39 protein-coding genes, 1 rRNA gene and 1 other RNA gene are annotated in these 46,271 nt (G+C 65.5%); 9 read left to right on the top strand and 32 right to left on the bottom strand.

The genetic code is table 11. The features are described 5' to 3' along the window. Window positions 1-863, bottom strand: an 863-nt coding sequence (gene mnmC2 / locus HV786_RS25770; protein WP_175212020.1) for a tRNA (5-methylaminomethyl-2-thiouridine)(34)-methyltransferase MnmC2, incomplete at its 3' end; no start/stop codon positions are given. Window positions 864-999: 136 nt separating this feature from the next. On the opposite strand from mnmC2, the gene HV786_RS25775 reads away from it, so the two are divergent. Further along, a complete protein-coding gene (locus tag HV786_RS25775; RefSeq protein WP_128829970.1) occupies window positions 1,000-1,875 on the top strand; it encodes an inositol monophosphatase family protein in 876 nt (291 codons plus the stop codon). A 9-nt stretch (window positions 1,876-1,884) separates the two neighbouring features. Here the strand turns inward: HV786_RS25775 and HV786_RS25780 are convergent, their stop codons facing one another. Beyond that, complete coding sequence (locus HV786_RS25780) at window positions 1,885-3,585, bottom strand: AMP-binding protein (protein WP_056320817.1); 1,701 nt, start codon at window positions 3,583-3,585, stop codon at window positions 1,885-1,887. 77 nt (window positions 3,586-3,662) lie between these two features. Here HV786_RS25780 and HV786_RS25785 point away from each other — a divergent pair, with 77 nt between their 5' ends. Then, a complete protein-coding gene (locus HV786_RS25785; protein ID WP_128829965.1) occupies window positions 3,663-4,859 on the top strand; it encodes a M20 aminoacylase family protein in 1,197 nt (398 codons plus the stop codon). Between the two features lie 7 nt (window positions 4,860-4,866). Here the strand turns inward: HV786_RS25785 and HV786_RS25790 are convergent, their stop codons facing one another. Then, the gene (locus HV786_RS25790; RefSeq protein WP_056320812.1) at window positions 4,867-5,757 is read right to left on the bottom strand and encodes a LysR family transcriptional regulator; all 891 of its coding nucleotides are present in this window, start codon (window positions 5,755-5,757) and stop codon (window positions 4,867-4,869) included. Between the two features lie 115 nt (window positions 5,758-5,872). On the opposite strand from HV786_RS25790, the gene HV786_RS25795 reads away from it, so the two are divergent. From HV786_RS25795 to pagP, 4 genes are all read left to right on the top strand, one after another. After that, entirely contained in the window at window positions 5,873-6,964 is a 1,092-nt protein-coding gene (locus tag HV786_RS25795; protein ID WP_128829964.1) for a YeiH family protein, read from the top strand. Window positions 6,965-7,061: 97 nt separating this feature from the next. Further along, the gene (locus HV786_RS25800) at window positions 7,062-7,472 is read left to right on the top strand and encodes an acyl-CoA thioesterase (RefSeq protein ID WP_056320808.1); all 411 of its coding nucleotides are present in this window, start codon (window positions 7,062-7,064) and stop codon (window positions 7,470-7,472) included. A gap of 10 nt (window positions 7,473-7,482) precedes the next feature. Beyond that, complete coding sequence (gene mgtE / locus HV786_RS25805) at window positions 7,483-8,955, top strand: magnesium transporter (protein WP_062841653.1); 1,473 nt, start codon at window positions 7,483-7,485, stop codon at window positions 8,953-8,955. Between the two features lie 132 nt (window positions 8,956-9,087). Next, complete coding sequence (gene pagP / locus HV786_RS25810; RefSeq protein ID WP_128829963.1) at window positions 9,088-9,642, top strand: lipid IV(A) palmitoyltransferase PagP; 555 nt, start codon at window positions 9,088-9,090, stop codon at window positions 9,640-9,642. Window positions 9,643-9,647: 5 nt separating this feature from the next. Here pagP and HV786_RS25815 read toward each other — a convergent pair whose 3' ends face one another. The 9 genes from HV786_RS25815 to HV786_RS25855 all read right to left on the bottom strand — a co-directional run bounded on the left by HV786_RS25815 (window position 9,648) and on the right by HV786_RS25855 (window position 20,199). Beyond that, complete coding sequence (locus HV786_RS25815) at window positions 9,648-10,259, bottom strand: gamma-glutamylcyclotransferase (protein WP_056320800.1); 612 nt, start codon at window positions 10,257-10,259, stop codon at window positions 9,648-9,650. Between the two features lie 161 nt (window positions 10,260-10,420). Further along, on the bottom strand, window positions 10,421-10,879 hold the full coding sequence (locus HV786_RS25820; protein ID WP_056320797.1) for an Lrp/AsnC family transcriptional regulator: 459 nt from the start codon (window positions 10,877-10,879) through the stop codon (window positions 10,421-10,423). A 17-nt stretch (window positions 10,880-10,896) separates the two neighbouring features. Further along, on the bottom strand, window positions 10,897-11,676 hold the full coding sequence (locus HV786_RS25825) for an SDR family oxidoreductase (protein WP_128829962.1): 780 nt from the start codon (window positions 11,674-11,676) through the stop codon (window positions 10,897-10,899). A 176-nt stretch (window positions 11,677-11,852) separates the two neighbouring features. Beyond that, window positions 11,853-13,547 (bottom strand): thiamine pyrophosphate-binding protein, encoded by a 1,695-nt coding sequence (locus tag HV786_RS25830; RefSeq protein ID WP_056320792.1) that lies wholly within the window; start codon window positions 13,545-13,547, stop codon window positions 11,853-11,855. A gap of 68 nt (window positions 13,548-13,615) precedes the next feature. Beyond that, window positions 13,616-14,602, bottom strand: coding sequence for a tripartite tricarboxylate transporter substrate binding protein (locus HV786_RS25835; RefSeq protein ID WP_128829961.1), 987 nt, complete (start codon window positions 14,600-14,602; stop codon window positions 13,616-13,618). After that, on the bottom strand, window positions 14,599-15,363 hold the full coding sequence (locus tag HV786_RS25840) for a GntR family transcriptional regulator (protein ID WP_128829960.1): 765 nt from the start codon (window positions 15,361-15,363) through the stop codon (window positions 14,599-14,601). Before HV786_RS25840 ends, HV786_RS25835 begins: the two co-directional genes overlap by 4 nt. A 197-nt stretch (window positions 15,364-15,560) precedes the next feature. Further along, entirely contained in the window at window positions 15,561-16,280 is a 720-nt protein-coding gene (locus HV786_RS25845; protein ID WP_128829959.1) for a VOC family protein, read from the bottom strand. Between the two features lie 18 nt (window positions 16,281-16,298). Continuing rightward, on the bottom strand, window positions 16,299-19,034 hold the full coding sequence (gene secA, locus HV786_RS25850; RefSeq protein WP_128829958.1) for a preprotein translocase subunit SecA: 2,736 nt from the start codon (window positions 19,032-19,034) through the stop codon (window positions 16,299-16,301). A 190-nt stretch (window positions 19,035-19,224) separates the two neighbouring features. Continuing rightward, window positions 19,225-20,199 (bottom strand): M23 family metallopeptidase, encoded by a 975-nt coding sequence (locus HV786_RS25855; RefSeq protein WP_128830112.1) that lies wholly within the window; start codon window positions 20,197-20,199, stop codon window positions 19,225-19,227. Between the two features lie 129 nt (window positions 20,200-20,328). Here HV786_RS25855 and HV786_RS25860 point away from each other — a divergent pair, with 129 nt between their 5' ends. Further along, window positions 20,329-20,736: a DciA family protein gene (locus HV786_RS25860; protein ID WP_081101088.1), complete on the top strand. Its 408-nt coding sequence runs from the start codon at window positions 20,329-20,331 to the stop codon at window positions 20,734-20,736. A gap of 205 nt (window positions 20,737-20,941) precedes the next feature. Here the strand turns inward: HV786_RS25860 and lpxC are convergent, their stop codons facing one another. The 16 genes from lpxC to rnpB all read right to left on the bottom strand — a co-directional run bounded on the left by lpxC (window position 20,942) and on the right by rnpB (window position 40,075). Then, complete coding sequence (gene lpxC / locus HV786_RS25865; RefSeq protein ID WP_056320776.1) at window positions 20,942-21,865, bottom strand: UDP-3-O-acyl-N-acetylglucosamine deacetylase; 924 nt, start codon at window positions 21,863-21,865, stop codon at window positions 20,942-20,944. 241 nt (window positions 21,866-22,106) lie between these two features. Further along, window positions 22,107-23,291 carry a cell division protein FtsZ gene (gene ftsZ, locus HV786_RS25870; RefSeq protein ID WP_056320774.1) on the bottom strand — a complete coding sequence of 395 codons (1,185 nt, stop codon included), beginning with the start codon at window positions 23,289-23,291 and terminating at the stop codon, window positions 22,107-22,109. Between the two features lie 187 nt (window positions 23,292-23,478). Beyond that, a complete protein-coding gene (gene ftsA / locus HV786_RS25875; protein ID WP_006217473.1) occupies window positions 23,479-24,705 on the bottom strand; it encodes a cell division protein FtsA in 1,227 nt (408 codons plus the stop codon). A gap of 4 nt (window positions 24,706-24,709) precedes the next feature. Continuing rightward, window positions 24,710-25,534 (bottom strand): cell division protein FtsQ/DivIB, encoded by an 825-nt coding sequence (locus tag HV786_RS25880; RefSeq protein WP_056320771.1) that lies wholly within the window; start codon window positions 25,532-25,534, stop codon window positions 24,710-24,712. Window positions 25,535-25,546: 12 nt separating this feature from the next. After that, a complete protein-coding gene (locus HV786_RS25885; protein ID WP_056320769.1) occupies window positions 25,547-26,497 on the bottom strand; it encodes a D-alanine--D-alanine ligase in 951 nt (316 codons plus the stop codon). After that, a complete protein-coding gene (murC, locus tag HV786_RS25890) occupies window positions 26,494-27,900 on the bottom strand; it encodes a UDP-N-acetylmuramate--L-alanine ligase (RefSeq protein WP_128829957.1) in 1,407 nt (468 codons plus the stop codon). The genes HV786_RS25885 and murC overlap by 4 nt, the downstream gene beginning before the upstream one ends. Beyond that, a complete protein-coding gene (gene murG, locus HV786_RS25895; protein WP_128829956.1) occupies window positions 27,897-28,973 on the bottom strand; it encodes an undecaprenyldiphospho-muramoylpentapeptide beta-N-acetylglucosaminyltransferase in 1,077 nt (358 codons plus the stop codon). The genes murC and murG overlap by 4 nt, the downstream gene beginning before the upstream one ends. After that, on the bottom strand, window positions 28,970-30,163 hold the full coding sequence (gene ftsW / locus HV786_RS25900; protein ID WP_056320760.1) for a putative lipid II flippase FtsW: 1,194 nt from the start codon (window positions 30,161-30,163) through the stop codon (window positions 28,970-28,972). The genes murG and ftsW overlap by 4 nt, the downstream gene beginning before the upstream one ends. A 55-nt stretch (window positions 30,164-30,218) precedes the next feature. Next, window positions 30,219-31,751 carry a UDP-N-acetylmuramoyl-L-alanine--D-glutamate ligase gene (murD, locus tag HV786_RS25905; RefSeq protein ID WP_175212021.1) on the bottom strand — a complete coding sequence of 511 codons (1,533 nt, stop codon included), beginning with the start codon at window positions 31,749-31,751 and terminating at the stop codon, window positions 30,219-30,221. Continuing rightward, entirely contained in the window at window positions 31,748-32,917 is a 1,170-nt protein-coding gene (gene mraY / locus HV786_RS25910) for a phospho-N-acetylmuramoyl-pentapeptide-transferase (protein ID WP_063954563.1), read from the bottom strand. The genes murD and mraY overlap by 4 nt, the downstream gene beginning before the upstream one ends. Next, on the bottom strand, window positions 32,907-35,762 hold the full coding sequence (gene murF, locus HV786_RS25915; RefSeq protein ID WP_175212022.1) for a bifunctional UDP-N-acetylmuramoyl-L-alanyl-D-glutamate--2,6-diaminopimelate ligase MurE/UDP-N-acetylmuramoyl-tripeptide--D-alanyl-D-alanine ligase MurF: 2,856 nt from the start codon (window positions 35,760-35,762) through the stop codon (window positions 32,907-32,909). Before murF ends, mraY begins: the two co-directional genes overlap by 11 nt. Further along, window positions 35,759-37,489 carry a peptidoglycan D,D-transpeptidase FtsI family protein gene (locus HV786_RS25920; RefSeq protein WP_128829954.1) on the bottom strand — a complete coding sequence of 577 codons (1,731 nt, stop codon included), beginning with the start codon at window positions 37,487-37,489 and terminating at the stop codon, window positions 35,759-35,761. The genes murF and HV786_RS25920 overlap by 4 nt, the downstream gene beginning before the upstream one ends. Beyond that, entirely contained in the window at window positions 37,486-37,779 is a 294-nt protein-coding gene (gene ftsL, locus HV786_RS25925) for a cell division protein FtsL (protein ID WP_056320744.1), read from the bottom strand. Before ftsL ends, HV786_RS25920 begins: the two co-directional genes overlap by 4 nt. Further along, window positions 37,779-38,876: a 16S rRNA (cytosine(1402)-N(4))-methyltransferase RsmH gene (rsmH, locus tag HV786_RS25930; protein ID WP_128829953.1), complete on the bottom strand. Its 1,098-nt coding sequence runs from the start codon at window positions 38,874-38,876 to the stop codon at window positions 37,779-37,781. Before rsmH ends, ftsL begins: the two co-directional genes overlap by 1 nt. Before the next feature lie 7 nt (window positions 38,877-38,883). Then, the gene (gene mraZ, locus HV786_RS25935; RefSeq protein WP_056322651.1) at window positions 38,884-39,312 is read right to left on the bottom strand and encodes a division/cell wall cluster transcriptional repressor MraZ; all 429 of its coding nucleotides are present in this window, start codon (window positions 39,310-39,312) and stop codon (window positions 38,884-38,886) included. A 357-nt stretch (window positions 39,313-39,669) separates the two neighbouring features. Next, window positions 39,670-40,075, bottom strand: an RNA gene (rnpB, locus tag HV786_RS25940) — RNase P RNA component class A. 129 nt (window positions 40,076-40,204) lie between these two features. Here rnpB and HV786_RS25945 point away from each other — a divergent pair. Beyond that, window positions 40,205-42,031, top strand: a complete 1,827-nt coding sequence (locus HV786_RS25945) for an ATP-binding cassette domain-containing protein (RefSeq protein ID WP_128829952.1) — start codon at window positions 40,205-40,207, stop codon at window positions 42,029-42,031. 102 nt (window positions 42,032-42,133) lie between these two features. Here HV786_RS25945 and pyrC read toward each other — a convergent pair whose 3' ends face one another. Further along, complete coding sequence (gene pyrC, locus HV786_RS25950; protein ID WP_128830111.1) at window positions 42,134-43,213, bottom strand: dihydroorotase; 1,080 nt, start codon at window positions 43,211-43,213, stop codon at window positions 42,134-42,136. Beyond that, window positions 43,209-44,402: a M20 aminoacylase family protein gene (locus HV786_RS25955; protein WP_056569330.1), complete on the bottom strand. Its 1,194-nt coding sequence runs from the start codon at window positions 44,400-44,402 to the stop codon at window positions 43,209-43,211. Before HV786_RS25955 ends, pyrC begins: the two co-directional genes overlap by 5 nt. A gap of 147 nt (window positions 44,403-44,549) precedes the next feature. Here HV786_RS25955 and HV786_RS25960 point away from each other — a divergent pair, with 147 nt between their 5' ends. Further along, the gene (locus tag HV786_RS25960) at window positions 44,550-44,828 is read left to right on the top strand and encodes an SWIB/MDM2 domain-containing protein (RefSeq protein ID WP_006217453.1); all 279 of its coding nucleotides are present in this window, start codon (window positions 44,550-44,552) and stop codon (window positions 44,826-44,828) included. Window positions 44,829-45,378: 550 nt separating this feature from the next. Here HV786_RS25960 and HV786_RS25965 read toward each other — a convergent pair. Together HV786_RS25965 and rrf are read right to left on the bottom strand one after the other, a co-directional pair. Beyond that, a complete protein-coding gene (locus tag HV786_RS25965; RefSeq protein ID WP_056320734.1) occupies window positions 45,379-45,744 on the bottom strand; it encodes a DUF4870 family protein in 366 nt (121 codons plus the stop codon). 162 nt (window positions 45,745-45,906) lie between these two features. Continuing rightward, a 5S ribosomal RNA gene (gene rrf, locus HV786_RS25970) occupies window positions 45,907-46,019 on the bottom strand. Window positions 46,020-46,271 lie beyond the last annotated feature (252 nt).

Genomic DNA, 46,271 nt, shown 5'->3' on the forward strand with positions numbered 1-46,271 from the left:
CCCTGCGCGCGCCCCGCGTCCAGCACGGTGACGCGCCAGCCGCGCAGCGCCAGCGCGTGGGCGATCCCCGCGCCAGCCAGGCCGGCCCCCACGATCACGGCATGCCGTCCCGACGAGACCGCCGCGGGCTGCGCGGCGGTTCCTGCCTGGCGGACCTGCCCCACTGTCATATGCCATTTGCCCCCGTAACCGGGCGCGCGCCGCACGTCAAAGCCGGCCTCGGCCAGATTGCGGCGCAGTTCGCCGGTGCACGCCCAGGTGGCGACCGTGGCGCCGGGCGCCGCCAGATCAGCCAGGGCGCGCAGCAGCGGCGTCGCCCACATCTGCGGATTGCGCTCGGGTGCAAAGCCATCCAGGAAAAATGCGTCCACCCGCGCGCCCAGCCGGGGGGCCAGCGCCTGCGCATCGCCAAAGCCCAGTGTCAGCGTTACGGCGCCGTTCTCGAATTCCAGCCGGTGCAGCCCCGGCAGCAGCGCCGGCCATTGCGCCGAAAGCGCGCGCGCCATGCCGGCCAGCGGCTCGGGCGCATGGCGCGCCAGCAAGGCGGCCATGTCGTCCCCAGAAAAGGGGTGTGCTTCCATAGAGACGACATGCAGCGCCGCCGGCCGTTGCGGATCATCGCGCCAGGCCTTCCACAGCGCCAGGAAGTTCAGCCCCAACCCGAATCCCGTCTCGCAGACGGTGAACGACCCGCGCCCCCGCCAGCGCTCCGGCAGTCCGTTGCCCCGCAGGAAAACATGCTCGGCCTGGCCCATCGCCCCGGACGGGGAGTGGTAGACGTCCCCATAAACGGCGCTGACCAGCCTGCCGTCGGCGTCAACATCCCCCGTTGCGGGGACCAGCGGAACATAAGTCACAGACATTCAGCCCAAAGATACAAACATGATGAAGCGCGAATTATCCGGCCACATGGCCGTTCGCGTTGGATGCGCACCACGCGACGAAGGGATTAGTCCGTTTGCGACAGGTTTGCCCCATTGGTGGGCTTACACTGGACCAATGGATACCTACGATCAGCCCCAATCGCTGGCATCGCCCATCGACCTGTGCGCCGCGATCGACGCGGCCGTCACGGCAGCTCATGCTGGCGCAGCCATCCTGCAATCCTACGCGCACCACCGCGCCGATCTCGTGATCGATCGCAAGGCCCGCAACGATCTCGTGTCCCAGGCGGACCGCGAGGCGGAGGCCGCGATCATCCAGGAATTGAAGGCCCGCACCCCCAAGTTCGGCATCGTCGCCGAGGAAACGGGCGGCAAGGCCCAAGGCGTGGCCACTTGGTACATCGACCCGCTCGACGGCACCACCAACTTCCTGCACGACATCCCGCATTACGCCGTCTCGATCGCCCTGATCGCGCATGCCGGCACCACGATGTCCGCCAACGAAACGCTGGCCGAAGACACGCCGGTCATCGGCGTGGTCTACGACCCCAGCCGCGAAGAGCTCTTCACTGGCGTGTACGGCGTGGGCGCGTGGCTCAATGGCCGCCGCATCTCGTGCTCGCGCACGCAGACGATCGAAGACGCCGTGCTGGCCACGGGCTTTCCGTTCCGCGATTTTTCGTTCGCCGCGCAATACATGCCGATGTTGCACGACGCCATCAACCGCGCGCGCGGCGTGCGCCGCATGGGCGCGGCCGCGCTGGACCTGGCCTGGACTGCCTGCGGCCGGTACGACGGCTATTGGGAAATGGGCCTGGCGCCCTGGGACGTGGCTGCGGGCACGCTGATCCTGCGCGAGGCGGGCGGCGTGTGCACCGACATGCACAAGCAGGATCCCTGGCCGATCGGCGGGCGCGTCGTGGCGGGCAATCCCGCCATCGAACGCGCGCTGCACGACATGATTGCGCCTCACCTGAACAAGCAAGGCTGAGGCGCCCCGCTAGGCGGACGTCTTCGCGGGCGCCGCGGCCTGCGCGTCAGGCCGCAGTTCGCGGCGCAGGATCTTGCCCACGTTGCTCTTGGGCAGCTCGTCGCGGAATTCAACGAAGCGCGGCCGCTTGTAACCCGTCAGCTTGTCCTTGCACCATTGCTGCACCTGGGCTTCGGTCAGCGACGGGTCTTTCTTCACGACAAACACCTTGACCGCCTCGCCGGAGTGCTCGTCCGGCACGCCGATCGCCGCGCATTCCAACACGCCCGGATGCTGCGCGACCGCGGCCTCGACCTCGTTCGGATAGACCTTGAAGCCGGACACCGCGATCATGTCCTTCTTGCGGTCCACGATGCGTGTGTAGCCCTGCTCGTCCATGATGCCGATGTCGCCGGTCCGAAAGAACCCATCGGCCGTCATCGAATTGCGCGTCTCGTCGGGCTTGCGCCAATACCCCAGCATGACCTGCGGCCCGCGAATGCCGACCTCGCCACGTTCTCCGAGCGGCACCTCGTTGCCGGCATCGTCCAGGATCGCGACGTCCGTCGACGGCAGCGGCAGCCCGATGGAACCGGAATACGCGGTGGCATTGGTGGGATTGACCGTCGCCACCGGCGACGTCTCGGACAGGCCGTAGCCCTCGATCAGCGGCCGGCCCGTGATCTTCAGCCAGCGTTCGGCCACCTGCTGCTGCACGGCCATCCCGCCGCCCAGCGTCAGCCGCAGGCCGGAGAAGTCCAGGCGCGCAAAGTCCTCGTTGTGCGCCAGCGCGTTAAACAGCGTATTGACGCCGGGAAACACATTCACCGGCGTCTTGCGCCACGCATTGATGAGCGAAGGCTGGTCGCGCGGATTGATGATGAGCACGTTGCGCATGCCCGCGTGCAGGGCGTAAAGACCGCACACCGTCATGGCGAACACGTGATAGAGCGGCAGCGCGCTGATGATGGTGAGCTGCTGGTCCGCCATGTCGTGCACGACCGGCTGCGCGACCGCCTCGGTCTGCAGCACGTTGGCCACCAGGTTGCGGTGCGACAGCATGGCGCCCTTGGGCACGCCGGTGGTACCGCCCGTGTACTGCAGCACCGCCACGTCATCCATCGAGATGGCCGGCGGATTGAAAGGCAGATGCGCGCCCTCGTGCAGCAGCTTGGGCAGCGCCAGCGCGCCGTCGATACGCCACGGCGGCACGATCTTCTTGATGTAGCGCGCGGCCAGGTTGACCAGCGGCGCCTTCAGGCCGCCAAGCAGATCGCCGGGCCCCGTCACGACGATGTGCTTGAGTTCGCCGCGATCGGCGACCTGCTGCAGGGTATGCGCGAAGTTTTCCAGGATGACGATGACGGACGCGCCGCTGTCCAGCAACTGGCGCTGCAATTCATCGGCGGTGTAGAGCGGATTGACGTTCACCAGCGTCATGCCCGCGCGCAGCGCCCCCAGCATGCACACCAGATAGGCCGGCACGTTGGGCATCATCAGCGCGACGCGCGCGCCCTTTTCAAGGTTCAGCCCTTGCAGCCAGGCCGCGAACGCGCGCGCGTGCCCGTCCAGCTGCGCGTAGGTGATGTCGCTGCCCATCGCCGTGCAGGCGATGCGCGTCGCGTACCGCTTGCAGGCCCGGTCCAGCAAGTCGGTCAGCGAGGAATATTCCTCGGTGGAGATCTCCGCAGGAACGCCTTGGGGATACTGAGCAAGCCACGGACGCGTCATGGTATTTGTCTCCATTAAATTGATTTTTGAATGATGATACCCTTTGTCCGTTCCCCCTATTTCCCCCGAGTTCGCTCATGAAACTCCTTGAACCCATCGTTGCCTGGCACCAGGATATTTCCAAGATCCGACGCGACATCCACGCGCATCCCGAACTGGCCTTCGAAGAGTTCCGCACCGCCGATGTGGTGGCGGCCAAGCTCGAGGAATGGGGCATCGAAATCCATCGCGGATTGGGCGGCACTGGCGTCGTGGGCATCATCCGCGGCAACCAGCCCGGCGATCGCGCGGTGGGCCTGCGCGCCGACATGGACGCGCTGCCCATGCAGGAAGCGAACAAGTTTGAACATGCCAGCAAGAACGACGGCAAGATGCACGCGTGCGGCCACGACGGCCACACCGCCATGCTGCTGGCCGCGTCGCAATACCTGGCCGAGCACCGCGATTTCGCGGGCACGGTCTATGTGATCTTCCAGCCCGCCGAAGAAGGCGGCGGCGGCGCCAAGCGCATGATCGACGACGGCCTGTTCACGCGCTTCCCGATGGAAGCGGTGTTCGGCATGCACAACTGGCCCGGCATGAAACCCGGCCAGTTCGGCCTGACGCCCGGCCCCATCATGGCCTCCAGCAACGAATTCTCGATCGTCATCAAGGGCAAGGGCACGCACGCGGGCATGCCGCACCTGGGCATCGACCCGGTCATGGCGGCGGTGCAGATGGCGCAATCGCTGCAGACCATCGTCACGCGCAACCGCAATCCGCTGGACGCGGCCGTGCTCAGCATCACGCAGATCCATGCAGGCAGCGCCGACAACGTGGTGCCCAACCATGCCGAATTGCGCGGCACGGTGCGCACCTTCACGCTGGACGTGCTGGATCTGATCGAACGCCGTATGGAAGAAATCGCGCGCCATACCAGCGCGGCGATGGACTGCGAGGTCGAGTTCACCTTCCAGCGCAACTACCCGCCCACCATCAACCACCCCGAGGAAGCGGCGTTCTGCGCCGATGTGCTCCGCGACATCGTCGGCGACGCCAACGTCAACGCGAATGTGCAGCCGACCATGGGCGCCGAGGACTTCGCGTTCATGCTGCAGGAACTGCCGGGCTGCTACGTCTGGATCGGCAACGGCACCGGCGAGCACCGCGACAGCGGCCACGGCCTGGGCCCCTGCATGCTGCACAACGGCAGCTACGACTTCAACGACGATCTGCTGCCGCTGGGCGGCACGTATTGGGTGCAGCTCGCGCTCAAGCGGCTGGCCAAGGCCTGATACCAGCCTAGCCCTCCTGCCCGCCGACCGCCAGGCACATCGCCAGGAAGCGCTCGGCGGCGCGGGCGGCGGCATCGGCATGCGGCACCAGGATGCTCAGGGTCCGCGTGAGCGGTTTGGGCAACAGACGCAGGGCCGCCAGCGCGCCGTCTTCGTGCCGCATCGACATCACCGACACGAAACCCACGCCCAACCCTGCCCGCACGGCCTGCTTCACGCCCTCCACCCCGGCCAGCTCAAGGCCGACAGATGGGGCCAACCCGCCATCGCTGAAGGCCCGTTCCACCAGCCGGCGCACGCCGGAGCCCGGTTCACGCATCACCAGCGGCGAGGCCGCCAGATCCCGTAGCGTCACGGCGCCCTTGTGCGCCAGGGCATGATCGGCCCGCACGATCGCCACGACTTCGTCCTGGCGCCACGCATGCACCGCCGTGTCGGCGGGCAATCCGGCGGGCACATCCCCTTCAATGAACGCCAGATCCAGCGCGGGCAGGCGCTCGACGATCTCGCGCGTGTTGCCATCGGACAGGTGCAGGCTCACGGCGGGAAAGTCGTGGCGAAAGTCCGCAACCAGACGGGGCAGCAGATAGCTGGCCGGCGTGGTGCTGGCGCCCAGCCGCAGCGCGCCGGTTTCCAGCCCGCGCCACGATTCCCGAACGGCCTGCGCCTGCCGGTACACCTGCCTCAGCTGACGCGCCTGCTCGGCAAGGCGTTCGCCGGCTTCGGTCAGCGCGATGCCGTGGCCGCTGCGACGGTACAGGGGCTCGCCAAACCACTCCTGCAAGGCGCGCAGCTGGCCCGAGACCGCCGGCTGCGACAAATGCAGGGCCTGGGCGGTGCGGCTGATATTGCCGGTATCGGCGACCGCGGCAAACGTGAGCAATTGATCCGGAGTCATGAGCGAACTGATATCAGATTTTCTGATATTCAATATTTAGATTGAAGATTTTTCAAATAATACGGCCGGATCTAATATTTCGTCTAGTTATGTAGTTATGCCCAAAGGGCCAGTAATGAATACTTCCACCACCGCCGTTCCGCTTCCCTCCACCCCCGCCGCCGCCCCGGCTGCGCCCGCTGCCGCGGCCACGCCCTGGCGCGACAAGCTCAATGGCGTGCTGTTCGTGGGCTTGATGGCCGGCGCAGTGATGCAACTGGCCGATCTTCCCTTCATCCGCCAACTAGGCTTCTCGCCGCTGGTCGTGGGCATCGTCGTCGGCATGCTGTACGGCAACTTCCTGCGCGGCACCATGCCCGCAGACTGGGGCGTGGGCGTGAACTTCACGGCGCGCCGCCTGCTGCGCATTGCGGTTGCCTTCTACGGCCTGAACATCAGCATCCAGCAGATTGCCGCCGTGGGCATGCCGGGCCTGGCGGTCTCGGTGGCCGTGGTGGTGGGCACGCTGCTGATCGGCACCGTGGTCGGCCAACGGCTCCTGGGCCTGGATCGCGACACGGCCATGTTGACCGCCGCCGGCAGCGCCATCTGCGGCGCGGCCGCGGTGCTGGCCTTCGAACCGACGCTGCGCGCCGCCCCCCACAAGAGCGCGGTGGCCGTGGCGACGGTGGTGCTGTTTGGCACGCTGTCGATGTTCCTCTACCCGGTCTTCTATCACGCGGGCTGGCTGAACTTCGATACCCAGGCGCTCGGCATCTATATTGGCGGCACCGTCCACGAGGTGGCGCAGGTGGTTGGCGCGGCCAGCAACATCGACCCAGCCACGACCGAAGTCGCCACCATCGTCAAGATGACCCGCGTGGCGCTGCTCGTGCCCGTGCTGCTGATCCTGGGCATGTACCTGCGCAGCGCCGCCTCGCACGCGGGCGGCGGCCAGGGCAAGGGCCAAAAGCTGCCCATCCCCTGGTTCGCCGTGGGCTTCCTGGCGCTGGCCATCGTCAATTCCCTGAACATCATTCCCGCCGATATCGTCGCCGCCATCCGCCGGCTCGACGTCTTCGCGCTGACCATGGCCATGACCGCGCTGGGCATCGAAACCCGCTTCGCCCAGATCCGCAAGGCCGGCCCGCGTGTCATGGCCCTGGGCTTCATCCTTTACGTCTGGTTGTTGGTTGGCGGCTACGGGATCGTCAAGCTGGCGACCTGATGACCACGCAAGGCGACGGCGGCAGGCGTCAACGCGCACGCCGCCGTCGCGTTTTTCCTGCATAATCGGCTGGTTCTCTAGCATTGGAGTCGGCCGCATGACCTCCAGCACCAAAACCCCGTTTACGACTCTGCCAGCCCATCGCGACGCGGTGTTGCGCGTCATGCCGATGCCGGCCGACGCGAACATCCACGGGGACGTTTTTGGCGGCTGGATCATGTCCCAGGTAGACATCGCAGGGTCCATCCCTGCCGCCCGCCGTGCCGCCGGCCGCGTGGCCACCGTGGCGGTCAATGCCTTCCAGTTCAAAGAGCCCGTGTTCGTGGGCGACCTGCTCAGCTTCTACGCCGCCATCGTCAAGACCGGCACCACGTCCATCACGGTATCCGTCGAGGTCTACGCGGAACGCCAGCGCCTGGACGCCGAAGTCGTCAAGGTCACCGAGGCCACGCTGACCTACGTCGCCACCGACGAAGCGCGGCGCAGCCGTCCTCTCCCCACACTTTGAGCCGTAACGCATGACGCAGTCCGCCGCCGCGCAGAAACCGCCCGCGACGCCCCGCCGCCTCGACCCGGAAGACGCCCAGACCGCCCTCGCGGAAGTCCAGGAGCGCTTGCGGCGCCAGCACCTCGTCGAAGAACTGGTTCACCGCCAGGAAGAAGGCGACGCCAAGGCGCCCCTGGTCGAAGACCTGGTGCACCGCCAGCACGAAGCCGAGTTGAAAACGCTTGTCGACGGCCTGCACCCCGCCGACATCGCCTTCATCCTCGAATCGCTGCCCAAGGACGAGCGCCAGGCGATCTGGAAGCTGGTCAGCCCTGAGCACGACGCGGACGTCCTGCTCGAAGTCGAAGACTGGGTCCGCGAATCGCTGATCGAGGCGATGGACCGCCAGGACCTCGTCGCCGCGACCGAAAGCATGGACGCGGACGAGCTCGCTGACCTGGCGCCCGACCTGCCGCCCGACGTGGTGGCGGAAGTGCAAAAGGGCCTGACCGAGGAAGAGCGCGCGCAGCTTCTGGAAGCCATGGGCTATCCGGAAGACAGCGTCGGCGCCATCATGGATTTCGAGATGGTGCGCGTGCGCGAGGACGTCACGCTCGAGGTCGTGCTGCGCTACCTGCGCCGGCTTCACGAACTGCCCGACCACACCGACCAGATCTTCGTCGTTGACCGCCAGGACAAGCTGCAGGGCATCCTGCCGCTGTCGCGCCTGTTGGTCAGCGAGCCCGAAACCGAAGTGCGGGCAGTCATGAATTCCGACTTCCTGACGCTGAACCCGCTGGATTCCGACGCCGACGCCGCCGGCGCCTTCGAGCGTTATGACCTGGTGTCCGCCCCCGTGATGGACGACCAGGGCCGGCTGATCGGCCGCGTCACCATCGCCGACGTGGTGGACGTGATGCGCGAAGACTCGCAAGAGCAGGCGCTGTCGCGCGCCGGTCTGCAAGAAGAAGACATCTTCGCCCCCGTCACCACCGCGCTGCGCAACCGTGCGCCGTGGCTGCTCTTCAATCTCTGTACCGCCGCCACGGCGTCGTTCGTAGCATCGCAGTTCGAAGGCACGGTCAGCCAGATTGTCATCCTGGCCTTCCTGATGTCGATCGTGGCGGGCATCGGCGGCAACTCGGGCAACCAGACCATGACGCTCATCATCCGGGCGCTGGCGATGGGCCGCATCACGGGCCGCAACCTGTGGCAGCTCGTCAAGCGCGAGCTCTTCGTGACGCTGCTGGTGGGACTGTGCGGCAGCGTGGTGGCCGCCCTGTTCGCGTGGGTGATCTCGCACTCCGTGTCCATCGCGCTGGTGATGATGGCCGCCATGATCTGCAACATGCTGGTCGGCGCGTCGGTCGGCGTGCTGGTGCCCATGGTGCGCGCGCGCTTCGGCAAGGACCCGGCGATGGGCTCGTCGGTGCTGCTCACCTTTGCCACCGATTCGCTGGGTTTCTTCATTTTCCTGGGCCTGGCCACCATCTTTCTGTTGTAGCGCTCCCGCCACGACACGCCGCCGAATCGGCGGCAATACCCCCGAATGCGCGGGGATGACAGCCCACTGACAGGGAAGACGACATGCCCTCCGTTACAGTAACGGAACTGTCATCTTTTCCCTGGGGCCGCAATGACCACCAGACTCCGAGCCGCGCTGTTTTGCCTGCTGTTGTCCGTCTTCACCGTTACCGCCCACGCTTGCGACGACATGCCCTCATGGGCCAAGTCCGCGTGCAACCGCATCGACCAGATCTGGACCGAAGGCGGCAATGACCTCTATGTCAGCGGCTACGCCTGGCACAACCGCGCCAAGTACAGCGCCGAAAAGATCGACAGCTTCCGTGAACTGGCCTGGGGCGGCGGCTACGGGCGCAGCATCTACGACGAGGACGGGGATTGGCAGGGGCTGTACGCCATGGCGTTTCTGGACTCGCACTCGAAGGTGCAGCCCATTGCGGGCTACGGCTTTCTGAAAATCGGCCAGGTCAGCGACAACTTCCGGCTTGGCGCGGGCTACACGGTGTTCCTCACCGCGCGCCACGACATCATGAGCTACGTGCCGTTTCCCGGCATCCTGCCGCTGGTCAGCGCCGGCTACAAGGACGCCATGCTTTACGCGACGTACATCCCGGGCTCAAGCGGCGCGGGCAATGTGGCGTTCGTGTTCGGCCGCTGGCAATTCTGACCGCGTCAAAACGCATGGCCCAATTTGCGCACCAGGTCTCCCAGGCGCCAGTCGTCGATGCCGTGCGCGCGCAACGCACGCGCCGTTTCCACCACGTAGTCCAGACAAGGCCCGGAATGCCCGACCGCATTGCGCACGGACGCCAGCAGGCGGTCGTCGCACAGATCAGCTGCGTACTCGCGGCAGGCGCGGTTCAACAGGAACACGAGTCCGCGCACGGGCGCATCGTCGGTGTGGCAGGTCAGCCAGCGCGGGCTGTAGGCGCCCGTGACCATCTCGCGCCGCCATAAGGCCTGAAAGACTTGCGGCACGTCGCTGGCCGCGATCTGAAACGCAACGCCCCGGCAACAGCCGCCACGGTCCAGGCCGAACACCAGCCCCGGATTGTCCGGCGATCCGCGGTGGTCATGCGACCACAGGCAGAGCGAGCGGTGATAGCCCCGCACCGTGGCCAGGCGCCGTTCGCGCCAGGCAAAGCCGGGGTGCCATATCAGGGAACCGTAGGCAAACACCCACAGGTCGTCGACGCCGTTCCAGCCGGCCAGCAGATCATCCACCGATGCTGCTTGCCGCGTTTTCTGCAATCCGGCGCAGCCGGCGGGCACTGCCAACGACATAGGGTCCTCTGATATCCCAAATCACTCCAAGACTGGAGTGAGCGATATCCTACGCCGCCCCTCACGCAAAAGCATTGCCAGATTGGGCCCGCGCAACGCGCAGAAAGAAATTTGCATCCGCGGCGGCGCGAGCGGCAGAAAAAAATTTGCGCGCCGCGCGCCTACACCGCGTTCAGGGGCAATTCCGTGGTGCTTTTGATGACTTCCATCGAGAAACTGGCGCTGACGTCCAGGAGGTCCACGGCCCCGATCAGCCGGCGGTAGAAGCGGTCATAGGCTGCCATGTCCTCGACCACCACCTTCAGCAGATAGTCGACGTCGCCCGCCATGCGGTGAAATTCGACGACGTTGGGCAACGCCATCACCGCGTTGATCAGGCTTTGCGTCCACTTCTCGTTGTGCTGGCTGGTGCGGATGGACACGAACACCGTCAGGTTCAATCCCAGCGCGCGCGGGTCCAGTAGGATGGCGTTGCGCGCGATGACGCCGTCATCCTTCAGCTTCTGGATGCGGCGCCAGCACGGCGTCACGGAAAGGTTCACTTGCTCGGCCACTTCGGCGACCGAACAGGTGGCGTCCTTCTGCAGCAGCGCGAGTATCTTGAGGTCCGTCTGATCCATGGATGTTTTCGATGCCATCAGTAGGTCCCGGGGTAACCGCCCCCGTCGATCAGCAGATTCTGCGCCGTCATGTAGCCGGCGTGGGCCGAGCAGACGTAGGCGCACAGCGCGCCCAGTTCCTCGGGCTGGCCGTACCGGCCGGCGGGATTGCTGCGCGCCCGCTCGTCCCACAGTTGTTCGAACGTCTTGCCGCCCTGCTCCACCATGCCCTGGATGTGCCGGATCTGCGCATCGGTGGCAAAGGCGCCTGGCAAGAGGTTGTTGATCGTGACGTTGTGGCGCACAGTCTGGCGCGCCAGGCCGCCCACGAAGCCGATCAGACCCGAGCGCGCGCCATTAGACAGGCCCAGCTCGGCATGTGGCGCCTTCACGCTGCGCGACACGATATTGACGATCCGCCCAAAGCGCCGCTCGACCATGCCGTCCACCACGCGGCGGATCATGTCGATCGGTCCCAGCATCATGGCGTCCAGCGCGGCGATCCAGTCGTCGTGCGACCAGTCCCGGAAGTCGCCCGGCAGCGGGCCGTCGGCGTTGTTGATCAGGATGTCCGGATGCGGACAGGCGGCCATGGCCGCGTCGCGCCCCTGCGGGAGCGTCAGGTCGGCGGACACCCAACCCACGCCAGTGCCGGTCTCGCGCGATATCTCGGCGGCGGCTTGCTCCAGCGTCGTCGGATTGCGCGCCGCGATGGTCACCGCCACACCCTCGCGCGCAAGCTGCAAGGCGCAGGCGCGCCCCATGCCGCGGCTGCCGCCAAACACCAGTGCCTTCCTGCCGCTGATCCCCAGGTCCATTCCCGCCCCCTCTGCTGTCGCGTTGACGGCGCCGGGCGCCCGCGGCCCGCCGCTCCGAAGCGGTCCAGTATAGGAGCGCGCCCGCCGGCATGGAATTTTTTTCTAATCCGGCCGGCCAAGAAAAATGGGGCCCCGCGAAGGACCCCATCGGCAATGCAGCGAATGCGGCTAGCGCATCAGCCCATCCATTGGCTCACGGGCGCCGCGGCGTCTTGCAGCGGCTGCGTCACCACGTCGATCAGCGCGGGGCCGTCGTGCTCCATGGCGGCCTTGATCGCGGCGTCCAGCTTGGACGGATCCTCGACGCGCCATGCCTTCACGCCGTAGGCTTCGGCAATGCGCGCATGGTCGGTGCGGTTGAAGTCCACGCTGTAGTAGCGCTTGTCGTAACCGGCCTTCTGGCTGGCCTTGATCCAGCCATAGACCGAATTCGAGAACACCACCATCAAGAGCGGCGCCTTGTGGCGCACGATGGTTTCCAGCTCGCCCACCGTGAAGCCGAAGCTGCCGTCGCCCATCACCGACACGCACTTGGATTGCGGACGGCCGACCCAGGCGCCCAGCGCCGCCGACATCGAAAAGCCCAGCGCGCCGTGAGCGCGGTTGGTGATGAAGTGGCGGCCGGGGCGCGAGACATCGTAGTACGCCGAAAAATACGGGCACGGCGTGCCGGGATCCGCGCACACCACCGCGTCGTCGGGCAGCAGGCGGTTCAGCGACTGCACCACGCGCTCGGGCAGAATCGGCGCGTCCAGGCTGGCGGCCAGCGGTTCAAGCTGCGCGCGGCGCGCGGCCTTGGCGCGGCCGGCCAGCACGGCGCCGTCGGCCGCATCGGAGGGCCGGTGCTTGATGCGCGCCTGCACTTCGGCGGACAGCGCCTCGAGCGCCAGCTTGGCGTCGCCCACCAGGCCAACTTCGGTCAGGTAGTTGGCGCCGATCACCATCGGGTCGATGTCGATGTGCAGGATCGGCACATCGCGATTCGGGAAGCGCCAGTGCTCGGTCGAGGTCGACCCCGCGCGGCAGCCCACGAAGAGCACCACGTCGGCGGCCGCCACCACATCGCGCGTCGCCATCACGCCGCCGTTCGAGCCCACCACGCCCGCGTTCAGCGGATGGGTGTCGGCCAGGCTGCCCTGCCCGCTCACCGTCACGCAGACCGCGGCCTTCAGGGACTCGGCCAATTCTTGCAGCGCGCCGCTGGCGCCGGCGATGACCACGCCGCCACCGCAGATGATGACCGGCGAACGCGCGGCCACCAGCCGCTGCGCCGCACGGGCCACGTCGGCGGGGTCCGGCGCAAAGCGCATGGCCGGGAAGCTGCCGTGCTCGGGCTGCGCCCAGACATCGGACGCATCGACCTGCTGCTTCATCACGTCATAGGGAAAGCACAGGTGCGCCGAGCCGGGCTTGCCGGTCGTCATGGCGCGGAAGGCCGCGCGCACCATGCCCGGAATCTGGTCCGCGCGATCGATCGTGCGGTTCCACTTGGTCAGCGGGCGGTAGAGCGCCTCCTGGTCCAATTCGGTCAGCGGGTACTTGCCGCGCGAGCCGACAGCCACGTCCGACGTAATGCCCAGCACGGGAATCGACGATTCGTTGGCTTCGACCAGGCCCGGCAGCAGATAGGTCGCGCCGCCGCCGCTGGGGCCTTCGCACACGCCGACCTTGCCCGTCACGCGGGCATAGGCATCCGCCATGTAGCCGGCGCTGCGCTCATCGCGCGTCAGGATGTGCTGCATGCCGTGATCCAGGCGGTACAGCGCGTCATACAGCGGCAGCGTGGTGTCGCCGCACAGGCCGAAAATGTGTTTGACGCCGTTGTGTTGCAGCATCCGCACCATCGCTTCGGCGCCGTTCATGTGTTCCATGTCATCTCCACGTAATTCAGGAGCCGGCCCGCAGCGGCGGCCTTGCCGCCGCGCCGGACCGACGCCGTTCAGTTATCCAGATTGATATTGCTGCTCTTGATGAAGGCGCTCCAGCGGTCGTATTCCGACTTGACGTACGCATCCAGCGCCGGGCCATCGGAGGCCACGATCTCAAAGCCCGCTTCCGTGATCTTCTTCTTGATCTCGGGATCGGCCAGCACCGCCTGGAAGTCGGCCGTCAGCTTCTTGACGGTGGCCGGCGGCGTGCCCTTCGGCGCAAACATGCCGCTCCACGAATAGGCGACAAAGCCGGGAAAGCCCGATTCGGCCACGGTCGGCACATTGGGCAATTCGGGCAGGCGCTTCTCGCCGGCAACCGCCAGCGGCTTGATCTTGCCGCCCTGGATCTGGCCGCGCAGGGCCGCATAGCTCAGCCACGTCATGTTGGCCTGGCCCCCGACCACGGCCTGGATGGCCGGTCCGCCGCCGCCGTACGGCACGTGCAACAGCTCGACCTTGGACAACCGCTTGAGTTCTTCCGGCGCCAGGTGGTTCAGCGAACCGACGCCCGTGGAGGCGTAGTTGAACTTGTTGGGCGGCTGCTTGGCGGCCGCCGCCAGGAAGTCCTTCAGGTTGTCCCCAGGCACGCTCGGATTCGCGCCGATCACGAGCGGAAAGCGCACCGTCTGCCCGATGGCGACAAAATCCTTGAACGTGTCATAGGGCAGCTTGGGCTTCACGGCCGGATTGATGCCGTGATTGTCAAAGCTGACCAGCAGCGTGTTGCCGTCCGGCTCGGCCCGCGCCACGAATGCGGTGGCGATCTGGCTGGCGGCGCCCGGACGGTTTTCGACGACCACCGCGCGGCCGCCCATCTGCTGCGACAGGCGAGGCTGCAGGATCCGCGCCAGGATGTCGGTGCTGCCACCGGGCGGATACGGCACGACGAGTATCAGCGGCCGTTCCTCGGCCATCACCGGCGCGGCGACAAAAGCGCCCCCTGCCGCGGCCAGCGTGCATACCGCCGCCAGCGTCCGCTTGATCGTTTTATTCATAAGTTTTCCCCTGCTGTTGTGGTGTTGGCCGGCACTGCCTTGGCGGGTTCGGCCTGGTCCCGCATGTAAATGGTAGAAAAACCCGTGCGTATGACGTCGGTGATCTGGTCCAGCCGCCGGCCGATGTGCGCGCTGATGAGGGCGGGCAAGGCGTCGAGATCGCGCCGCTCCAGCGCATCCACGATCCGCAGATGCTCGCCCTGCGTGTGGCTGCGGCGGCCCTGCTGCATGTCGATCCAGCGCACGAAATGAATGCGCGCATTGACGCTTTCCAGCGCGCGCACGAATTCCTCGTTGCGCGAGTAGCGCGCCAGCGCCAGATGAAAGGCTTCATCCAGTTCCAGCAGCCTGGCCGCGTCGCTGTCTTCGGGCTCGTCGCGCGAACGCTCGACGAAGGCGCGCAGGCTGGCCAGTTCTTCGTCGGTAGCGCGTTCGCACGCGGCGCGCACGATGCCGGCTTCCAGCACCGCGCGATATTCGTAAAGGCTGTGAATCTGCTTGGCATCCAGCAGCCGCGCGATGAACCCGCGGTTGACCGACCGCGTCAGGAATCCCTCGACCATCAATTGGTTCAGCACTTCGCGCAGCGGCGTGCGGCTGACGTTCAGGCGGCGCGCCAGTTCAACCTCGTTGATGCGTTCGCCCGGCTTGAATTCGAAACGCACCGCCATCGCCTTGACTGCGCCATACAGTTCGGCCTGTCCGGCCGACGTGCGGGCGGCGCGGGCAACGGGTCGCGTCGAGGGTTGGGAGAGCGTCATACCGGATCGCGTGGGCAAATTTCCAGTCAGGATGAAGTGCATACTAAAGTGCATACACTTTGCCAGGCAACCCGGGTTTGCCCCAAGCGCGCAAGGCCTGCGCCGTCTCCCTGCGCGGACGCCAGGGGAACGGCAGGCATGAAAAAGCCCGCCGGAAAGCGGCGGGCCGATCAACGGGCAGGCATTACGCGGGTAGCTTACAAGCCCGTATCCAGGGTGTAATGCGCGCCGTCGCGGTTTTCGAGGGTCAGTGTGGACAAGACGGGCGATTGCGCCGCATCGTCCTGCTGGACATGAATGCGCAGGTTCGCCAGCGGCACGTCCCAACCGCCGGTGGCGGCTTCGGCCGTCACCCCGGCCACCAGCGCCAGGCGCTCGGCCACGCCGCGGGCGTCCACCGCGCGTGCGTCGATACGATGCAGGCTGCGGGCCCCGTTGGGGTGCGCCATCAATGCCGGCGACCAGACGCACTCGGGCGTCAGGTGACGGCAGAAATACATGCGGATGCCGGGCAAGGGTTGCTCGGCAAAGCGCACGGTATGGAATCGGGCCTGAACTTCCTGGCCGTCCAGCATTGCGGGACGGGTCAGCTCTTGCACGGGGTTGACGGCAAAGCCGGCCTCACGCAACCGCGTATAGGTGGCCTCGGCGTCATAGGTGCGAAACACCAGCGCTTCCAGGCCGAAGGGCGAATCGGCGATTTCCTTGCGCGCGGGCGGCGCGCCGGGCGGCCACCCCAGCAATTCGACGTACGTGCCTTCCAGCACGATCAGGCGGTTGCACGACCCCAGGTTGTGCACGGCCTTGTCGCTGAGATGAAAGCCCTGCCGTTCGTAATGGGGCGCCAGCGCATCCAGCCGGTCGCGCACCATGACGACGGCGTGGTCGAATTCAGTGCGGCCGACGGAATGCAGCATGAAGGCTAACCCCTTTTATCAGACCAGCTTACCGTGGCACTGCTTGTACTTCTTGCCGCTGCCGCACGGGCACGGATCGTTGCGGCCGACCTTGGGCATGGCGTTGCGCGCGGGCTGTGCGCCCGATTCCTGCGCGTCGGACGCCAGCGCCTCGTCGTAGTCCGAGTGGTGGTACTGCACGTTCTGCACGTGCGGTTGCGCCGCTTCGGCTTCGGCCTGCTCGACCTGTTCGGACGACTGCACGCGCACCGTCATCAGCACCTTGACCACATCGTCGCGCACGCGGTCCAGCATGCCCGAGAACAGTTCGAAGGCTTCGCGCTTGTATTCCTGCTTGGGATTCTTCTGCGCATAGCCGCGCAGGTGAATGCCCTGGCGCAGGTAGTCCAGCGCGGACAGGTGCTCGCGCCAGTGCGTGTCGATCGCCTGCAGCATGATCGAACGCTCGAACTGCGACCACGATTCCTCGCCCACCTGGTCGACCTTGGCCTGGTACGCATCGCGAGCCGCGGCCACCACGCGTTCGCGCAGTTCCTCGTCGTTCAGGTTGGGTTCCTTTTCCAGCATCTCCGTCAGCGGCAGATGCAGGTGCCAGTCGGCTTCCAGCGCATTTTGCAGCGCGGGGATGTCCCACTGTTCTTCCACCGATTCCGGCGGCACGTACGTGTTGAACAGGTCGGTCACCGCGGCGTCGCGCAGGTTGTGCACCGTGGCGCCGACGCTGGCGGCTTCCAGCACGTCGTTACGCTGCGAGTACAGCACCTTGCGCTGGTCGTTGGCGACGTCGTCGTATTCCAGCAATTGCTTGCGGATGTCGAAGTTGCGGCCTTCCACCTTGCGCTGGGCAGTCTCGATCGAACGCGTGACCATGCCGGCCTCGATGGGCTCGCCCTCGGGCAACTTCAGGCGTTCCATGATGGCGCGCACGCGGTCGCCCGCGAAGATGCGCATCAGCGAATCTTCCAGCGACAGGTAGAAGCGCGACGAACCCGGATCGCCCTGGCGGCCGGCGCGGCCGCGCAACTGGTTGTCGATACGGCGCGATTCATGGCGCTCGGTGCCGATGATGCGCAGGCCGCCTGCCGCCTTGACCTGCTCGTTCAGCGGCTTCCATTCCGCGCGGATCTTTTCGATGCGCGCGGTCTTTTCGGCTTCGGAGAGCGATTCGTCGGCGCGGATCAGGTCGACCTGCTTGTCGACGCTGCCGCCCAGCACGATGTCGGTACCGCGGCCGGCCATGTTGGTGGCGATGGTGATGTGGCCCGGCTTACCGGCTTCGGCCACGATCTCGGCTTCGCGGGCGTGCTGCTTGGCGTTCAGGACCTCGTGCGGCAGCTTGGCTTTCTTCAGAAGGCCGGACAGCAGCTCGGAGTTCTCGATGCTGGTCGTGCCGACCAGCACCGGCTGGCCGCGCTCGTGGCAGTCACGGATGTCTTCGAGGATGGCGTTGTACTTTTCGCCGTCGGTCTTGAAGACCTGGTCGTTCTGGTCCTTGCGGACCATGGGTTTGTTGGTCGGAATGATGACCGTTTCAAGCCCGTAGATTTCCTGGAATTCGTACGCTTCCGTGTCGGCCGTGCCGGTCATGCCGGACAGCTTTTCGTACATGCGGAAGTAGTTCTGGAACGTGATCGACGCCAGCGTCTGGTTCTCGTGCTGGATCTTCACGCCTTCCTTGGCCTCGACGGCCTGGTGCAGGCCATCGGACCAGCGGCGGCCCACCATCAGGCGGCCCGTGAATTCGTCCACGATCACCACTTCGCCGTCTTGCACGACGTACTGCTGGTCGCGGAAGAACAGGGTGTTGGCGCGCAACGCCACCATCAGGTGGTGCATCAGCGCGATGTGACGCGGGTCGTACAGCGATTCGCCTTCGGGCAGGATGCCCAGGCGGGCAAGAATGCCTTCGGCGTGTTCGTGGCCGGCTTCCGACAGGTAGACCTGCTGGCTCTTTTCGTCGACCCAGTAATCGCCTTCGGCTTCCGGCTCTTGCGGCTTGGGCTCGTGCGCCATGCGCTTGAGCAGCGGCGGCACCGCGTTCATACGGACGTAGAGTTCGGTGTGGTCTTCGGCCTGACCCGAGATGATCAGCGGCGTGCGGGCCTCGTCGATCAGGATCGAGTCCACTTCGTCAACGATCGCGTAGAACAGCGCGCGCTGGCGGCGGTCCTCAACACGGAATTCCATGTTGTCGCGCAGGTAGTCGAAGCCAAATTCGTTATTGGTGCCGTACGTGATGTCGGCGGCGTAGGCGGCCTTCTTTTCTTCGTTCGGCTGCTGCGGCACGACCACGCCCGTGGACATGCCCAGGAAGCGGTACAGCCGGCCCATCCATTCGGCGTCGCGGCGGGCCAGGTAGTCGTTCACCGTGACCACGTGCACGCCCTTGCCCGCGATCGCGTTCAGGTAGACGGGCAGCGTCGCCATGAGGGTCTTGCCTTCGCCCGTGCGCATTTCGGCAATCTTGCCGTTGTGCAGGGCGATACCGCCCAGCATCTGCACGTCGAAGTGCCGCATGCCGAAGACCCGCTTGCCCGATTCGCGCACCACGGCGAAAGCTTCGGGAAGCAGATCGTCCAGGGACGTGCCCTGGGCGTGGCGGGAACGGAATTCGTCGGTCTTGGCCGCCAGTTCCGCGTCGGAGAGCGCGGCGATCTTGGGTTCGAGCCCATTGATCTGGGTTACCAGCTTGCGATACTGCTTAAGCAGCCGATCGTTGCGGCTACCTATGAGTTTTTTGAGCAGAGAAACCATGCGTATTGTCGGCCGCACAAGCCATGCCGCACCGCCAAAGCGTGCGTGGCATCACCCGTGACTTGATGTTATTGGTTGAGCGGGAGTCCGCCGGGAAACGATCCAGTTTAACGCACCTGAAGCGTAATAGCCTGGACCTATGACCAGGGTATCACTGTTGGCCGGTTTGACCGGCCAACCCGCCGTGGGTTCACGGCGCGGCGGCTTGCGCGACGGCGGGCGGCGCGGGCTGTTGCTGGGCACCGAGGAAGAGGCGCGGATCCAGCGGCTGTCCGGCAAGGCGGACCTCGAAATGCAGATGCGGCCCCGTGGAGCGGCCGGAGCTTCCCACACGAGCGACCTGCTGGCCGCGTTCGACCAGATCGCCCTGCTTGACCAGCAGCGAAGACGCATGCGCGTAGCGGGTGATCAGGCCGTCGCCGTGATCGATCTCGACCATGTTGCCAAAACCGGGCGCCCATTTGGCCTCAAGGACCACGCCCCCCGACGCGGCCAGGATCGGCGTGCCCGAGGGCGCGGCGAAGTCCAGCCCTTCGTGCATGGCCGACCGGCCCGTCACCGGATTGCGGCGCCAGCCATACGAGGAGGTCAGATAAGGGTAATCGGTGATGGGCATGGCGGTCGGCATGCGCGCCTGATCCGCCGAGCGTTTGGTGAGCGCGGCGTCCAGCAGCTTCAGATTGTCGGTCTGCTGCGAGAGCCGCGCCTGGATCTCGTCAAGCTGCCGGCCCAGCGCCTCGGCCGACGCCGCGGTGGGCGGCGGATGGTCGGTGAACAGGTCGTCCATGACCTGCGTGGCCTCCGGGTGGGCCGGCGCTTCGGGCGCGGCCGACGCAAGCTGCTGGGCCAGTTCCGGGTCGGTGTAGGCCACGCCCGCCACCTTGGCCACGCGCTGGCCCAGGCCGTCGATACTGACCAGCTTGGCCTGCAGCGCCCCCACCTTCGAGGCCAGCAAGTTCATGTTTTCACGCAGGAAATCGGCGTCGCGCCCGGGCTGTTCCGACAACGGCCAACCCATCGTGTGCACGGCGGGAAGGATGGGAGTGATGTATCGTTGAAGCGCGGCGCCAAAAATGGCCGCGGTAATCAAGGCGCCCCCCAGAAACAACGCCAGTCGCGCGCCGCCCAGGGTGAAATGCCCGTCCTGCCCTTCGCGGGCGTGCATAATCACGATCTTCAAGGTTTGCTTCCTAATTCTTTTAAAGCCGGCATGAATAGACCCGCTTCATACCGTCAACGTTCCAGTTCCAGCCGGCGCGTAGAAAATACCGCCCTGGGATGGCTGGGTCATGACATGCGGGGCGCCGGCGTGTTGGCGACCGCCCGCAAGCATCTGCAAATTCAGTATGCGGTGGCGGCGGTGTTGCCCGCTCCGCTGGGTGCCGTGTGCCAGGTCGCCAAGCTGGAAAACCTGTGCCTGCACCTGGTGGTGCCCACCGCCGCGCACGCGGCCAAGATGCGTCAATTGGCGCCGCGCATTGCGCGGTCGCTGGCCGATCAAGGCTGGAACCTTAACGAAATTGCCATCAAGGTACAAGCGGGTTTGCCCAAGCCTGGCTCCCGTCAGCCGCGCCCTCCCAAAGAGGCGCAACCCCTGGGCGACAAGGCCCTGGGCGCGTTCGAGACGCTACACGGGAATCTGCGGCCGGGTCCTCTGGCCGACGCCGTCGCCAAGCTCTTGAAGCACCACAAGAGTAGCTGAGCCGACCAGCTTTGTCCGGCAACTAGCAGGGCTGGAAACGTCACGAAACCAACTTTTCAGACCAATGGCCACATGGTCTGCTACCGGTTTGCGACTATCGCGCCAGGGGATGACGGCCAGTGCCGTCCTTAAGCAGGAATCCAAACAGAAACCCGCGCGGAGTCGGGGTCAGGCCCCCGGGCGCGGGCTCAAGGGCAAGCTGGCGTCAGGCCAGCTTCCATTCATGGCGAAACGCCTGCGGCGCTTCTGCCTGCGATTCGTACGTGACGATTTCCCAGGCGTCGCGCTGCTCGAGCAGCGCGCGGGCCAGCTGGTTATTCAGGCCGTGGCCCGACTTGCACGCCACATAGCGCGCCACCAGCGGCTTGCCAAGCAGATACAGGTCGCCGATGGCGTCCAGGATCTTGTGCTTGACGAATTCATCGTCGTAACGCAGCCCGTCGCTGTTCAACACGCGGTACTCGTCCATGACGATGGCGTTGTCCAGGCTGCCGCCGCGGGCCAGGCCCATCGACCGCAAGGCCTCGACTTCATTCACGAAACCAAAGGTGCGCGCCCGCGCGATCTCACGCACGTACGAGTGCGTGGCGAAGTCGATTTCCGCAAAGTTCGCCGTCGAGTCGATGGCGGGATGGCGGAAGTCGATCGAAAAGGCCAGCGCGTACCCTTCATGGGGTTCGAGGCGCGCCCACTTCTCGTTGCGGCCTTCACCTTCGCGCACTTCCACCGGCTTTAGGACGCGGATGAATTGCTTGGGCGCGTTCTGCTCGACGATGCCCGCCGAGCGCAGCAAATACACAAACGTCGCCGCGCTGCCGTCCATGATAGGGACTTCTTCGGCAGTGAGGTCGACGTGCAGGTTGTCGATGCCCAGGCCGGCGAGCGCCGACATGAGATGTTCCACCGTCGACACGCGGACATTGCCCTGCTGCAGCACGGAAGCCATGCGGGTATCGCCCACGCCCGTGGCTTGCGCGGGCAGGTCAACGACCTGCGGCAGATCCACACGGTGAAAGACGATGCCGGTGTTGGGCTGTGCCGGACGCAGGGTGAGCTCCACCCGCCGTCCTGAGTGGACGCCGACGCCTGTCGTGCGGACGAGATTCTGAATGCTGCGCTGTCGGAACATGAGACTTGGAATTTTGAACCCGGAAGCCGGCAAGATAAGTACGTATTGCCGGCGTAACCGAAGTATTGTAACGCTGTCCGATCCGTGCCGCCATCCAAACTGGGCGCTCAGACCGATGTATACCTCCGTCCCTTATTTATCGTGCAAGGGAAACACGGACCGCTCTGCCTCCGGTTCGCCTGTGGGGACGGGCGAACCGGAGATGAGGGAGTGCAGTTAGAGCCGTTGACCGGCTCTAGGTTCAGTCCGCCTGCTTGCGCAGGAAGGCCGGGATGTCGAAATGATCCATTCCCGAGCTTTCCAGCGCGCGCACCTGGGCCGACGCCTGGCTGCGCGGATTGCGCATGACCGACGGCATGTCCAGATTGCGGTAGTCACCACCTTGACCGGCCGGCATCGTGCCCATGGGCATGTTGTCGGTGCCGGTGCGCAGCACTTCAGCGGTGTTCTGCACCAGTTGCGGACGGGCTTGCGCACGGCCCAGGCCGGTTGCAACCACCGTCACGCGCAGGTTTTCGCCCATGGACTCGTCGTAGGCGGTGCCGAAGATCACGGTCGCGTCGTCCGAAGCGTAGCTGCGGATCGTTTCCATGATTTCGCGCGTTTCGCGCATCTTCAGCGAGCGGCTGGCGGTGATGTTGACCAGCACGCCACGCGCGCCGTTCAGATCCACGCCTTCCAGCAGCGGGCAAGCAATGGCGTGCTCGGCGGCCACACGTGCGCGGTCCGCGCCCGATGCCGACGCCGTGCCCATCATGGCCTGGCCCTGCTCACCCATGATCGTCTTCACGTCTTCGAAGTCGACGTTGACGTTGCCTTCGACGTTGATGATTTCGGCGATACCCGCGCACGCGTTGTGCAGGATGTCGTCGGCCGAACGGAAGCAGTCTTCCTGCGTCGCGTCCTCGTCCATCAGTTCATAGAGGTTCTCGTTGAGCACCACGATGAGCGAATGCACGTGCTTGGCCAGTTCCGAGATACCGTCCTCGGCCATCTTCAGGCGCTTGTTGCCTTCAAAGGAGAAAGGCTTCGTGACCACGCCAACGGTCAGGATGCCCAGTTCCTTCGCCACTTCGGCCACGACCGGACCTGCACCGGTACCGGTGCCGCCGCCCATGCCCGCGGTGATGAAGACCATGTGCGCGCCGTTCAGCGCGGCACGGATTTCCTCACGCGCGGTTTCCGCCGACGCGCGTCCCTGCTCGGGCTTGGCGCCCGCGCCCAGGCCGGTACGGCCCAGACGAATCTGCACCGGCGCATTGGTTGCCGCCAGCGCTTGCGCATCGGTGTTGGCGCAGATGAAATCCACCCCGTGCACACCGCTGCGAATCATGTGCGCGACGGCATTGCCGCCCGCACCGCCCACACCAACGACCTTGATTACGGTCCCTTTGGTGTTGTTCTCAAGCATCTCAAAGTTCATCATGATGACTCCCTCACAAGTCCGAATTTGCAAATCACAAAAATTCCCCGACAACCTATCTTTTGTGAATCGCCTCAAAGCCGACGCCGGCTACATAGGCCCGCCACGGGTTTGAGACGCCTCCTCTTTCTGGCGCTCCCCGCTAGACAGCCGCGGTTCGCACCAAGGAGCAGGCCCCAACCTGCACCCTTTAGTTCATGAACCACTCCTTCATGCGCGCAAGCAGACTCTTGAAATTGCCCGTCTGCGCGGCCACCTTGCGGCCACGCACACGCTGCATGCGCGCCTCCTGCAGCAGCCCCATCACCGTCGAGAAGCGCGGATTGCGCATCACGTCGGCAAGGCTGCCTTCGTACTCGGGCACCGCCACGCGAACCGGCTTGAGGAACACGTCCTCGGCCAGTTCGATCATGCCGGGCAGCTGCGCGGATCCCCCGGTCAGGACCACGCCGGAAGCCAGCAGGTCCTCGTAGCCGGAATCTCGCACCACCTGCTGCACCAGGGTGAACAGCTCTTCCACGCGCGGCTCGATCACCGCGCCCAGCGCCTGGCGCTTGACCTGGCGCGGGCCGCGGTCACCCAGGCCCGGCACTTCCACGGATTCGTCCGGGCTGGCCAGCACCTGCTTGGCGACGCCATAGCGCAGCTTGATTTCTTCGGCATCGGGCGTAGGCGTGCGCAGCATCGCCGCAATGTCGTTGGTGATCTGATCGCCGGCGATCGGCAGCACGGCGGTATGGCGGATCGCACCGCCAGTGAAGATGGCGACGTCGGTCGTGCCGCCGCCGATATCGACGAGGACGACGCCCAGCTCCTTTTCGTCCGCCGTCAGGACGGCCAGGCTGGAAGCGAGCGGTTGCAGGATCAGATCCTGCACCTCGAGGCCGCAGCGGCGCACGCACTTGACGATGTTCTGCGCGGCGCTGACCGCGCCGGTCACGATGTGCACGCGCACTTCCAGGCGCAGGCCGCTCATGCCGATGGGCTCGCGGATGTCTTCCTGGCCGTCGACGATGAACTCCTGCGTCAGCACGTGCAGCACCTGCTGGTCGGTCGGGATGTTCACCGCCTTGGCGGTCTCGATGACGCGGGCGACGTCGGTGGCGGTGACTTCCTTGTCCTTGACGGCGACCATGCCGCTGGAATTGAAGCTGCGGATATGGCTGCCGGCGATGCCGGTGTAGACGTCTCGAATCTTGCAATCTGCCATCAGCTCGGCTTCTTCAAGCGCGCGCTGAATGGAATTCACAGTGGTCTCGATGTTGACGACCACGCCCTTACGCATACCGCGCGATTCGTGCTGGCCCAGGCCTAGCACCTCGAAGCGGCCTTCAGGCAGGATTTCAGCCACCACAGCCACCACCTTGCTGGTGCCGATATCGAGGGCGACGATAAGGTCCTTGATGTCACGGGTCATGGCGTTAGCGTTTCTTGGGAGGTTTCGGTGTGGATTTGGATTTGGTTTCCGACGCGGGCAACGGGGCCAGCGCCAGGGCGAAACCATTCGGATAGCGCAGGTCGGCCTGCGTGACGGTGCGCCCTTCCAGGCGCCCCGCCACGGTGGGCCACGCCTGCACAAAGCGTTGAATACGAGCCGCGAACGGCAAGGCGCCGGGCAGGCCATGCGGATCCGGCGCGTCGGCGCCCGGATCGCGGCCCAGGTCCAGCAGCATGCCGTTGGACAACACCACGCGCCAGGCATAGCGCGGGCTCAGTTCCAACTGTTCCACATGCATGTCCAGCGGCGCGAACCAGCGCGCCAGCTCGGCGTAGCGCTGCACCACGAGCGCTTCCGTGCCATCCGGCCCGGAGAACTGCGGCAGCACCGTGTCGTCGTCCACCTCGCCCGTGTTCGCCGTGAACGCCTCGCCCCAGGTGTTGATCATCTGGTTTTCGTTCCACAGCGCCAGCGGCTGCTGCTCTTCGATGCGCACACGCAGCACGTTGGGCCAGATCCGCCGCACGGTGGCATGCCGGACCCACGGCACCGATTCGAAGATCTCGCGCGCGTCGTCCAGGTCCACCGTGAAGAAATTGCCCTTCACGCGCCCTGCGATCGCCGAACGCACCGCGCCCGTCGACACATAGTGCAGATCGGTGTCCGGCATCGATTCCAGCTCGATCGCCGTCAACGTGAAATACGGACGCTGCGCCACCCACACCACGCCCGCGATGAGCATGGCGGCAACCGCCAGCACGGCTAGCGTGTTGGCGATCAGGTTGGTAGTACGAGCGTCGTTCCACACGGAATATCCAGGTCAAGCGTTGCGAGCGTGGCCGTGCACCTTGCACGAAGCCTCGGACAGGATGGCCACGCACAATTCTGCATAGCTGATTCCCACGGCCTTCGCGGCCATGGGCACCAGGGAGTGGCCGGTCATGCCGGGCGAAGTATTCATTTCAAGCAGCCAGGGGCGGTTGTCACCGTCGAGGATGAAATCCGCGCGGCCCCAGCCCTCGCAGCCCAGCGCCTGATAGGCCTTTACGGCAATCCGCGCGACTTCTTCAGCCACGTCTGCGGGCAAGGCGGCCGGGCAGAAGTACTGCGTGTCGTCGGAGAAGTACTTGTGTTCGTAGTCGTAGTTGCCGCCGGGCGCGGCGATCTCGATCACCGGCAGCGCGCGCGCGGCCTTGCCGGATCCGACGATCGCCACGGTCAGTTCGCGTCCGGTGATGAACTGTTCGGCCAGGACCTCGCTGTCGTAGCGCGCGGCCGCGGCGTAGGCTTCTTTCATGTCCGAGTAACCGACGACCTTGGTGATGCCCACGGTCGAGCCCTCGTGCGGCGGCTTGATGATCAGCGGCAACTGCAGGCGGTCCGGAACCAGGCGCAGATCGGTATCGGCGTCGAGCACTTCAAAGTCGGGCGTGGGCAAGCCATGCTGCAGCCAGATGCGCTTGGTCATGGTCTTGTCCATGGCCAGCGCCGATGCCATCGGGCCGCTGCCGGTATAGGGGATGCCCAGCAGTTCCAGCGCGCCCTGAAGCGTGCCGTCTTCGCCGTAGCGGCCGTGCAATGCGATAAATACGCGGTCAAAGCCTTCGGCCGCCAGCTCGGCAAGGCTGCGCTCGCCAGTGTCGAACAGGTGCGCGTCCACGCCGGCGCTGCGCAAGGCTTCCTGTACGCCCTTGCCCGACATGAGCGAGACTTCGCGCTCGGCGGACCGGCCGCCGTACAACACACCTACCTTGCCGAATTGCTTGCTCATGCCAGCTCTCCCACCTGGGCGGGGACCTTGCTGATCGAACCCGCTCCCATCACGATGACGACGTCGCCATCGCGCACGAAATCCACGACCGCCTGCGGCAGATCGGCCACATCTTCAACGAACACCGGCTCGACCTTGCCCGCCACGCGCAGCGCACGCGACAGGGCGCGTCCGTCGGCCGCGACCAGCGGCGGCTCGCCCGCGGCGTAGACCTCGGTCAACAACACCGCGTCGGCCGTGCCCAGCACGCGCACGAAATCCTCGAAGCAATCGCGCGTCCGCGTGTAGCGGTGCGGCTGGAAGGCCAGCACGATGCGGCGGTCGGGCCAGGCGCCGCGCGCCGCAGCCAGCGTCGCGGACATCTCGACGGGATGGTGACCGTAGTCGTCGATCACCGTGAAGGTGCCGCCCCCGTGGTTGGCGGGCACCGCGAATTCACCCGTCTGCGTGAAGCGGCGTCCCACGCCCTTGAACGAACCCAGCGCCTCGCAGATGGCCGCGTCGGATACGCCCAGCTCGGTCGCCACGGCGATCGCGGCCAGCGCATTGCGCACGTTGTGCAGGCCGGGCAGGTTCAGTTCCACATTCAGCGGCGGCAGCAGCGTGTCGCGATGGGTGCGTTGCACGTTAAAGCGCATGCGCGTGCCGTGGGCCTGCACTTCATAGGCGCGCACCTGGGCGTCCTCGTTCAGCCCGTAGGTCGTGATGGGACGCGACACGAACGGCATGATCTCGCGCACGTTGGCGTCGTCCGAGCACAGCACGGCGCTGCCGTAGAACGGCAGGCGCTGCGTGAATTCGATGAAGGCGCTCTTCAGGCGCGCCACGTCGTGACCGTACGTGTCCATGTGATCGGCATCGATATTGGTCACGATGGCCATCACCGGCAACAGGTTCAGGAACGAGGCGTCCGATTCGTCGGCCTCGACCACGATGTAGTCGCCCTGCCCCAGCCGCGCATTGGCGCCCGCCGAATTCAGCCGGCCGCCGATCACGAACGTGGGATCCAGGTCGCCTGCCGCCAGCACGCTGGCGACCAGGCTGGTCGTGGTGGTCTTGCCGTGCGTGCCCGCCACGGCGATGCCGCGCTTCAAGCGCATCAGTTCGGCCAGCATGATGGCGCGCGGCACCACCGGGATGCGTGCAGCGCGCGCCGCGATCACTTCGGGGTTGTCGCCCGCGACCGCGGTGGACGTGACGATGGCGCTGGCGCCCGTGACGTTGCTGGCGGCATGGCCAATCGCGATCTTCACGCCCAGGCCGGCCAGGCGGCGCGTCACCGCCGACTCGTTCAGGTCGGATCCGCTGATGTCGTAGCCCAGGTTCAGCAGCACTTCGGCGATGCCGCTCATGCCCGAACCGCCGATGCCTACAAAATGGATATGTTGAATTCTGTGTTTCATGATGAACGCCCCGCTGCTTGTTCACAGACGTCGGCGATATGGGCGGCCGCGTCGGGACGCGCATGCGCGCGGGCCCGGACGCCGACAGCCTCGAGTTCTTGTCGGGTGCGCTGGCTCAGCCAGTCCGCCAGCCACTCGGGCGTCATGGCGGTCTGCGGCTGTAGCCACGCGGCCTGCGCGTCGCTCAGGAAGCGCGCGTTGGCGGTCTGGTGGTCATCGATCGCGTGGGGGAACGGCACGAACAGCGCCGCAACGCCGGCAGCCGCCACTTCGGACACCGTCATGGCGCCCGCGCGGCAGATCAGCAGGTCGGCGTCGGCCATGGCGCCCGCCATGTCGTCGATGAAGGCGCGGCAGTCGGCCTGAACACCCGCTTGGGCGTAGGCCTGCTGAAGCGCCGGCAAATGTTGTTCGCCGGCCTGATGGACAACCGTCGGCCGGCGCTCGAGCGGCAGACGCGCAAGCGCCTGCGGCACGGTGGTGTTCAAGGCTTGCGCCCCCAGGCTGCCGCCCACCACCAGCACGCGCAGCGGGCCGGTGCGGCCGGCGTAGCGTTCGGCGGGATCGGGCAAGGCGCACAGGTCGGCACGCACCGGGTTGCCCATGGCTTCACCCTTGGGCAGCACACCGGGAAAACCGCTCAGCACGCGGCGCGACATCTTGGCCAGGCATTTGTTCGCGGTGCCCGCGACGGCATTCTGTTCGTGCACGACCAGCGGCGTGCCGCGCAGCGCAGCGATCACGCCGCCCGGGAACGCCACGTAGCCGCCCATGCCCAGCACCACGTCGGGGCGCACGTCGGACAGCCGCGACCACGCCTGCGCAAATGCGCGCAGCAACAGGAACGGCAGCTTGAGCAGCGCGGACGCGCCCTTGCCGCGCACGCCCTGGAAACGCAGCGGCACCAGTTCGATACCGCGCGGCGGCACGAGGCGGCCTTCCATCTTGTCGGGATTGCCCAGCCACAGCACGCGCCAGCCGCGTTCGCGCAGCACGTCAGCCACGGCCAGACCGGGCATGATGTGGCCGCCGGTGCCACCGGCCATGATGAGGATGGTGCGCGCGGCGGTCATACCCGTCCTCCGCGCATCATGATGCGATTTTCCACGTCGACCCGGATCAGCATGGCCAGCGCGCACAGGTTCATCACCACGCCCGATCCGCCGTAGCTCATCAGCGGCAGCGTCAGACCCTTGGTGGGCAGTAGGCCCAGGCACACGCCCATGTTGATGAACGATTGAACGCCAAACCACATGGCCACGCCGTGCGCAACCAGCCCGGCGAACGTGCGCTCCATGGCGATGGCCTGCCGGCCGATGTCGAAACCTCGGTAGACGATGATGGCAAACAGCGTGATCACCAGCATCACGCCAGCAAACCCCAGCTCCTCGCCCACCACGGCCATCAGGAAGTCGGTGTGCGCTTCGGGCAGGTAATGCAGCTTTTCGACGCTGGCGCCCAGGCCCACGCCGAGCCATTCACCACGGCCCAGCGCAATCAGCGAATGCGACAACTGATAGGCGCTGCCGTATGCGTTGTCTTCGTTCCAGGGATCCAGGTACGCGAACAGACGCGCACGGCGCCAGGGCGACAGCCAGATCAGCATCAGGAACGTGCCCACCAGCACGGCGAGCAGGCTGCTGAAATACTTGCCGTTGATGCCGCCCAGGAACAGGATGCCGATGGCAATGGCTACGATCACCATGAAGGCGCCCAGGTCGGGTTCAAGCAGCAGCAGCATGCCCACGCCGGCCAGCGCAAACGCCATCGGCAAAAAGCCGCGGGCAAAGGCCTGCATGTGCTCCTGCTTGCGCACGGTGTAATCCGCCGCGTACAGCAAGGCTGCAAGCTTCATCAGTTCGGACGGCTGGAAGTTCAGCGGACCCAGTGGAATCCAGCGGTGCGCGCCGTTGACCTCGCGGCCGATCCCCGGGATCAGCACGGCCACCAGCAGCACCATCGTCACCACGAAAAGCGGCACGGCCAGGCGCTGCCAGACGCGGATGGGGATCGACAGCACCACGGCGGCGCCGACCAGCCCCGCGCTGACGAACAGGCCGTGGCGGATCACGAAGTAGTAGCGGCCATAGGACGCATAGCGCGGGCCGTCGGCCAGCGCGATCGACGCCGAATACACCATCAGCAGGCCGAGCAGCAGCAACGTCGAAGCCGCGATCACGAGCGGCATGTCGAAGTTGCGCATGCGGGTACGGCCGGGCCGTACGGCGTTGACGCTGGCGGTGAGGTCGGCGATCAGGCTCATTGTGCGCCCTCGGCGTCGCGCGCCATGGAATTCGCCCGGGAAGCGGCGTTGCGGATCATGCCACCTCCCCACGGTCGCGGGCCAGGTCTTCGACCTCTTCCACGAACACCTGCCCGCGATGCGGGTAATTGCGGAACATGTCCAGGCTGGCGCAGGCCGGCGACAGCAGCACCGCGTCGCCGGGCTGAGCCAGTTCGGCAGCGCCGCGCACGGCATCGCGCAGCGTTTCGACGGTGATGCACTTGACGCCTGTCGGCTCCAGCACGCGTCCGATCTCGGGGCCATCCAGACCGATCAGCATCACCGCGCGCGCATGACGCGACACCCCAGGAATCAGCGGCGAGAAATCCTGGCCTTTGCCCTGGCCGCCGGCGATCAGCACCACAGGCTGACCCAGGCCTTCCAGCGCGGCCACGGTGGCGCCCACGTTGGTGCCCTTGCTGTCATTGATGTAATCCACGCCGCCAATCGTGCGCACGAAGGCGGCGCGATGCGGCTCGCCCGCGTAGTCGCGCAACGCGCGCAGCATGGCGCCCCAGCCCAGGTCCAGGCAGCGGGCAAGCTGCAAGGCGGCCAGCGCGTTCAACGCGTTGTGGATGCCCCGGATGCGCAAGGCGTCCACGGGCATCAGGCGGCTCATGCGGCCCTTGGCGCGCACGGGTTCGGGCGCGTCCTTCTTGCGCCGCGTGGGCGGCGCCGGTTCGTCGAAATCGTTGGGTTCGCAGGCCGTCAGCCATGCCACGCCCTGCCCGAGTTCCAGGCCCATGTCGCCGACCAGTTCCGGCACATCGCGGCCGAAGCTGCGCACGTGCATCGCGTTGAGCGCGGACACCATCTCCACGGTAAGCGGGTCGTCGCGGTTGACGATGGCGACGCGCGCCATCTTCAACAAGCGCGCCTTGGCCTGGGCGTACGCCTGCATGCCGCCGTGCCAATCAAGGTGGTCCTGGGTCACGTTCAGCACGACGGCCGCATCGGCCATCAGCGTGCGCGTGGTTTCAAGCTGGAAGCTGGACAGTTCCAGCACCCACACCTGCGGCAGCGTGTCCGTGTCCAGTGCGTTCATCAGCGCGGCCAGCGCCGCGGGGCTGATGTTGCCAGCGGCCACCACCGTCAGACCGCTGGCTTCGACCAGTTGCCGGGTCAGCGCGGTAACGGTGGTCTTGCCGTTGGTACCCGTCACGGCCAGCAGCCGCGGACGGTATTCGCGGGCCGTGGCCAGATCCGCCAGCGCGCGGGCGAAGAGTTCGATTTCACCGACGACTTCGATGCCGCGGGCCTCGGCCTCGCGCAGCAGGTCGGCGGCCGGCGCCTGGGCAGGCGCCAGGCCGGGGCTCAGCACCACCTGCGACACGCCGTCCAGCAGATCGGTTGCGAACGACGCGTCGCAACCCAGGCGGTATTCCACTTCGTTTTGCGCCAGCGACTCGCGCAGCGCGGCAAGACCTCCCGGCTCCGCGCGCGTGTCGGCCACGCGCAGGCGGGCGCCCTGGCGGGCGCACCAGCGTGCGGCGGCGACACCCGTCTCGCCCAATCCAAGGATCAGAACGAGCGGCGCATCTACGCGGGAGGTTTCCATCATGTTCATCGCAACTTCAGCGTAGAGAGGCCAATCAGCACCAGCATCATGCTGATGATCCAGAAACGCACGACCACCTGGGTTTCCTTCCAGCCGCCCACTTCAAAGTGATGATGCAACGGGGCCATGCGGAAAATGCGTCGACCTGTTCCATAACGTCGCTTCGTGTACTTGAACCAGGTCACCTGGAGCATCACCGAAAGGGTCTCAACCACGAACACGCCGCCCATGATGAACAGCACGATCTCCTGGCGCACGATGACTGCAATCGTGCCCAACGCGCCGCCCAGCGCCAGCGCGCCGACGTCGCCCATGAACACTTGCGCCGGATACGCGTTGAACCATAAAAATGCGAGTCCAGCGCCCCCGATCGCCGCGCACAGCACCATCAATTCCGATGCGCCGGGGATGTACGGAAACAGCAGGTACTTCGAATAGTCGACGCGGCCGACCACGTACGCGAAGATGCCGAGCGCGCTACCGACCATCACGGTCGGCATGATCGCCAGGCCATCCAGGCCATCGGTAAGGTTCACGGCGTTGCTGGTGCCGACGATCACGGCCCACGTCAGCGCCACAAAACCGAGCACACCGAGCGGATAGCTCACCGTCTTGAAGAACGGCACGATCAGGTCGGCGCGCGTCGGCAGGGACATCGTGAAGCCGCTGCCCACCCATGCCTTGAAAAGGGGCCACAGTTCCGTGTTGGCGGGCGCGGACACCGCGAAGGCCAGATACACCGCAGCCACCATGCCGATGGTGGCTTGCCAGAAGAATTTTTGCCGCGCCGGCATCCCTTCGGGATCGCGATAGACCACCTTGCGATAGTCGTCGCGCCAGCCGATCCAGCCAAACCCGAAGGTCACCAGCAAAACGACCCACACGAAGCGGTTCGTCCAGTCCGCCCACAGCAAGGTGCTGATGGCGATGGAAATCAGGATCAAGACGCCGCCCATCGTGGGCGTGCCGGTCTTGACCAGATGCGATTCGGGACCGTAGGTGCGCACGGCCTGGCCGATCTTCATTTCGGTCAGCTTGCGGATCACGCGCGGGCCGGCCACCAGGCCGATCACCAGCGCCGTCGCGCAGGCCAGCACGGCGCGCAGGGTGATGTATTCGAACACGCCCAGCGCGCGCACATCGTCAGAAAGCAGACGGGCGATCTCAAGCAGCATGCTGCTCTCCCTGCCCCGAGGCTGCCGAACCTTCATTCAAAGAAAAAGCCGTCACTACCCGCTCCATGCGCATAAAGCGCGATCCTTTTACCAATACGCAGGACGGGCGCAAGCCGCGCAAGGCGGCAACGACTTCGTCTACCGATGCGCAGGCGTGCGCGCCAGGGCCGAATGCGGCGGCGGCCGCCCGGCTGGCTTCGCCTAGCGTGATGAATGCGTCGAGCCCATGCTCGCGCGCGTAATTGCCCACCTCGACGTGCATGGCGGGGCCGTTATCCCCGACTTCGCCCATGTCGCCCAGCACCAGGACGCGCGTGCCGGCAATGCGCGCAAGTACATCGATGGCTGCGCGAACCGAATCGGGGTTGGCATTGTAGGTGTCATCGATGAGCAGCGTTCCGTCACTCATTCGCTTGTGCTGCATGCGGCCGGCCACGGGGCTGAATCCGGCCAGCGCCCGCACCGCGGTCTCCAGCGGCGCACCCGCGGCGATCGCGCTGGCGATGGCCGCCAGCGCGTTGCGCAGGTTGTGCAGCCCCGCCACCGGCAGCGTCAGATCGGCAACGCCGACCGGCGTCACGACACGGCAGCGCGTGGCGTCCACTTCCGCAATTATCTGCTCGGCATAGACATCCAACCCCGGCTGCAGCCCGAACCGCAGCACGCGGCGCGGCGCGGCCAGCGCGTCCCAGATGGCCGAGTAGGGTTCATCTCCGGGATACACCGCGATTCCATCCGCCGGCAGCGCGGTGATTGCGGCGCCGTTCTCGTGCGCAACCGCCTCGACGGTGTGCATGAATTCCTGATGTTCGCGCTGCGCATTGGTGACCAGCGCCACGGTCGGCGCGGCAATGGCGGCCAGCTGCGCGATCTCGCCCGGATGGTTCATGCCCAGTTCGAACACGGCGGCGCGATGCTCGGGGCGCAGGCGCAGCAACGTCAGCGGCACGCCGATATCGTTATTCAGATTACCGGCCGTGGCCAGGCGCCCCGCTTCGCCCTGCCATTCGGCGAGCATCGCGGAGATCATTTCCTTGGTGGTCGTCTTGCCATTGCTGCCGGCCACCGCCACCACGGGCAGCGAAAAACGCGAGCGCCAGGCGGCGCCAATGCGCGTCAGCGCAACGCGCGTATCGCCCACGACCAGCTGCGTCAGCCCGGCATCGGCGACCCGATGCGCGACGAGCGCCGCGCAGGCGCCGCGCGAGGCGGCCTGGTCCAGATAGTCGTGCGCGTCGAAGTTCTCACCAACCAGCGCGACGAAGAGCTCGCCTTCGCCAATGCGGCGCGTGTCCGTGGATACGCCCGGCGTCTGCTGCAACAGCAGCGCCACGCGCGCCCACTCGCGGTCGTCGAACGGCAGCTTTTCACCGCCGATGTCCTGGTAGGTTTCGTGTCCCTTGCCCGCCAGCAGCACCACATCTTCGGGCGAAGCCGCCCAGATCGTCTGCAGGATGGCGCGCGCGCGGTCGACTTCCACGTCGGCTCGCACCGCTTCGGGAATGCCGGCCAGGATTTGCTGAACGATCGCCTCGGGCGACTCGGTGCGCGGATTGTCGCTGGAGACAACGACGTGATCCGCCAGCTCCGCGGCGATCGCGCCCATGACGGGGCGCTTGCCCGGATCGCGCTCGCCGCCGCAACCGAACAGGCACACCAGGCGCCCGGAACGCGCCGTGGCGACGGCGCGCAATGCCAGCAGCGCGCGCGAGAGCGCGTCAGGCGTGTGGGCGTAATCCACCACCACCAGCGGACCGCGGGCCGCATGCGCCGGCAGGCTGACAGCGGGCTCCACGGTCTGCAGACGGCCATCGACCGGGTCCGTCGCGGCCAGCTCGCGCGCAATCTGCGCGAACGGCAGGCCCAGCTTGTACAGCACGCCCGCCACCAGCAGCAGGTTCGAAACGTTGTGCGCTCCCAGCAGGCGCGTCACGATCTGCGCCTCGCCGTGCGGCGATACCAGCGTGAAGATCTGGCCCTGCGACGTCGCCTGCAGATCGCGGGCACGCATCGCGGCGGGGATTGCGGGATCGTCGCTCAGGCTGTAGCCCATCGGCGACACGCCTTCCGGCAAGGCGGCGAGCATCCGCCGTCCGGCCTCATCGTCGGCATTGATCACTGCCGCAGTCAGGCCCGGCCAGCTGAAAAGGCGCGCTTTGGCCTCTTCGTAACGCTCCATCGTGACGTGGTAGTCCAGATGATCGCGCGTCAGATTCGTGAACGCGGCCAGCGCGACGCGCACGCCATCCATGCGGCCTTGTTCGATGCCGATCGACGAGGCCTCCATGGCCACGGCTTTCGCGCCGGCGTCGCGCATCGCGGCCAGCGTGCGATGCACCGTCAGCACGTCGGGCGTCGTCAGGCTGCCGCCCAGCGTCTGCCCGTCGGGCAGCACGGCGCCCAGCGTGCCGATCGTGCCGCAAGCCTTCTCGTTGCGGCTCAGGGCATGTGCAATCCATTGCACCGAAGAGGTCTTGCCGTTGGTGCCCGTCACGGCAACCACCGCCAGCGCGGCCGACGGGCGTCCATACCAGGTGTCGCCCAGCTCACCCAGCAACGAGCGCAGGCCCGTCACGGCAAGCATGGGCGTGCCGGCCGACGCGGCCTGCACGGCATCGGTGGCCGGGGCTTCGAACAGCACCGCGCTGGCGCCCAGCGCCAACGCCTTGTCTATATAGAGACGACCGTCACTGGAAAGGCCCGGGCAGGCGACGAACACGTCGCCCGGCTCGATGTCGCGCGAGTCCAGCTTCAGATGCGCGGTCAGCGACACGCGCTCATGCAACCACGCCACGGTCTCGGCAACCGTGGCGACAGAGGAAAAGTGGAAGCCGTTGGCGCTCATCTGCCTGGCTCCTTGATACCAGCAACAATCGTGGATTCAAACGGTGCGTCTGGCCGCACCCCCATCAACCTCAGGCTCCCCCCCACGATATGGGAGAACACGGGCGCGGCAATGGCGCCGCCGTAATAGCCGCCGATTGTCGGTTCGTCGATGGACACAGCCACCACGATCTTGGGATCCGACACCGGGGCAAAGCCCACGTACGAGCTGCGGTAACGTTGCGTGCTGTACTTACCGTCCACGATCTTGCGCGCGGTGCCGCTCTTGCCGGCCACGCGGTAACCCTGCACCTGCGCGGCTTTCGTGCCGTCGGGGCCCGTGGCCGCCTCAAGCATGGCGCGCACCAGCGCCGTCGTCTTGGGCGAGTAGATCTTCACGCTCGTAGGATCGCTGTCGCGCTTGACCAGGGTCAGCGACACCATGTCGCCGTTGCGGGCAAAAACGGTATAGGCGCGGGCCACCTGCAGCAGCGACACGGACAGGCCGTAGCCGTAGGCCATGGTGGCCTTTTCAATCAGGCGCCAGCGTTCCCACGGACGCAGACGGCCCGGCGCGGCGCCGGGAAATCCCACCTGCGGCGCCTGACCGAGGCCCAATTCGGTGAAGCGGTCCCACATTTCGCGGGATTCCAGCTTCTCGGAGATCATCGTCATGCCGATGTTGCTGGACTTGCGCAGCACACCCGCCACGTCCAGCGTGCCATTGCGGCTGACGTCGCTGATCGTGCTGCCTTGATACGTGAACCGGCCGTTACCCGTCTCGAATTGCGTCGACGTGCTGATGCGCCCAAGGTCCAGCGCCAGCGCGGCGGTGAACGGCTTCATGATGGAGCCCGGCTCGAACGTATCCGTGATCGCCTGGTTGCGCAGGTTGGCGCCGTGGAAGGTTTCGCGATTGTTCGGATCGAAGGTCGGCACGTTGGCCAGCGCCAGGATCTCGCCCGTGTGTACGTCAACGACCACGGCCGTCGCACCCTTTGCGCGGTGCTTGTCCATGGCGTCCTTCAGTGCCTTGAAAACCAGGTACTGCAGGCGCGTGTCGATGGACAGGCGCAGGTCGCGGCCGTCCACCGGCAACGTGACGGCCTGCACGTCTTCGATGACGCGTCCCAGCCGGTCCTTGATGACGCGGCGGCTTCCCGGGCGGCCCGACAACTGCTGATTGAACGTCAGCTCGACGCCTTCCTGGCCCTGATCCTCGACGCTGTTAAAGCCCACCACATGGGCCATCACATCGCCATCCGGGTAGTAGCGGCGCGTTTCGGGCTGCTGATGCACGCCGGGCACGCCCAGCTGCTTGATCTTGTCGGCCACGTCCATCGAGACCTGGCGCTTCAGGTACACGAAGTTCTTGTCCTCGTCGACGAAGCGGCGGCGCAGGTCGCCGACAGGCGTTTCCAGCAGCTTGGCCAGCGCGTCGACCTGCGCGGGCGTAGCCTGCTTTGCGTCTTCGGGAATGGCCCAGATGGCGCGCGCGGGCACGCTGGATGCCAGCACCGCGCCGTTGCGGTCCATGATCTTGCCGCGAGTGGCGGCCAATGTCAGCGTGCGCTCGTAGCGGCGCTCACCCTGCTGCTGCAGGAACTCCGTCGACAACCCCTGCAGGAACAGCGCACGGCCGGCCAGCACGGTGAACCCGCCAAACAGCAGGATCAGAACCAGGCGGGCGCGCCACGTGGGCAGCTGCCCGCGCAGCACGGGGTTGTCGAAGAAGGGCACGCGCTTCATTGCGAGCCTCCGGCGGCCGCGGGCACGGGCGCCTGATTCATATAGAGGGTGCGATCCGGCACGATGGGAATCATCTTCAAGCCGTCACGCGCAATGGCGTCGACCCGCGCATTGCGGGCCAGCTCGGCGCGCTCGAGCTGCAGGCGCCGCCAATTGGTTTCGAGGTCGCGCGCATGCGCCTGATCGCGCCCCAACTCCACGAAGAGCTGGCGCGACTGATACCGGCTGGTGACCAGGGAAATGGCCGACAGCATCAGCAAAGCCGCAACGATCAGGTTGACGCGACCCATCAGCGGCGCCCTCCCTTGCCGCCGCGACGGGGCGGCGGGGCGAGGTCGCTGCCGGGCAGCGAGCCGATCTTCACAAATGCAAAGCCGCCCTCGGGGGGCAGCGGTGTTTCGGTGCGCTCGGCCACGCGCAGGATGGCCGAACGGGCACGGGCGTTGGACGAGACTTCATCGTCTTCGGCCACGACCTTGCCAAGGGAACGGACGACGGGCTGGGGCATTTCGCTTTCGCGCAGGGGCAGGCGTGCATGCGCCGCAGCCGGACGAGCCGCCGCCGCGATGCACTGCTTGACCATGCGGTCTTCAAGCGAATGAAAGCTGATCACCGCCAACCTCCCCCCTGGGGCAAGCAGGTCTAAAGCTGACGCGAGGGTGCGCGCGAGCTCTTCGAGTTCCCGATTGATGTAAATCCGTAAAGCTTGAAAGGTGCGTGTGGCCGGATGTTGCCCCTTTTCGCGCGTGCGGACGGCGCTGGCGACGCACTCGGCAAGCTCGAGCGTGGTGCGCAGCGGCCTTGTTGCGCGGCGAGCAGCAATCGCCTTTGCAACCTGAAAAGCAAACCGTTCTTCGCCATAATCCGCTATGACCTCCCGCATCTCATCCACACTGGCTTGCGCCAGCCAATCCGCCACCGTGGGACCACGAGTGGTGTCCATCCGCATATCGAGCGGGCCGTCTCGCATGAACGAGAAGCCGCGCTCGGCATCGTCGATCTGAGGCGACGAAACGCCCAGATCCAGCATCACGCCATCGACCTTGCCGATGCCGCGCTGCTCCAATTCTTCAGCCATGGTGGCAAAGCCCCCATGCACTACCGTGACCCGCGCATCCTCGGCCGCCAGGGCGTTGGCAACCGCGATGGCCTGCGGGTCCTTGTCAAACACGATCAGCCGGGCTTGCTTGCCCAGCCGGCCAAGCAATTCTCGGCTGTGGCCTCCCCGTCCGAACGTGCCGTCGACAAAGACGCCACTTTCGATTCGCGTAGCCACATCCTGCCCACCCTGCGGCTGCGACCGTGCCGCGCCCTTGCCGCCGAAACCGGGCAGCAAAAGCGCGTCCACCGTCGGCGCCAGGAGGACGGGCCGATGTTCGAATTCCATAACTCTTTCAGAACGAAAACTGGTTCAACACGTCCGGCATACCCTTGGCCAAGTCTTCAGCCTCACGGCTGGCCAGGGTAGCGGCGTCCCACAGCTCGAAGTGAGAGCCCAGACCGAGCAGCATCACATCGCGCGTCATACCGGAAGCGTTGCGCAGTTCAGGAGCGATCAGAACCCGGCCGGAGCCGTCCAGTTCCACGTCCTGAGCGTTGCCCAGCAACAGCCGCTGCAGCGCGCGGGCCGTCATGGGAAAAGCCGCGATCTGCTCGCGCTTCTTTTCCCACTCGGGCCGCGGATACACCAGCAGGCAGCCGTCGGGGTGGCGGGTCAGGGTCAGCCGGCCTTCAGCCTGCGACATGAGCGCGTCACGATGCCGGGTCGGAATCGAGATCCGTCCCTTGGCATCCAGCGTGAGCGCGCTGCTTCCCTGAAACACCACTTTTACCCCACTTAATTGCACAATTTCCTACTATTTCCCACTCTACGGTATGGGCACAGGGGCGGTCAAGCGCGTGGTTGCAATTTTTTCAATCACAACAAGGACTTAGATCAACTTGTAAATACGCAAAAAGAAAAACCTCCCATTAAATCAGGAGGTTGCGACATACTCTAAAAGTCCTACTTCAGAAGTAGCGGCTAATGGGGTCAAGTTACCGTCTGCCGCCCGGTCGATCCTTCCAGTTGGCGAGGCTTCCCGCCGGACAGGCGACCCTGGAAGTGAAAATAAACTGGCGCGTGGGACGCCAGACGGCTGCGCGGCCTCGTCCAGATCCGCGCGCGCCGGAAGAATTCAATGCAAGACGGGTCTATAGGCCGGATTCTGTACACCAGGTTGCCCTGGCGGACGATCATTCCTCTGCGCGGATCATTGCTGAGCCGCTGTAGCCATCTACCCGCATGCTCGGACGGAGCCGCCCGTCACGGCCGTGAGGCCGCACGCATGCCTATTTGATGTTGCTCCGGATAGAGGTTGCCGCGTTTCACCCTGCGATGCCGCCGCCCGTTGCCGGTCGGCGCAATACGGAGATGGCCGTATCAGTGCGCGCAAAGCGCGCCCGCGCCGCAGTCTCGTCTCTGTGGTCCTATTCCTCAGCCGTGCCCGAAAGCGCGACCGGACGGCCGTTAGCCGTTACCCTGCCCTGTGGAGTCCGGACCTTCCTCGATGAGCTCGCACCCACCGCGATCGTCCAACCCGTCTTGCAGCACGTATTCTATTACAGGCGCTCGCTCTGTCCCTCGGGGCGCCCCGGCGGCAGCAAGACCGGGCCCTCGCGTTCCTGCGACAATACGCGCTGATCCGCTTAGCTGCCGCAGACACCAACAACCACATGGCCCTCGAAACTCTCATCACCCTGACCGACGTCCAGCTCGCGTATGGGCACCATCCGCTGCTCGACCATGCCGACTTCGCCATCCAGTCCGGCGAACGTATAGGCCTCATCGGCCGCAATGGCGCAGGGAAGTCCTCGCTCCTCAGGCTGCTCGACGGCCGCACGCAGCCAGACGACGGCGCCATCGCCCGCAGCTCCAGCCTGCGCGTGGCCACTGTCGAACAAGAGCCCGAGCTCGACGACAATGCCACGGTGTTCGATGTCGTGTGCAACACGGACGGCGACCACGAAGACTGGCAGCGCCCCTCGCGCGCGCGCGCCGTCATCGAAAAGCTGGGCCTGCCCGCCGATGCGCAGATCGCGGGGTTGTCCGGCGGCACGCGCAAGCGCGTCGCCCTCGCCCGCGCCTTGATCGACGAACCGGATCTTCTGCTGCTCGACGAACCCACCAACCATCTGGACTTCGAAGGCATTGCCTGGCTGGAAGACATGCTGCGCGCCTGGAAAGGCGCCGCGGTCATCATCACCCACGATCGCCGGTTCCTGGATGCCGTCACCACCCGCATTGTCGAACTCGACCGCGGCCGTCTCTTGAGCTTTCCCGGCAATTTCTCGCAGTGGCAGGAGCGCAAGGCGCAGTGGCTGGAGTCCGAACGGCTGGAGCAGGCGCGCTTCGACAAACTGCTGGCACAGGAAGAAGTCTGGATCCGCAAGGGCGTGGAAGCGCGCCGCACGCGCAATGAAGGCCGAGTGCGCCGCCTGGAAAGCCTGCGCGTGCAGCGCGCCGAACGCCGCGAGCGCGTTGGCAACGTATCGCTGGCGCTGGCCGAAGGCCAACGGTCCGGCAAGCTCGTGGCGGAACTCGAGCACGTCAGCAAGCGGTTCGGCGACAAGATCGTGGTCGACGACTACTCCACAACCCTGCTGCGCGGCGACCGCATTGGCATCATCGGACCCAATGGCGCGGGCAAGACCACTTTGCTAAAGCTCATCCTGGGCGAGCTGCAACCCGACTCCGGCGCGACGCGCCTGGGCACCAACGTCGCGGTCGCCTACTTCGATCAGATGCGCGCGCAGCTGGACGAAAACGCCTCGCTCGTCGACATCATCAGTCCGGGTAGCGAATGGGTCGAGATCGGTGGCGTGCGTAAGCACGTGATGACCTATTTGGGCGATTTCCTGTTTTCGCCGGCACGCGCCGGTTCGCCCGTGCGCAGCCTGTCGGGCGGCGAACGCGCCCGCCTGTTGCTGGCGCGACTCTTTGCGCGCCCGGCGAACGTGCTGGTGCTGGACGAGCCCACCAACGACCTTGACATCGAAACGCTGGAACTGCTGGAAGAGCTGCTGCAGGAATATGCCGGCACCGTGCTGCTGGTCAGCCATGACCGCGCCTTCCTCAACAACGTGGTGACCCAGACCATCGCCTACGAAGGCGACGGCCACTGGCGCGATTACGTGGGCGGTTACGACGAGTGGGTTTCACAGCGCCCCGCGCCCACCACGCCGCAGACCGACGCCGACAAGACTGCCAAGTCCGCCGACGACAATGCCGCTCGCGCGAAGGCCGCGCGCCCCAAGCCTGCAAAGGCGGGCAAGATCAACGCCTGGGACCTGCGCGAACTCGAAGGCCTGCCTGACGCGATCGCCGCGCTCGAGGCCAAGCAGGCGGAACTGGCGGGCAAGCTGGCAGACGGCAGTCTCTATCGCGACGCACCGGACGAGGTCGAACGCATCAATGGCGACCTGGCCAAACTGGAAGCCGAGCTCGAAGAGAAATTCGCACGCTGGGAACTGCTGGAGGCGCGGCGCGACGGCACGCTCTGACAGCACTGCTATATATAGATATGGGCCGATCGGTGGCGCAAAAAAAGGGGTGAACGGCAAAGCCGCTCACCCCTATTCACGTCGGCTCCAGCCGCAAGGCCCTCAAACGTGGGCGCGCCACTCCAGCGCTTCACCGGCGGCAAGCGGGACGAGCGTCGTATTGCCAAACGCCAGTTCCTGGGGCACCTGGTAAGTTTCACGCGACAGCGTCAACGTGCCGGTGTTGCGAGGCAGACCGTAGAAATCCGGACCATGGAAGCTGGCAAACCCTTCCAGCTTGTCGAGCTTGCCTGCCGCCTCGAACGCGGTGGCATACAGCTCCATTGCATGCAGCGCGGTGTAGCAACCCGCGCAGCCGCAGGCATGTTCCTTCAGACCGCGCGCGTGCGGCGCGCTATCCGTTCCCAGGAAAAAGCGCGGACTGCCGCTCGTAGCTGCCTCGACCAACGCAAGGCGGTGCGTTTCGCGCTTGAGAATCGGCAGGCAGTACCAATGAGGCCGCACACCGCCCTGGAAGATCGCGTTGCGGTTGTAAAGCATGTGCTGCGGCGTGATCGTCGCGGCAATCGGACCTTCCGCATCGCGCACGTACTCGGCGCCTTCCTTCGTCGTGATGTGCTCGAACACCACCTTCAATGCCGGAAACGCGCGCCGCAACGGCTTCATCACGCGCTCGACAAAGATGGCCTCGCGGTCGAAGACGTCAATAGACGGATCCGTCACTTCTCCATGCACGAGCAACGGCATCCCACACTTCTGCAAGGCTTCCAGCGCCTTGGTGCACTTACCCAGCAAATCGGTCACGCCCGCGTCCGAGTTGGTCGTGGCGCCCGCGGGATACAGCTTGACCGCATAGACGTGGCCCGATGCATGCGCACGCACGATCTCTTCGGCAGGCGTGTTGTCAGTCAGGTAAAGCGTCATCAGGGGCGTGAACGAATCCGGGTTGACGCCCGTCTTCGCAAGCGCCTCCAGAATGCGGCCGCGATAGGCCAACGCCTGCTCCGTCGTCGTGACCGGGGGCTTCAGGTTAGGCATGATGATGGCGCGGGCAAACTGGCGCGCCGTATCGGCAACCACCGCTTCAAGCGCCGCGCCGTCGCGCAAATGCAGATGCCAGTCGTCGGGACGGGTGATGGTGAGTTGGGTCGTGCTTTGAGTAGACATGGAAGGCTTCTTAATCTGCCAGCGGCATGCCCCGTTCGGCCAGTGCGCAGAACATCGCGCTGCCCAGGGGAATGACGGCATCGTTGAAATCGAAATGCGGGTTGTGCAGCAAGCAGCCGGAATCGGCCCCGCCCTGGCCAAGGCGGAAATATGCGCCCGGCTTGGCCTGCAACATGAACGAAAAGTCTTCGGAACCCATCGAGGGTACCAAATCGCGCACCACGTTTTCCTTGCCGATCATCTCGGTTGCGATGTCGGCCACCAAATTGGCGTGCTGAGGGGTGTTCAAAGTCGCGGGATAAATGCGCTCGTACACCACTTCGGCGGTGCCGCCGAACGCACCGGCAATTGCGCTCACCAGCTCCCGCATGCGCGTCTCGACCATTTCCTGGACCGACTTGCGGAATGTCCGCACCGTGCCCACCATGCGCGCCTCGCGCGGAATCACGCTCATCGCGCCGGGGTGGCCGGCTTGCACCGAACCGATCGACAGCACCGCCGAATCCAGCGGGTTCACGTTGCGCGACACGATCGTCTGCAACGCCGTGATGATCTGGCCCGCGATGGTCACGGGATCGATCGTCTGATAAGGATGCGCCCCGTGTCCGCCTCGACCCGTGATCAGGATCTCGAAGCGATCGGCAGCCGCCATCATCGGACCCGGGTTGATGCCGATGGTGCCCGGTTTCAGGCCCGGCCAGTTGTGCAAGGCGTAGATTGCATCGCAAGGAAAGGTGTCAAACAGGCCGTCCTCGAGCATGGCGCGTGCCCCGCCGCGCCCTTCTTCCGCTGGTTGGAAGATCAACACGGCCGTGCCATCGAAATTGCGCGTCTGCGCCAGGTACTTGGCCGCGCCGATCAACACCGCCGTATGGCCGTCGTGACCGCAGCCGTGCATCAGTCCGGGCTTGGTCGACTTGTGCCCGAACGTGTTGTCCTCGGTCATGGGCAACGCGTCCATGTCGGCGCGCAGTCCGATCATGCGGCCACTGTCGCATCGTTTGCCGCGGATCACGCCCACCACGCCGGTCTTGCCAATCCCGCGGTGCACCTCGATGCCCAACGCTTCCAGCGCGCCGGCGACGATGCCCGACGTGCGGACTTCTTCAAAACCCAATTCCGGATGAGCATGCAAATCGCGCCGAAGCGCCGTCAATTCGTCATGAAAAAGGCGAATCGATTCCAACGGAGAACGTGCGTACATAGGACGTTACAGAATGACGTGATAGAGGGGACGGTCGGTGCATTTTAGTTGCTACAGAGGATAAATGCCTTTGTCTTTACGGGAGAGACACGTTATGCTCCGGCCGCAGGACAATTTTTCCAACAGCCAGAGAAGGAGCGCCGCATTATGGCCACAACCTCCAAACCCGCGACCGCGCGCAAGCCGAACGCTGCATTCATGAAGCCGCTGACCCCCAGCGCCGAATTGGCCGCTGTCATCGGCTCGGAAGCCGTGCCGCGTACCGAGGTCACCAAGAAGATCTGGGAATACATCAAGAAGCACAACCTGCAAGATGCCAGCAACAAGCGCAACATCAACGCCGATGCCAAGCTGCGCCCGATCTTCGGCAAGGATCAGGTCACGATGTTCGAACTGACCAAACTGGTCAACGCACATCTGAAGTAAGCAGGCAAAGGGCGTACGGCGTACGTCCCTGCCTTTGGATTGTCGCGACGCCCTGGCTTCAGGCCGGGCGAGCTCGACGCCACCAAGCAAGTCCCCTCGCAGTACCTCATCGCCACGTTCGTGGACATTCCCACTTGATTGAAAAGCCAGTTCGCCTGGTCTGACGTGCCGCTGCATGCCTGCACGCCGCGCTTCCTTACCCGCGTCAGCAACTGCACTCATGCCGCACGTCGACAGACACACGAGGCGCCCCTGAACGCGCTACACGACGCCCTCGTCGACCGCGAGGCCAGGCCGCGCGGGCGCACCGCCCGCCATCGTGTCACGCCGGTGCCCGCAGCTATCCCGCATGGCATGCTTTGATACTGCGTCACATCGAAGCTCGACGCACCCACGACAACGACACCTCAACGGCATCTCAACGACGTATCCACAGCCTTGCCGGTGATCGCGCCCTGCAGGCGGGCTGCTGGTGGGCATCACCCCACACGTTCATGCCATGCAAAAAGGCCGGCATCGCTGCCGGCCTTTCCGAGGGTAATACCAGGACTCACGCGTAAGACGTGGGCGCGCCACCTTCCAGCAACGACAGCCAGCCACGAATCAGGCGATAGAGCACCCACACGATGGTTGCCGCCACGCCGATCCATCCGATGAAGATGAGGGTCGCGATCCCGCTGATGGCCAGCCACAGCAACGCCCACCAGAACGTACGCAGAAGCCAGTCAAAATGAGCGGCGTAGACGGTGCCTGCGGCGTCCGATCGCTTGAGATACATGAGCACGACGGCCGCAATCGTGGCGATGCCCAGAAATCCACTCGTCAGAAAGCCCAAGGCATACAAGCCATAGGCCACGTGGGTCAACGTGCGAAGGTCCAATGTCGTACCGGGCACGGGGGTCTGGGGTTCACTCACGATAACGCTCCAACGAATTGACTCGAACAATCTTACCGCACAAAGCCACCCCGCCCACGGCCGTTGTTATTTGGGCACATCCAACATTGGCGCGGCTCGCAGGCCAACTGGAGTGCCAAAGACAAAGCCCCACCGGATACCGGTGGGGCTTTGAGGATAAGAGCTTGACGATGACCTACTTTCACAGACGTCCGTCCACTATCATCGGCGCAAAGGCGTTTCACTGTCCTGTTCGGGATGGGAAGGAGTGGGACCACCTTGCTATGGTCGTCAAGCGTAACTGCTTGAGCAGTTGACACAACGGTCAACCGTTCGAATCTGGGGTACCGCAACGCGAACCTGACGCCCGCTTGTACTAAAGGGTTCGCAGCTCTCGCCGCAACCAACCTCTTGCCGCAACCGGCAGGGCTCTCACTAAAGACAAAACCCCGCAGGGGATACCTGCGGGGTTTTGAGCAATAAAAGCCTGACGATGACCTACTTTCACAGACGTCCGTCCACTATCATCGGCGCAAAGGCGTTTCACT

Source organism: Achromobacter mucicolens (genome assembly GCF_902859725.1).
GTDB classification, from domain to species: Bacteria; Pseudomonadota; Gammaproteobacteria; order Burkholderiales; family Burkholderiaceae_B; genus Achromobacter; species Achromobacter mucicolens.

Coding starts and splice junctions, on each gene's coding strand:
- HV786_RS25775 (WP_128829970.1), top strand. CDS start 1,000: ATGGATACCTACGATCAGCCCCAATCGCTGGCATCGCCCATCGACCTG.
- HV786_RS25780 (WP_056320817.1), bottom strand. CDS start 3,585: ATGACGCGTCCGTGGCTTGCTCAGTATCCCCAAGGCGTTCCTGCGGAG.
- HV786_RS25785 (WP_128829965.1), top strand. CDS start 3,663: ATGAAACTCCTTGAACCCATCGTTGCCTGGCACCAGGATATTTCCAAG.
- HV786_RS25790 (WP_056320812.1), bottom strand. CDS start 5,757: ATGACTCCGGATCAATTGCTCACGTTTGCCGCGGTCGCCGATACCGGC.
- HV786_RS25795 (WP_128829964.1), top strand. CDS start 5,873: ATGAATACTTCCACCACCGCCGTTCCGCTTCCCTCCACCCCCGCCGCC.
- HV786_RS25800 (WP_056320808.1), top strand. CDS start 7,062: ATGACCTCCAGCACCAAAACCCCGTTTACGACTCTGCCAGCCCATCGC.
- mgtE (WP_062841653.1), top strand. CDS start 7,483: ATGACGCAGTCCGCCGCCGCGCAGAAACCGCCCGCGACGCCCCGCCGC.
- pagP (WP_128829963.1), top strand. CDS start 9,088: ATGACCACCAGACTCCGAGCCGCGCTGTTTTGCCTGCTGTTGTCCGTC.
- HV786_RS25815 (WP_056320800.1), bottom strand. CDS start 10,259: ATGTCGTTGGCAGTGCCCGCCGGCTGCGCCGGATTGCAGAAAACGCGG.
- HV786_RS25820 (WP_056320797.1), bottom strand. CDS start 10,879: ATGGATCAGACGGACCTCAAGATACTCGCGCTGCTGCAGAAGGACGCC.
- HV786_RS25825 (WP_128829962.1), bottom strand. CDS start 11,676: ATGGACCTGGGGATCAGCGGCAGGAAGGCACTGGTGTTTGGCGGCAGC.
- HV786_RS25830 (WP_056320792.1), bottom strand. CDS start 13,547: ATGGAACACATGAACGGCGCCGAAGCGATGGTGCGGATGCTGCAACAC.
- HV786_RS25835 (WP_128829961.1), bottom strand. CDS start 14,602: ATGAATAAAACGATCAAGCGGACGCTGGCGGCGGTATGCACGCTGGCC.
- HV786_RS25840 (WP_128829960.1), bottom strand. CDS start 15,363: ATGACGCTCTCCCAACCCTCGACGCGACCCGTTGCCCGCGCCGCCCGC.
- HV786_RS25845 (WP_128829959.1), bottom strand. CDS start 16,280: ATGCTGCATTCCGTCGGCCGCACTGAATTCGACCACGCCGTCGTCATG.
- secA (WP_128829958.1), bottom strand. CDS start 19,034: ATGGTTTCTCTGCTCAAAAAACTCATAGGTAGCCGCAACGATCGGCTG.
- HV786_RS25855 (WP_128830112.1), bottom strand. CDS start 20,199: ATGCACGCCCGCGAAGGGCAGGACGGGCATTTCACCCTGGGCGGCGCG.
- HV786_RS25860 (WP_081101088.1), top strand. CDS start 20,329: ATGCGGGGCGCCGGCGTGTTGGCGACCGCCCGCAAGCATCTGCAAATT.
- lpxC (WP_056320776.1), bottom strand. CDS start 21,865: ATGTTCCGACAGCGCAGCATTCAGAATCTCGTCCGCACGACAGGCGTC.
- ftsZ (WP_056320774.1), bottom strand. CDS start 23,291: ATGATGAACTTTGAGATGCTTGAGAACAACACCAAAGGGACCGTAATC.
- ftsA (WP_006217473.1), bottom strand. CDS start 24,705: ATGACCCGTGACATCAAGGACCTTATCGTCGCCCTCGATATCGGCACC.
- HV786_RS25885 (WP_056320769.1), bottom strand. CDS start 26,497: ATGAGCAAGCAATTCGGCAAGGTAGGTGTGTTGTACGGCGGCCGGTCC.
- murC (WP_128829957.1), bottom strand. CDS start 27,900: ATGAAACACAGAATTCAACATATCCATTTTGTAGGCATCGGCGGTTCG.
- murG (WP_128829956.1), bottom strand. CDS start 28,973: ATGACCGCCGCGCGCACCATCCTCATCATGGCCGGTGGCACCGGCGGC.
- ftsW (WP_056320760.1), bottom strand. CDS start 30,163: ATGAGCCTGATCGCCGACCTCACCGCCAGCGTCAACGCCGTACGGCCC.
- murD (WP_175212021.1), bottom strand. CDS start 31,751: ATGAACATGATGGAAACCTCCCGCGTAGATGCGCCGCTCGTTCTGATC.
- mraY (WP_063954563.1), bottom strand. CDS start 32,917: ATGCTGCTTGAGATCGCCCGTCTGCTTTCTGACGATGTGCGCGCGCTG.
- murF (WP_175212022.1), bottom strand. CDS start 35,762: ATGAGCGCCAACGGCTTCCACTTTTCCTCTGTCGCCACGGTTGCCGAG.
- HV786_RS25920 (WP_128829954.1), bottom strand. CDS start 37,489: ATGAAGCGCGTGCCCTTCTTCGACAACCCCGTGCTGCGCGGGCAGCTG.
- ftsL (WP_056320744.1), bottom strand. CDS start 37,779: ATGGGTCGCGTCAACCTGATCGTTGCGGCTTTGCTGATGCTGTCGGCC.
- rsmH (WP_128829953.1), bottom strand. CDS start 38,876: ATGGAATTCGAACATCGGCCCGTCCTCCTGGCGCCGACGGTGGACGCG.
- HV786_RS25945 (WP_128829952.1), top strand. CDS start 40,205: ATGGCCCTCGAAACTCTCATCACCCTGACCGACGTCCAGCTCGCGTAT.
- HV786_RS25955 (WP_056569330.1), bottom strand. CDS start 44,402: ATGTACGCACGTTCTCCGTTGGAATCGATTCGCCTTTTTCATGACGAA.
- HV786_RS25960 (WP_006217453.1), top strand. CDS start 44,550: ATGGCCACAACCTCCAAACCCGCGACCGCGCGCAAGCCGAACGCTGCA.